The organism is Hymenobacter tibetensis, assembly GCF_022827545.1.
Lineage (GTDB): Bacteria > Bacteroidota > Bacteroidia > Cytophagales > Hymenobacteraceae > Hymenobacter > Hymenobacter tibetensis.
Map to the genome: position 1 here is coordinate 1,402,058 of NZ_CP094669.1, position 57,671 is coordinate 1,459,728.

48 protein-coding genes and 2 tRNA genes (1 of these 50 cut by a window edge) are annotated in these 57,671 nt (G+C 54.0%); 27 read left to right on the forward strand and 23 right to left on the reverse strand.

What is annotated here, in order from left to right:
* Positions 1-47: 47 nt before the first annotated feature.
* From ilvD to ilvA, 5 genes are all read left to right on the forward strand, one after another.
* Complete coding sequence (ilvD, locus tag MTX78_RS05655) at positions 48-1,766, forward strand: dihydroxy-acid dehydratase (protein ID WP_243800698.1); 1,719 nt, start codon at positions 48-50, stop codon at positions 1,764-1,766.
* A 37-nt stretch (positions 1,767-1,803) separates the two neighbouring features.
* Entirely contained in the window at positions 1,804-3,486 is a 1,683-nt protein-coding gene (ilvB, locus tag MTX78_RS05660) for a biosynthetic-type acetolactate synthase large subunit (RefSeq protein WP_243802813.1), read from the forward strand.
* A gap of 106 nt (positions 3,487-3,592) precedes the next feature.
* Positions 3,593-4,201, forward strand: a complete 609-nt coding sequence (ilvN, locus tag MTX78_RS05665) for an acetolactate synthase small subunit (RefSeq protein ID WP_206986200.1) — start codon at positions 3,593-3,595, stop codon at positions 4,199-4,201.
* 70 nt (positions 4,202-4,271) lie between these two features.
* The gene (gene ilvC, locus MTX78_RS05670; RefSeq protein WP_243800700.1) at positions 4,272-5,339 is read left to right on the forward strand and encodes a ketol-acid reductoisomerase; all 1,068 of its coding nucleotides are present in this window, start codon (positions 4,272-4,274) and stop codon (positions 5,337-5,339) included.
* A 173-nt stretch (positions 5,340-5,512) separates the two neighbouring features.
* Complete coding sequence (gene ilvA / locus MTX78_RS05675; RefSeq protein ID WP_243800701.1) at positions 5,513-6,781, forward strand: threonine ammonia-lyase IlvA; 1,269 nt, start codon at positions 5,513-5,515, stop codon at positions 6,779-6,781.
* A 109-nt stretch (positions 6,782-6,890) separates the two neighbouring features.
* Here the strand turns inward: ilvA and MTX78_RS05680 are convergent, their stop codons facing one another.
* A complete protein-coding gene (locus MTX78_RS05680) occupies positions 6,891-7,751 on the reverse strand; it encodes a dienelactone hydrolase family protein (RefSeq protein WP_243800702.1) in 861 nt (286 codons plus the stop codon).
* Between the two features lie 492 nt (positions 7,752-8,243).
* On the opposite strand from MTX78_RS05680, the gene MTX78_RS05685 reads away from it, so the two are divergent.
* The 3 genes from MTX78_RS05685 to MTX78_RS05695 all read left to right on the forward strand — a co-directional run bounded on the left by MTX78_RS05685 (position 8,244) and on the right by MTX78_RS05695 (position 12,120).
* Positions 8,244-9,758, forward strand: coding sequence for a xylulokinase (locus MTX78_RS05685; RefSeq protein WP_243800703.1), 1,515 nt, complete (start codon positions 8,244-8,246; stop codon positions 9,756-9,758).
* Entirely contained in the window at positions 9,748-11,079 is a 1,332-nt protein-coding gene (xylA, locus tag MTX78_RS05690) for a xylose isomerase (RefSeq protein WP_243800704.1), read from the forward strand. Before MTX78_RS05685 ends, xylA begins: the two co-directional genes overlap by 11 nt.
* A gap of 168 nt (positions 11,080-11,247) precedes the next feature.
* The gene (locus tag MTX78_RS05695) at positions 11,248-12,120 is read left to right on the forward strand and encodes a hypothetical protein (RefSeq protein WP_243800705.1); all 873 of its coding nucleotides are present in this window, start codon (positions 11,248-11,250) and stop codon (positions 12,118-12,120) included.
* Positions 12,121-12,149: 29 nt separating this feature from the next.
* Here the strand turns inward: MTX78_RS05695 and MTX78_RS05700 are convergent, their stop codons facing one another.
* Together MTX78_RS05700 and MTX78_RS05705 are read right to left on the reverse strand one after the other, a co-directional pair.
* Complete coding sequence (locus MTX78_RS05700; RefSeq protein WP_243800706.1) at positions 12,150-12,521, reverse strand: cupin domain-containing protein; 372 nt, start codon at positions 12,519-12,521, stop codon at positions 12,150-12,152.
* Positions 12,522-12,543: 22 nt separating this feature from the next.
* Positions 12,544-12,786, reverse strand: coding sequence for a Kazal-type serine protease inhibitor family protein (locus MTX78_RS05705; protein WP_243800707.1), 243 nt, complete (start codon positions 12,784-12,786; stop codon positions 12,544-12,546).
* 375 nt (positions 12,787-13,161) lie between these two features.
* Here MTX78_RS05705 and MTX78_RS25330 point away from each other — a divergent pair, with 375 nt between their 5' ends.
* Both MTX78_RS25330 and MTX78_RS05720 read left to right on the forward strand, forming a co-directional pair.
* Entirely contained in the window at positions 13,162-13,596 is a 435-nt protein-coding gene (locus MTX78_RS25330) for a CsbD family protein (RefSeq protein ID WP_317258929.1), read from the forward strand.
* Between the two features lie 193 nt (positions 13,597-13,789).
* Complete coding sequence (locus tag MTX78_RS05720; RefSeq protein ID WP_243800708.1) at positions 13,790-14,167, forward strand: YtxH domain-containing protein; 378 nt, start codon at positions 13,790-13,792, stop codon at positions 14,165-14,167.
* A 703-nt stretch (positions 14,168-14,870) separates the two neighbouring features.
* On the opposite strand, the gene lysS is transcribed toward MTX78_RS05720, so the two are convergent.
* The 6 genes from lysS to MTX78_RS05750 all read right to left on the reverse strand — a co-directional run bounded on the left by lysS (position 14,871) and on the right by MTX78_RS05750 (position 23,197).
* Entirely contained in the window at positions 14,871-16,424 is a 1,554-nt protein-coding gene (lysS, locus tag MTX78_RS05725) for a lysine--tRNA ligase (RefSeq protein WP_243800709.1), read from the reverse strand.
* Positions 16,425-16,704: 280 nt separating this feature from the next.
* Positions 16,705-17,736 (reverse strand): hypothetical protein, encoded by a 1,032-nt coding sequence (locus MTX78_RS05730; protein ID WP_243800710.1) that lies wholly within the window; start codon positions 17,734-17,736, stop codon positions 16,705-16,707.
* 288 nt (positions 17,737-18,024) lie between these two features.
* A complete protein-coding gene (locus MTX78_RS05735; RefSeq protein WP_243800711.1) occupies positions 18,025-20,175 on the reverse strand; it encodes a carboxy terminal-processing peptidase in 2,151 nt (716 codons plus the stop codon).
* 317 nt (positions 20,176-20,492) lie between these two features.
* Positions 20,493-20,987, reverse strand: coding sequence for a hypothetical protein (locus MTX78_RS25415; RefSeq protein WP_243802817.1), 495 nt, complete (start codon positions 20,985-20,987; stop codon positions 20,493-20,495).
* 533 nt (positions 20,988-21,520) lie between these two features.
* The gene (locus MTX78_RS05745) at positions 21,521-21,889 is read right to left on the reverse strand and encodes a hypothetical protein (RefSeq protein WP_243800712.1); all 369 of its coding nucleotides are present in this window, start codon (positions 21,887-21,889) and stop codon (positions 21,521-21,523) included.
* 117 nt (positions 21,890-22,006) lie between these two features.
* Complete coding sequence (locus MTX78_RS05750; RefSeq protein ID WP_243800714.1) at positions 22,007-23,197, reverse strand: proline dehydrogenase family protein; 1,191 nt, start codon at positions 23,195-23,197, stop codon at positions 22,007-22,009.
* Between the two features lie 164 nt (positions 23,198-23,361).
* Here MTX78_RS05750 and MTX78_RS05755 point away from each other — a divergent pair, with 164 nt between their 5' ends.
* Complete coding sequence (locus MTX78_RS05755; RefSeq protein WP_243800716.1) at positions 23,362-24,459, forward strand: chorismate mutase; 1,098 nt, start codon at positions 23,362-23,364, stop codon at positions 24,457-24,459.
* A 145-nt stretch (positions 24,460-24,604) separates the two neighbouring features.
* On the opposite strand, the gene MTX78_RS05760 is transcribed toward MTX78_RS05755, so the two are convergent.
* On the reverse strand, positions 24,605-25,021 hold the full coding sequence (locus MTX78_RS05760; RefSeq protein ID WP_243800718.1) for a hypothetical protein: 417 nt from the start codon (positions 25,019-25,021) through the stop codon (positions 24,605-24,607).
* Between the two features lie 152 nt (positions 25,022-25,173).
* Here MTX78_RS05760 and aroB point away from each other — a divergent pair, with 152 nt between their 5' ends.
* Together aroB and MTX78_RS05770 are read left to right on the forward strand one after the other, a co-directional pair.
* Positions 25,174-26,214, forward strand: coding sequence for a 3-dehydroquinate synthase (gene aroB / locus MTX78_RS05765; protein ID WP_243800723.1), 1,041 nt, complete (start codon positions 25,174-25,176; stop codon positions 26,212-26,214).
* Positions 26,215-26,456: 242 nt separating this feature from the next.
* On the forward strand, positions 26,457-27,587 hold the full coding sequence (locus MTX78_RS05770; protein ID WP_317258931.1) for a 3-phosphoshikimate 1-carboxyvinyltransferase: 1,131 nt from the start codon (positions 26,457-26,459) through the stop codon (positions 27,585-27,587).
* 58 nt (positions 27,588-27,645) lie between these two features.
* Here MTX78_RS05770 and MTX78_RS05775 read toward each other — a convergent pair whose 3' ends face one another.
* The 6 genes from MTX78_RS05775 to MTX78_RS05800 all read right to left on the reverse strand — a co-directional run bounded on the left by MTX78_RS05775 (position 27,646) and on the right by MTX78_RS05800 (position 35,469).
* Positions 27,646-28,470 carry an ABC transporter substrate-binding protein gene (locus tag MTX78_RS05775; RefSeq protein ID WP_317258932.1) on the reverse strand — a complete coding sequence of 275 codons (825 nt, stop codon included), beginning with the start codon at positions 28,468-28,470 and terminating at the stop codon, positions 27,646-27,648.
* Between the two features lie 157 nt (positions 28,471-28,627).
* Positions 28,628-29,698: a M42 family metallopeptidase gene (locus MTX78_RS05780; RefSeq protein ID WP_243800724.1), complete on the reverse strand. Its 1,071-nt coding sequence runs from the start codon at positions 29,696-29,698 to the stop codon at positions 28,628-28,630.
* Between the two features lie 35 nt (positions 29,699-29,733).
* Positions 29,734-30,264 (reverse strand): GNAT family N-acetyltransferase, encoded by a 531-nt coding sequence (locus MTX78_RS05785; RefSeq protein ID WP_243800725.1) that lies wholly within the window; start codon positions 30,262-30,264, stop codon positions 29,734-29,736.
* A gap of 12 nt (positions 30,265-30,276) precedes the next feature.
* Positions 30,277-31,842, reverse strand: a complete 1,566-nt coding sequence (locus MTX78_RS05790) for an acyl-CoA carboxylase subunit beta (protein WP_243800727.1) — start codon at positions 31,840-31,842, stop codon at positions 30,277-30,279.
* A 239-nt stretch (positions 31,843-32,081) separates the two neighbouring features.
* Complete coding sequence (locus MTX78_RS05795; RefSeq protein ID WP_243800728.1) at positions 32,082-34,688, reverse strand: ATP-dependent Clp protease ATP-binding subunit; 2,607 nt, start codon at positions 34,686-34,688, stop codon at positions 32,082-32,084.
* A 121-nt stretch (positions 34,689-34,809) separates the two neighbouring features.
* A complete protein-coding gene (locus MTX78_RS05800; protein WP_243800730.1) occupies positions 34,810-35,469 on the reverse strand; it encodes a WbqC family protein in 660 nt (219 codons plus the stop codon).
* 255 nt (positions 35,470-35,724) lie between these two features.
* Between MTX78_RS05800 and MTX78_RS05805 the strand changes: the two genes are divergently transcribed.
* Together MTX78_RS05805 and MTX78_RS05810 are read left to right on the forward strand one after the other, a co-directional pair.
* Positions 35,725-36,585 carry a hypothetical protein gene (locus MTX78_RS05805; protein WP_243800732.1) on the forward strand — a complete coding sequence of 287 codons (861 nt, stop codon included), beginning with the start codon at positions 35,725-35,727 and terminating at the stop codon, positions 36,583-36,585.
* Positions 36,582-37,487, forward strand: coding sequence for a lysophospholipid acyltransferase family protein (locus MTX78_RS05810; RefSeq protein ID WP_243800734.1), 906 nt, complete (start codon positions 36,582-36,584; stop codon positions 37,485-37,487). Before MTX78_RS05805 ends, MTX78_RS05810 begins: the two co-directional genes overlap by 4 nt.
* A gap of 65 nt (positions 37,488-37,552) precedes the next feature.
* On the opposite strand, the gene MTX78_RS05815 is transcribed toward MTX78_RS05810, so the two are convergent.
* A complete protein-coding gene (locus MTX78_RS05815; protein ID WP_243800735.1) occupies positions 37,553-38,185 on the reverse strand; it encodes an L-threonylcarbamoyladenylate synthase in 633 nt (210 codons plus the stop codon).
* Positions 38,186-38,372: 187 nt separating this feature from the next.
* Positions 38,373-39,041, reverse strand: a complete 669-nt coding sequence (locus MTX78_RS05820; RefSeq protein WP_243800736.1) for a T9SS type A sorting domain-containing protein — start codon at positions 39,039-39,041, stop codon at positions 38,373-38,375.
* 453 nt (positions 39,042-39,494) lie between these two features.
* Between MTX78_RS05820 and mltG the strand changes: the two genes are divergently transcribed.
* The 6 genes from mltG to MTX78_RS05850 all read left to right on the forward strand — a co-directional run bounded on the left by mltG (position 39,495) and on the right by MTX78_RS05850 (position 43,295).
* Positions 39,495-40,571, forward strand: a complete 1,077-nt coding sequence (gene mltG, locus MTX78_RS05825) for an endolytic transglycosylase MltG (protein ID WP_243800737.1) — start codon at positions 39,495-39,497, stop codon at positions 40,569-40,571.
* 108 nt (positions 40,572-40,679) lie between these two features.
* Positions 40,680-41,165 (forward strand): acyl-CoA thioesterase, encoded by a 486-nt coding sequence (locus MTX78_RS05830; RefSeq protein WP_243800738.1) that lies wholly within the window; start codon positions 40,680-40,682, stop codon positions 41,163-41,165.
* A gap of 58 nt (positions 41,166-41,223) precedes the next feature.
* Positions 41,224-42,231: a YihY/virulence factor BrkB family protein gene (locus MTX78_RS05835; RefSeq protein WP_243800739.1), complete on the forward strand. Its 1,008-nt coding sequence runs from the start codon at positions 41,224-41,226 to the stop codon at positions 42,229-42,231.
* 127 nt (positions 42,232-42,358) lie between these two features.
* Positions 42,359-42,445, forward strand: a tRNA-Ser gene (locus MTX78_RS05840).
* Between the two features lie 58 nt (positions 42,446-42,503).
* A tRNA-Ser gene (locus tag MTX78_RS05845) sits at positions 42,504-42,588 on the forward strand.
* 95 nt (positions 42,589-42,683) lie between these two features.
* Positions 42,684-43,295, forward strand: coding sequence for a hypothetical protein (locus tag MTX78_RS05850; RefSeq protein ID WP_243800740.1), 612 nt, complete (start codon positions 42,684-42,686; stop codon positions 43,293-43,295).
* Positions 43,296-43,818: 523 nt separating this feature from the next.
* On the opposite strand, the gene MTX78_RS05855 is transcribed toward MTX78_RS05850, so the two are convergent.
* Positions 43,819-44,286, reverse strand: a complete 468-nt coding sequence (locus tag MTX78_RS05855) for a hypothetical protein (RefSeq protein ID WP_243800741.1) — start codon at positions 44,284-44,286, stop codon at positions 43,819-43,821.
* Positions 44,287-44,969: 683 nt separating this feature from the next.
* Here MTX78_RS05855 and MTX78_RS05860 point away from each other — a divergent pair.
* The 4 genes from MTX78_RS05860 to MTX78_RS05875 all read left to right on the forward strand — a co-directional run bounded on the left by MTX78_RS05860 (position 44,970) and on the right by MTX78_RS05875 (position 51,931).
* On the forward strand, positions 44,970-45,566 hold the full coding sequence (locus MTX78_RS05860) for an RNA polymerase sigma factor (protein WP_243800742.1): 597 nt from the start codon (positions 44,970-44,972) through the stop codon (positions 45,564-45,566).
* A 98-nt stretch (positions 45,567-45,664) separates the two neighbouring features.
* Positions 45,665-46,747, forward strand: coding sequence for a FecR family protein (locus tag MTX78_RS05865; protein ID WP_243800744.1), 1,083 nt, complete (start codon positions 45,665-45,667; stop codon positions 46,745-46,747).
* Positions 46,748-46,837: 90 nt separating this feature from the next.
* The gene (locus MTX78_RS05870; protein ID WP_243800745.1) at positions 46,838-50,296 is read left to right on the forward strand and encodes a TonB-dependent receptor; all 3,459 of its coding nucleotides are present in this window, start codon (positions 46,838-46,840) and stop codon (positions 50,294-50,296) included.
* A 24-nt stretch (positions 50,297-50,320) separates the two neighbouring features.
* Complete coding sequence (locus MTX78_RS05875; protein ID WP_243800746.1) at positions 50,321-51,931, forward strand: RagB/SusD family nutrient uptake outer membrane protein; 1,611 nt, start codon at positions 50,321-50,323, stop codon at positions 51,929-51,931.
* Between the two features lie 300 nt (positions 51,932-52,231).
* Here MTX78_RS05875 and MTX78_RS05880 read toward each other — a convergent pair whose 3' ends face one another.
* A complete protein-coding gene (locus MTX78_RS05880; protein WP_243800748.1) occupies positions 52,232-52,849 on the reverse strand; it encodes an FMN-dependent NADH-azoreductase in 618 nt (205 codons plus the stop codon).
* A 433-nt stretch (positions 52,850-53,282) separates the two neighbouring features.
* On the opposite strand from MTX78_RS05880, the gene MTX78_RS05885 reads away from it, so the two are divergent.
* Positions 53,283-54,530: a zinc dependent phospholipase C family protein gene (locus MTX78_RS05885; protein WP_243800750.1), complete on the forward strand. Its 1,248-nt coding sequence runs from the start codon at positions 53,283-53,285 to the stop codon at positions 54,528-54,530.
* A gap of 141 nt (positions 54,531-54,671) precedes the next feature.
* Here the strand turns inward: MTX78_RS05885 and MTX78_RS05890 are convergent, their stop codons facing one another.
* Positions 54,672-54,866 carry a hypothetical protein gene (locus MTX78_RS05890; RefSeq protein ID WP_243800752.1) on the reverse strand — a complete coding sequence of 65 codons (195 nt, stop codon included), beginning with the start codon at positions 54,864-54,866 and terminating at the stop codon, positions 54,672-54,674.
* Positions 54,867-55,122: 256 nt separating this feature from the next.
* Between MTX78_RS05890 and MTX78_RS05895 the strand changes: the two genes are divergently transcribed.
* Positions 55,123-55,557 carry a hypothetical protein gene (locus tag MTX78_RS05895; protein ID WP_243800753.1) on the forward strand — a complete coding sequence of 145 codons (435 nt, stop codon included), beginning with the start codon at positions 55,123-55,125 and terminating at the stop codon, positions 55,555-55,557.
* Positions 55,558-55,600: 43 nt separating this feature from the next.
* On the opposite strand, the gene MTX78_RS05900 is transcribed toward MTX78_RS05895, so the two are convergent.
* Complete coding sequence (locus MTX78_RS05900) at positions 55,601-57,016, reverse strand: TolC family protein (RefSeq protein ID WP_243800755.1); 1,416 nt, start codon at positions 57,014-57,016, stop codon at positions 55,601-55,603.
* A gap of 164 nt (positions 57,017-57,180) precedes the next feature.
* Positions 57,181-57,671 carry the end of an efflux RND transporter permease subunit gene (locus MTX78_RS05905; protein WP_243800758.1) on the reverse strand. It continues 2,593 nt past the right edge of the window, so only the last 491 of its 3,084 coding nucleotides appear in the window; its start codon lies off the right edge, out of view; its stop codon occupies positions 57,181-57,183.

The window sequence follows — 57,671 nt, forward strand, 5'->3', positions numbered from 1 at the left end:
CGCACCGCTCTCCGTCCGCATTTCCATTCCTGATCTACGCTCTGAAAATGATTCTCAATAAGTACAGCCGCATCTACACCCAAGACGACAGCCTGCCGGCTTCCCAAGCCATGCTGATTGGCTCCGGTTTGTCGGACGAAGACTTGCGCAAGCCGTTCGTGGGCATCTGCTCCACCGGCTTCGAGGGCAACACCTGCAATATGCACCTCGACGGCCTGGCCGATGGGGTGAAGCTAGGCGTGCAGGCGCAGGGCTTGGTGGGGCTGCGGTTCAATACCATTGGGGTCAGCGACGGCATCACGAACGGTACGCCGGGCATGCGCTTCTCGCTGGTGTCGCGCGAAATCATTGCTGATTCCATTGAGGCCATGGCCGGCGCGCACAACTACGACGCCATTGCCACGGTGGTGGGCTGCGACAAGAACATGCCGGGTGCCCTGATTGCCATGGCGCGCCTGAACCGGCCTTCGCTGATGGTGTATGGCGGCACGATTAAGGGCGGCCACTTCAAGGGGCAGCAGCTCAACATCGTGTCGTGCTTCGAGGCGTACGGCAAGAAGCTGCAAGGGCAGATTTCTGATGAGGATTACAAAGGCATCATCCACAACGCCTGCCCTGGTCCGGGTGCTTGCGGGGGGATGTACACGGCCAATACCATGGCGTCGGCCATCGAGGTGTTGGGCATGAGCGTGCCGTTCTCATCGTCGTCGCCGGCGGTGAGTACCGAGAAAAACCAGGAGTGCCTGGATACCGGGGTGTACCTGCGGCGCCTGCTGGAGCGCGACATCAAGCCCCGCGACATTCTGGTGCGCGAGGCCTTCGAGAATGCGTTGGTGATGATTACGGTGCTCGGCGGCTCGACCAACGCAGTGCTGCACCTGATTGCCATTGCCCACGCGGCCGGCGTGCACCTCACCATGGAAGACTTCCAGGAAGTCAGCAACCGGGTGCCGGTGCTGGCCGACCTCAAGCCGAGCGGCAAGTACCTCATGGAAGACCTAGCGGCGCTAGGCGGCGTGCCCGCCGTGATGCGCACCCTGCTCGATGCCGGCCTGCTCCAAGGCGACCTGCTGACCGTAACCGGCCAAACGCTAGCCGAAAACCTAGCGGATGTGAAGCCGCTCGGTGCCGAGCAAGACCTGCTCCGTCCGCTCAGTAACCCCATCAAAGCCGACGGCCACATCCAGATTCTCTACGGCAACCTGGCCCCGAAAGGCGCCGTGGCCAAAATCACCGGCAAAGAAGGCTTGCGGTTTGAAGGGCCGGCTGTCGTGTTCAACTCCGAAGAAGAACTCAACGAGGGCATCGTGCAAGGCAAAATCAAGGCCGGCAACGTGGTGGTGATTCGCTACGTGGGGCCGAAAGGCGGACCCGGCATGCCGGAAATGCTGAAACCAACTTCCGCCATCATCGGCGCCGGCCTCGGCGACAAAGTGGCCTTGATTACCGACGGGCGGTTTTCGGGTGGCACGCACGGCTTCGTTATCGGCCACGTCTGCCCCGAGGCCTACGACGGTGGCCCGATTGCCCTGGTGGAAGATGGCGATTGGGTGGTGCTCGACGCCAGCACCAACACCATGGACGTGCAGCTAGAGCCCGCGCTGCTGGACTTGCGCCGCAGCCAGTGGCAACGTCCGCGCCCCAACGCCACGCAAGGAGTACTCCTCAAATATATCCGCACGGTCAGCGACGCCAGTCACGGCTGTATCACCGACTTAGACGAAAGCTATGTTAACGAACGAGCAATCAGCGCAAACCCTGCCTGAGTTTACCGCCACGGCGGTACAGCCGGAAACGGAAACCATGACCGGCGCGGTGGCCACCTTACAGGCCCTGCTGGCGGAAGGCGTGGATACCATCTTCGGGTATCCGGGCGGGGCCATCATCCCGATTTACGATGCCCTCTACGACTTCAAAGAGCAGCTAAACCACGTGCTGGTGCGCCACGAGCAAGGCGGCATCCATGCGGCGCAAGGCTACGCGCGCTCTTCCGGCAAGGTAGGAGTGGTGTTTGCTACCTCCGGGCCGGGTGCTACCAACCTGGTAACAGGGTTGGCTGATGCGCTGATTGACAGCACGCCGCTGGTGTGCATCACGGGGCAGGTGTTCGCGCACTTGTTGGGCACCGATGCTTTCCAGGAAACCGACATCATCAACATCACTACCCCCATCACCAAGTGGAATTACCAGGTAACCAACGCCGAGGAAATCCCCGAGGCGCTGGCCAAGGCGTTCTACATTGCCCGCAGCGGCCGGCCCGGCCCGGTGCTGATTGACATCACCAAGAACGCACAGCAGCAGAAGCACGATTTCGCGCCGTACGTGCCCTGCACGCACATCCGTAGCTACCGCCCCGTGCCCATCGTGCGACCCGAATATATCCGCGAGGCCGCGGCGATTATCAACCAAGCCAAGCGCCCATTTGTGCTGTGGGGCCAGGGCGTGATATTGGGCAAGGCCGAGCAAGAGTTCAAAGCCTTTATCGAGAAAAGCGGCATTCCGGCCGCCTGGACCATCCTCGGGGCCGGTGCCTTGCCCACCGACCACCCCCTAAACGTGGGGATGCTCGGGATGCACGGCAACTATGGCCCCAACGTCCTCACCAACGAGTGCGACGTGCTGATTGCCATTGGTATGCGTTTCGACGACCGAGTAACCGGCCGCCTCGACAAGTACGCCAAGCAAGCCAAGGTCATCCACCTCGACATCGACCCCACCGAAATCGACAAGAACGTGGCTACCACGGTGCCCGTGTGGGGCGACTGCAAAGAGACGCTGCCGCTCCTCACCGCGCTGGTTGACGCCAAACTGCACCCCGAGTGGCACGAGCGGTTCCGGGTGCACATGGAGCAGGAAGTGGACGCCGTCATCCGTGAGGAACTGTTCCCGACCAGCGAGGAAATGACCATGGGCGAAGTCATCCAGCAACTCAACGAGCTGACGGAAGGCGAGGCCGTGATTGTAACCGATGTAGGCCAGCACCAGATGGTGGCCTGCCGCTACGCCAAGCTCAACAAAACCCGCAGCAACATCACCAGCGGCGGCCTCGGCACCATGGGTTTCGCGCTGCCGGCGGCCATCGGGGCCAAGTTCGGTACGCCGCACCGCCCGGTGGTGGCCATCATCGGCGACGGAGGCGTGCAGATGACCATTCAGGAACTCGGTACCATCATGCAAACCGGCGTCGACGTGAAAATCATCATCCTCAACAACCGCTTCCTCGGCATGGTGCGGCAGTGGCAGGAACTCTTCAACGACCGGCGCTACTCCTTCGTGGATATTGCCAGCCCCGACTACGTGACCGTAGCCAGTGGCTATGGCATCAGCGGCAAGCGGGTAGAAGCCCGCGCCGAACTGAAGCAGTCGCTGCAACAGATGCTGGAGCACCCCGGCTCTTTCCTGCTGGAAGTCATGGTATCGAAAGAGAACAACATCTTCCCCATGGTGCCCCAAGGGTGCAGCGTAGCCGAAATCCGGCTGCGGTAACTCGAAGGTGAAATTGTGAAGGGTGAAGTTGTGAATGACAACGTTTCATCTACGCAACTGCTACACCATCAGGGCTTCACAATTTCACCTTTCACAATTTCATATCATGAGTCAGCAAGCATCCATCGACCGGCAGGAATACAACATCACGGCGTACACGGAAAACCAGGTGGGGCTGCTGAACCGCATTGCCATCATTTTCTCGCGCCGCAAAATCAACATCGAGAGCCTCAACGTGTCGCCTTCTGAAATCGAGGGCATTCACCGCTTCAACATCGTCATCAACGAAACCGAGGAGGTAGTCGGCAAGTTGGCCCGCCAAATCGAGAAGCAGATTGAAGTGTTGAAAGTGTATTACAACACCAACGCCGACGTGATTTGGCAGGAAATGGCGCTCTATAAAGTGCCTACCGATGTCATTGCCGAGAAGGCCATTGTGGAGCGGTTGCTTCGCGAAAACGGCGCCCGCGCCGTGGTGATCCGCAAGGATTACACCGTGTTTGAAACCACCGGCCACCGAGAGGAAACCGACAACCTCATCCGCGTGCTGCAACCCTACGGCCTCATCGAGTTTGTGCGCAGCGCCCGCATCGCCATCATCAAAGCCAGCGACGGATTCAACAGCAAGCTCCGCGAGTTCGAGCGCCGCGAGCCAAGCACCGAGCCCGCCGAAAACGAATACCTCAACAGCCGCGACAAGGTGTTCACGATGTAGATCAGCCCGCATCGAAACGGCTAATTCAACAAAGAAAACAACACATTCACCCTTAATAGCCCACAGCAAAATGGCACAAATCAATTTTGGCGGAGTAGACGAAACTGTAGTTACCCGCGAGGAATTTCCTTTGGAAAAGGCGCTGGACGTTCTCAAAAACGAAACTATTGCCGTAATCGGGTACGGGGTGCAGGGTCCCGGCCAGGCGCTCAACATGCGCGACAACGGGTTCAACGTCATTGTTGGCCAGCGCGAAGATTCTCCGTCGTGGGAGCGGGCGCTGAAAGATGGTTGGGTGGAAGGCGAAACGCTGTTCTCGATTGAGGAAGCGGCGGAGCGCGGCACCATCATCTGCAACCTGCTCTCCGATGCCGGCCAAATTGCGCTGTGGCCCACGCTGAAAGCCAAGCTGACACCCGGCAAAACGCTGTACTTCTCGCACGGCTTCGGCATCACCTTCAACGACCAAACCAACATCATCCCACCCGCCGATGTAGACGTGATTCTGGTAGCGCCCAAGGGCAGCGGCACCAGCCTGCGCCGCTTGTTCGTGGCCGGTGGTGGCCTCAACTCATCGTTTGCGGTGTACCAAGATGCTACGGGTAAAGCCTATGAAAAAGTAGTGGCGATGGGCATTGGTGTAGGTTCGGGTTACCTGTTTGAAACCGACTTCAAGAAGGAAGTATACTCCGACCTCACCGGTGAGCGGGGCGTGTTGATGGGCGCTTTGGCGGGTATCATTGAAGCGCAGTACCAAGTGTTGCGCCAGCGCGGCCACTCGCCTTCCGAAGCCTTCAACGAAACCGTGGAAGAACTCACCCAAAGCCTCGTGCCGCTGGTAGGTGAGAACGGCATGGACTGGATGTTCAGCAACTGCTCGGTAACCGCGCAGCGCGGCGCCCTCGACTGGAAAGGCCGCTTCCGCGAAGCCACCCTACCCGTCCTCAACGAGCTATACGACAGCGTAGCTTCTGGCAAAGAAGCCGAGCGCACCATTCAGCGCGGTTCTACCCCCAACTACCGCTCGGAGCTGGAAACTGAACTCAAAGAAGTGCGCGACTCCGAGTTGTGGCAGACCGGCGCCACCGTACGTCAGCTCCGCTCGAAAGCCGCGGAAAAAGTGGAAGAGTTAAGCTAGTAGCGTACTGGCTGAATAAGATCAGGCCAAGAAAAGAACGTCATGCTGAGCTTGTCGAAGCATCTCGCGTGCTGATATATGATTACTATTCCTGCATCAGCACGCGAGATGCTTCGGCAAGCTCAGCATGACTTGTTCTAGTCTCACGTGGAGACACACCAATTACGAAGGATATGGAAAAGGAAGTAGCCGCGCCGCTGGCCGTGACGCTGGAAAATGTGGAGCAGGCCGCGCGCAACCTGAAAGGCGTCATCTATAAAACCCCGCTGCTGCAAAACCACGGCCTCTCGCGCACCTACAACGCGACGGTGCTGCTGAAGCGGGAAGATTTGCAAGTGGTGCGCTCCTACAAGATTCGGGGCGCCTACCATAAGATGCTCACGCTGCCGCCCATTAGCGGGGAGCGGGAAATAGTGTGCGCCAGCGCCGGCAACCATGCGCAAGGCGTGGCTTATGCCTGCCAGATGCTCGGTTTGAAAGGCTACATTTTCATGCCCGCTGCCACGCCCGCCCAAAAGGTGGACAAAGTGCGGCTCTTCGGTAAAGAATACGTGGAAGTGGTGCTCACCGGCGCCAGCTTCGACGATTCGTTCCGCTCCGCCCGCGAGTTCTGCGACGAGCGGGGCAGCACCTTCATTCATCCCTTCGACGACCTTGCTATTGTTGAAGGCCAAGCCACCGTCGGCCTGGAAATCCTGAAAGCCGCCACCGTCCCTATCGACTACTGCTTCATGCCCATCGGCGGCGGCGGACTAGCCTCAGGTGTGGCCAGCGTGTTCCGGCAGCTCAGCCCCTCTACCAAGCTCATCGGCGTGCAGCCCTTGGGGGCACCTTCCATGTACTCGGCCATCCGCGGCAACCAGCACGCCGCCTTAGCCAGCATTGACAGTTTCGTGGACGGCGCGGCCGTGAAGTGCCCCGGCCAGCTGACCTACGAAATCTGCCGCGAGCTGCTCGATGAGGTGGTGCTGGTGCCGGAAGGCCAAATCTGCCAGGACTTGCTGAAGATGTACAACGAGGAAGGCATCGTGCTCGAACCGGCCGGTACGCTCACTATTTCGGCGCTGCACCAGTTTCGGGAGCAAATCAAAGGCAAAACGGTGGTGTGCGTCGTCAGCGGCTCCAACAACGACATCACCCGCATGGAGGATATCAAGGAGCGCGCCATGCAGCACCAGGGCCTCAAGCACTACTTCATGGTGACCTTCAACCAGGCCCCCGGCGCCCTCCGCCGCTTTGTCAACAACGTGCTGCACGAAGGCGACGACATCATCCAGTTTCAGTACATCAAGAAGAACAACAAGGAAAAAGGCCCCGTCTTCATCGGCGTCGAAGTCAAACAGCCCCACGACGTAGAAGGCATCAAGGCCCGCATGGCAGAAGAAGGCTTTGCCTTCGAATACCTAAACGGCAAGCAGGATTTCCTGGCGCTATTGGTGTAAGTGAAAGTATTTCATGCTCCGACTTAAACGAACTAGCCCGTAGTGCTCAGCACTACGGGCTAGTTCGTTTTAAGAGGATTATCGTTCTGATTTTGCAGTCTGCTGATTCCTATGCTAGCTTCTCTTTGAATAACTTCAGCGTCCGGTCCCATGCGAGTTTAGCAGCTTCGGCGTTGTAACGTGCAGGGGAGGAATCGTTGTTGAAAGCGTGGTTGACGCCTTCGTACACGTACTGCTCGTACTTGATGTTGTTGGCTTTGAGGGCAGCTTCGTAGGCGTCTTTGCCAGCGTTTACCCGCTCATCGAGGCCAGCGTAGTGGAGTAGGAGAGTGGCTTTGATTTTGGGCACGTCTTCAGCTTTGGGCTGGGTACCGTAGTAAGCCACGGCGGCGTTGAGCTTGGGCTCAGCTACGGCTAGGCTGTTGGCCATGGCCCCGCCCCAACAGAAGCCGACGCACCCGGTTTTGCCGTTCGAGTCTTTACGGCCGCGCAGGTAGGTGAGGGCTGCTAAGTAGTTGTTCAAGTTCTGCTGCTTATCCAGCTTGCCGATCATGGTGCGGCCTTCATCCTCGTTGGCAGGCGTGCCGCCAAATACCGACAGCGCATCAACGCCCAAGGCTAGGTACCCCGCCTGCGCCACGCGGCGCGTTACGTCCTTGATGTGAGGCGTGAGGCCGCGGTTTTCGTGAATCACTACTACAGCGCCTAGTTTTTTCTTACCCTTCGGGTGCACCAAGTAGCCTTTCATGGTCACGCCGGCGTCGCCGGGCCACGTTGCTTCTTCAGTCACGAGGTCATCGGTTTGCTCGGGTACTGTGGCGGCTTGGGCATAGCCGGGCTCCAGCACGGCCAGCGCTGCTGCAGCCATAGCCGCGCCGCCGGTTAGCTTGTGTAGGCGGTCTAGGAAGTCGCGGCGGCTGAGAGGGGCGTGGGTGTACTCGTCGAACAGGTTGATAATGCGCTGGTCCATGAGGGGCTGAGGAGGAAAAGCTTGAGGAAAACAGAAGTTTTAAATAGGGGGCCTTTGGCCCTTCCGCTACTAGGCACGGAGGCAAGTTGGTGGCAGCAGCGCAGCCTTATTTGTAAAAGACAAAAGCGCCCTCGCAAATGGTTGCTTGCAGCAACTCATCTCTAGTTGCTAAGCTACCTGGAACGCAGCCAGGAAAACAAGGCGAGTTGTGTCCAGCCGGAAAATTATTGGACAATATAATTCCGGTTGCGCCATTCTCTGGAATCGTTCCCGGCAACGGTTTCGGTATATTTATTTAGCTAGTTGGCCCGCATAATCGGTTTTGCAAACGTTATCGTTGGTGGAGTTGCGGTATATTTCGTCCGAGAAGCTGCTAAACCCTCCGCTTGTACCGGGCCATGTAGGCACGGCATATAGGGTCCTTCAACGCTTCACTTCTTCGTCCTTCTTGTTGGCTTTTGCCGTCATACTTTTTGTTTTGCTTTTCTCTCTATGAAATACCTGCTGGGATACGACATTGGCAGTTCCTCCATCAAAGTAGCGTTACTCAGCGTCGACACCGGGAAGTGTTTGGCTAGCGCCACATCGCCGAAACAGGAGATGGAAATCGTGGCGAAGGCTGCGGGTTGGGCTGAGCAGGAGCCGGAGCGGTGGTGGCAGGAAGCCGTGAATGCCACCAAGCAGTTGAAAGACAAGTTCAGCTTCGACCCGGCCTTGGTAGCCGGCATCGGCATCACCTACCAAATGCACGGGCTGATTCTACTTGACAAAGCCGGCAAGGTGCTACGCCCAGCCATTATCTGGTGCGACAGCCGGGCTGTCGACTACGGCAACCAAGCTTTCACCGACCTGGGTGAAGAGTACTGCCTGCATTACCTGCTCAACTCACCGGGCAACTTCACCGCTTCCAAACTGAAGTGGGTGAAAGAAAACGAGCCGGCTATCTACGAGCAAATCCATAAGGTGCAACTGCCCGGCGACTATATTGCTTTCCAAATGACGGGGCAACTGCAAACTACCGTTTCTGGTTTGTCGGAAGGGGTGTTCTGGAACTTCCGGGAGCACAGCGTCGCCCAGGGCTTACTCGACTACTATGGCCTTGACCGGGACTTGCTGCCCGAAGTAGTGGACACCTTCGCCGAGCATGGCCGCCTGACGGCCGAGGCTGCGCAGGAACTGGGGTTGCACGCTGGTACGCCCATCAGCTACCGGGCCGGCGACCAGCCCAACAATGCTTTCTCGTTGAACGTGTTGGAGCCCGGTGAAATAGCGGCTACTGCTGGGACCAGCGGTGTGGTATATGGCATCAGTGAAACGCCCGTTTCCGATCCTCGCTCCCGCGTTAACACCTTCGTGCACGTGAACAGTACGGAAGCCCAGCCCCGCAATGGCGTGCTGATGTGCGTGAACGGCACGGGTATCCTAAATAGCTGGCTCCGCAAAGTGGTGGGCGAACTACCCTACGACGAAATGAACCAACTGGCCGCACAAGCCCCAGTGGGAGCGGAGGGGCTGTTGTTTCTCCCCTTCGGCAACGGCGCCGAGCGTATTTTGGAAAACCGCCCCACCGAAGCCGAACTGCACGGGCTCAGCTTCAATAGGCACTCCCGCGCACACGTGCTGCGGGCCGCCCAAGAAGGCATTGTATTCGCCTTCAACTATGGCCTCGACATTATGCGGGGCATGGGCGTGCAGGTGCAGAAAGTGCGTGCCGGCAGTGCCAATATGTTTTTGAGCCCACTGTTCCGGGAGGCTTTCGTAAACAGCAGCAACGTAACACTAGAGTTATATAACACAGACGCTGCGCAAGGTGCAGCTCGGGGTGCCGGCATCGGGGTAGGCGTATACGCTAGTCCTGCCGAGGCATTTGGCAGTTTAGAGCGTTTGCTTACGCTGGAGCCCACCCCCGACTTGCAGGAGCAGTACCAGGGCGCCTATGCTCGCTGGCACCGCACCCTGACGCAACAGATCCTTTCATCCACAACCCAACCATCCCATGTCGAGTAACACGCTGACGAAGACCGAGTTTTTCACGGGCATCGCGCCCATCCAGTACGAAGGCCGCGAGTCGGACAACCCGCTGGCCTTTAAGTGGTACGACCCGACCCGCGTGGTGGCCGGCAAAACCATGCAAGAGCACCTGCGCTTCGCCGTCTCCTACTGGCACACCTTCACCGGCACCGGCGGCGACCCCTTCGGCCCCGGCACCAAGCAGTTTGCCTGGGATGCGCACCACGACATCCTGGGCCGGGCCCAGGCTAAGGCCGATGCCGCCTTCGAGTTCTTCACCAAGCTCGGCACGCCCTACTACTGCTTCCATGACATTGACCTGGTGGACGAGGGCAGCTCGCTGAGCGAGTACGAGCGCAACCTGAGCGCCATCGTGGACTACCTCAAGCAGCACCAGCAGGCGAGCGGCGTGCAACTGCTCTGGGGCACGGCCAACGTGTTTTCCAACCCGCGCTACATGAACGGGGCCAGCACCAACCCCGACTTCTCGGTGGTCGCCTACGCGGGCACGCAAGTGAAAAACTCCATCGACGCCACCATTGCCCTGGGCGGGCAGGGCTACACCTTCTGGGGGGGCCGCGAGGGCTACATGACCTTGCTCAACACCAACATGAAGCGCGAGCTGGCGCACTTGGGCCAGTTCCTGACCATAGCCCGCGACTATGCCCGCAAGCAGGGCTTCACGGGCAAGTTCTTCATCGAGCCCAAGCCGGCCGAGCCCACCAAGCACCAGTACGACTTCGACGCGGCGACCGTGCTCGGCTTTTTGCGGGAGCACGGGCTGCAGGACGACTTCATGCTGAACCTGGAAGTGAACCACGCCACGCTGGCGGGCCACACGTTCCAGCACGAGCTGCAAGTAGCGGCCGACGCCAACCTGCTGGGCAGCATCGACGCCAACCGGGGCGACTACCAGAACGGCTGGGACACGGACCAGTTCCCCAACAACCTGAACGAGCTGACCGAGTCGATGCTCATCATTTTGGAGCACGGCGGCATCCAGCCGGGGGGCATCAACTTCGACGCCAAGACGCGGCGCAACTCCACCGACTTGGAGGACATCTTCATTGCCCACATTGCCGGCATGGACACGTTTGCGCGGGCGCTGGTGGTGGCCAACGATATTTTAGAGAAGTCGCCCTACAAGCAGTTCCGCACCGAGCGCTACGCCTCGTTTGATGCCGGCGAGGGTGCCGCTTTCGAGAAAGGCCAGCTGACGCTGGAAGACCTGCGCACGATTGCCCACAACGCGGGCGAGCCGCCGCTGAAGAGCGGCAAGCAGGAGTGGCTCGAAGCCATCATCAACCAGTATATCTAAGCGCAAGCTATAACCAACAAAAAAGAGGACCTACCGCAAGGTGGGTCCTCTTTTTTGTTGCGCTCTGTGGTATTGCTACAGCTGGGTTGCTGCTGGTATGTATGCTTCCAACACAGAGGAGTGAAGCTGCCTCGGCTTGTAGTCAAGGCCCATTGCGTAATTTGGCGTATGAATTCGCTGATCTACTTGGCCTACGGGTTGCCTGACCTGATTAATGAGGGCATTTATAGCATCCTCTCGTATCAGCGACTTGCGCGGCGCGACTTGGCGCAGATACTTATCTACACCGACCAGCCCACGGAGTTCCAACAGGTACTTGGGACACCGGCCAACATACAGTACCCGCCCATTAGTGCGGGGCAATGGCAAGCTTGGCGCGGCAGCCGGGTGTATTTGCTGAAAATAGAGGTGCTAAAGCACGCAGCTGAACACTATCCCGGCAACCTGTTATTCGTGGATACGGATACTATCTGGCAACAAGATCCGGAACCCATCTTCCATGCCCTTGGTGGTGGGCAGCGCTACATGCATGTCTGTGAGGGGGTGATGGCGGAAGGAGATTATTTAAGCCAGAAAATCTACCGCCGTCTACGGGGGCACCAGTGGCAAATCAATGGCCGCACGTTCACTTTGGATGCCACCACACGGCTCTACAATTCTGGAGTGCTTGGCTTCCCAAGCCACGACGCCAGCTTGTTGGATGGCATACGGGAGCTGGCTGAGCAGCTGTATGCCACCTACAACAAGCATATTATGGAGCAGCTAGCCTTTAGTATGCAGTTCCAAACGGATAGGACGCTGGCAGAGGCTGCGCCGTATGTGCTGCATTACTGGAACCTCAAAGAAATCCGTCCGGTGCTGACGCAACTAGTGCACCGCTACGCACCGCAAGGGCTCGATGTGCTTTACGCCCAACTCAGCCGGGTGAACATCTCCGAACTGCACGCACAAGAGCTGGCGTATCGAGGACTGGCTGGCTGGCAGCGCACGTTGCTGAAGCTTCAGGGCCGGCGGTGGCGTCTGCCGCACATCGACGTGTAGCCAGTCCGCTTAGGTGCGCCGCCACTAGCTTATCCTTCCTCCCGATGCACAGTGGCGGGGTTGAAGGCCGGCACGCACACCGACCAGTACTCGCATTCCGCATCGAACGGGTTGGAATAGCGCACTCGTGCCCCCGCCTTGATCAGCAACGACTCGCCAGCAGTTAGCTCCACTACGTCGCCGTCGATTTCAAACCGCTTGTGGCCTCGTACCACAATCGTTACTTCATCGAACTCCGGGGTCTGGTGGGGCTCGCTCCACTGGGGCGGGGCTACCATATGGGCCACGCTGTACTGGGCGGTTTGGGTGCTAGCTAAGCCAATATGCTCTTCAATGAGCTTCCCATCGGTGGTGGGCACAACAAACGGGTTCTGCTGGCGGAAATAGCGCTTCTCAGGCATAGTACGCAATGATAGGGGAGGGTTAGGGCTTTTGCGAACCGGGGCAGGCACCGGGCTTGAAGCTGGTGAGGCCCGCATTGGTGGCCGTACAGGCGTTGCCGTACGTTTTGCCGTCGCAGCCGCATACGGGGTCATACTGCATGGTGCACATGGCATCCGTACGAATTTTGGCTGGGTCGATGCAGGGTTTGGCGGCAGTGGGAGGGGTCTGTTTCTGGCAGGCTCCCGATAGCAGCAAGACTAGCAGAGGCAACAAGATTCTCATGAGCGTACGCGAAGAGTGGAGTGCGAAAGTAGAACTTCGGCGTCATATACGGCTACACGGCCCGGCTAGGGGAGGAGCGGGTTTAGGGTGGCGGTGGTCCATCTAAGCTATCCGCTTTAGGCAGCGCAAAGGGTGCAACGGCCATTGTACGGCGGAGCTATATTCCGTTGGCGGCATGCCGAGCAAGTAGGAAACCGCTATATTGTGAAACCCTACTTTTTTAGGGCTCAATGAAAACCTGTGCAGCTTGGCGCCGTATTAGGCTCAGAATGGCAGAAACTTGATACGCTGGTGACAGCCTATTTAGCGCGGCGGCCACCACTCGGCCACCGAGAGTCATTGATCTGAAATTCATCACCTTTCTCTCTCCACACTATGTCGTATTACGAAGAAGACAACTCGGGTAAGATTCTCCTCGCTGCTTTGGCTGGTGCCGGTGCCGGTATCATTGCTGGTTTGTTGATGGCTCCCGATAAAGGCAAAGCCACCCGCGAGAAAATCGGCAGCGCTGCTACCAAGTACAGCGGCCAGTTTGGCGAGCAGTTCTCTAAATACACTGAAGACCTGGACGCTAAATTCAAAGGCTACGTTGAGAAACTAGAAGACCTAGGCATCGGTGGTGCTGGCAGCAGCTTGAAGCTGAAAGGCACCTGGGACGACGCCAAAGGCAAGCTGAAGCAGCAGTACGCGCAGCTGACCGACGAAGACCTAGAGTATGCCGAAGGCAAAAGCGACGAGCTAGTAGGCCGTTTGCAGCAGAAACTCGGCAAAGCTAAAAGCGAAGTCGTGAAAATGCTGAATGATTTGTAGGCTACACCAGCCTTCTACAAAAGCCTCTGTTTTCGCAAGAAAGCAGAGGCTTTTTTTGTTAACCTAAACCTAATCAGGACCGTTAGCACACTCAAGAAAGTTGCTTGCTGGAAGCTGCCCAGCGAAACGGCCAGCCACCTTCTTGTTTCTCGGCGTTCTTCTCTTTTCTCACTTTATAACTGCTGCGTTTGTTATGCAAGACACCAAAGGCAAAGTGATTTTTTCTCTGCTTGCTGCAGCCACTGCGGGCATTGTAACGGGCTTGCTATTGGCTCCCGAAACCGGCGAAGAAACTCGGGCAGGCCTCAAAAAGTCGGCTGGTAAGTTCAGCGACGACCTCAATAAACTGTTCAAAGACGGTTTGTCGCGCCTAAGCTCCCTAAAAGAGCAAGCTCCTGCTTCCGCAGAGCAGCAGTCTGACCGCTCAGCGGCCGATAGCCTGCTCGGTTCCATCAATACGCCCGGTGGTTTCACAGAGCCAGCCCTTGGTAGCGCCGACGACTTCGATTCTGACTACGATGGTAGTGGCGGTGATGCCCGTCATTCGGCTGGCTACGGCAAAGGGCTTTAAAAAAAGTACTCTATTTCGTAACCTGATTTCAATCGCGCCGTTAAAGAATATACAACCGACTTGAAAGAAGATCGGAGATTTCATTGTCGTAAAATTGCCGGCTGCTGAGCTTCTGGCGGGATTGGTTAAATATCCCACCAGTAAAATCTAGCGTTGCCCATCGCAAGCTTCTGCAATAGAACCCGGTTGGAAGGGTAAGTTTGTTGTATCAAAAAGGAAAGCCTCCCGCTATTCAATGCGCGGGAGGCTTTCTGATTTTTAGGCTTGTATGGTTAACGCGAATCTATTTTTTAAATAAAATGCGTTTGCTCGTAACCTCTCGCAACACGCCGCCGTTAAAGAGAATGTAACTAGCTTGAAAGAAGCTGAGTAGCACACTTGAAGTAAAATTGCCGGCAGTAGAGCTTCTGTTTGGTCTTGGTTAACTAGATCAAACAGTAAAATCGTACTTGTCCATCGCAAGCTTCTTTAAGTAAGTCTTTCAGCTGAAAGGTAAGTTAGAAACAAAAGAAAGCCTCCCGCACAGTGATATGCGGGAGGCTTTCTGCTTTATATAGGTAAACCGAGCCGGCAGTAGTCTGAATAGTTCTTTTAAGTTATTGTGCCCCGGCAGCCAATAAAAAGAGCTTGCCACAAGGCAAGCTCTTTTTATTGTGTCCATTATCATGCAGCGCTCAGGCTTTTCTGAGCAGCAAGACAATTATTACTCAGGCTTTGGTGCGTTTTCCGACTTGGTGTTCTCCGGCTTCATCTGTGGGAAGAACAACACATCTTGGATAGAATTGGAGTTGGTCATGATCATGCTGAGGCGGTCTATACCGATACCCAAGCCCGCTGTAGGCGGCATGCCATACTCTAGGGCACGCAGGAAGTCCTCGTCAAGCACCATGGCTTCGGTGTCGCCGCGCTTACCTAGCTCCAATTGCTCCTCGAAGCGGGCCCGCTGGTCGATGGGGTCATTCAACTCCGAGAAGGCGTTGCAGATTTCCTTGCCGTTGCAGATAGCCTCGAACCGCTCCACTAGCCCCGGCTTGCTCCGGTGCTTCTTGGCCAGCGGCGACATTTCCACCGGGTAGTCGGTGATGAAGGTAGGCTGGATCAGTTTCGGCTCTACATGCTCGCCAAAAATTTCATCGATGATCTTAGCTTTGCCCATGCTTGGGTCGAGGGCCACTTTCAACTCTTTGGCCGCAGTACGTAGCTCATCTTCCGACTTGCCGTCGATGTTGAAGCCCGTGAAGTGCTCGATGGATTCGGCCATGGTGTAGCGTTTCCAAGGCCGCTGGAAGTTGATGAGGTTGTCGCCGACCTGCACCTCAGTCTGGCCGTGCAGGGTCAGGGCTACGCGCTCCACCATTTCTTCTACCAAGTCCATCATCCAGTAGTAGTCTTTATAGGCTACATACAGTTCCATCTGCGTGAACTCCGGGTTGTGGAAGCGCGACATGCCTTCGTTGCGGAAGTCTTTGCTGAATTCATATACCCCATCAAAGCCACCCACAATCAGGCGCTTTAGGTACAGCTCGTTGGCAATGCGCAGATACAGCGTCATGTCCAGCGTGTTGTGGTGGGTTTTGAAGGGGCGAGCGGCCGCACCGCCATACAAGGGCTGTAGGATAGGGGTTTCCACCTCCAAATAACCTTTGTCGTTCAAGTAGTTGCGCATGGCCTGCACCAACTGCGTACGCTTCACAAAAGCGTCGCGCACCTGCGGGTTCACCACCAAGTCCACGTAGCGCTGGCGGTAGCGCTGTTCGGGGTCGGTGAAGGCGTCGTACGTTTTCTTTTCACCAGTGGCTTCGTCAACTGCTTCCCGAACAACGGGCAGCGGACGCAGACTTTTGCTCAGGAATTTGAACTCCGTTACGTGGATGGATATTTCACCTACCATCGTAGTAAACACGCGGCCCTTCACGCCCACAAAGTCGCCAAGGTCGACTAGCTTCTTGAAGACGTTGTTGTACAGAGACTTGTCTTCGCCAGGGCAGATTTCGTCGCGGTTTACGTACAGCTGGATACGGCCCGAGGCATCCATCAGCTCGGCAAACGAGGCTTTACCCATCACCCGTACCGACATAACCCGGCCGGCTAAGCTTACTTCTTGGAAGTTGTTTAGCTCGGGGTGGTAGTTGTCAAGAATTTCCTGAGCGTAGAAACTGACGTCGAACAACTCGGAAGGATACGGCTCGATACCAAGCTTCTGGAGTTCCTCTAGCTTGTTGCGACGAATTATTTCCTGTTCGCTAAGATGATGCATGGGGCAGGGAGTAAAAAGAAGGCCCGTTGAGGGCCAAAAGTCGAGCCGCAAAAATAGCGCAGCCCACTCGCCTAACCTAATAGGCTTGGTACTGCGCAAGCGTCATACGTACTCAACCGCTTTCCACTTGCTAAGGTTAACTTGAAACGAGCGCAACTACTGTTCTTCGCTTCACAAAGCAATGTGCACGCGTACATGGCCCACAAGCAAAAAGCGCCACCCTAAAAGGATGGCGCTTTGGTGTATATGGAGTAAGACCTAATATAATACAGAGCGGTACTTAAGCGGCAATACCCATTTGCGGAGCGGGAGTTTCGCCCGTGATGGTAGGCTGCACCCGAGTGCGGAGGCGTTCCTCTACAAAGCTGTGGTGCAAGTGCTTCGGCAACTCGTCGATTAGCTGCTGGTAGCGCTCCAGGCCAATAGCCTTGGCTACATAGGTTTCGTGAATGCCATTGAGGTAGCTCACGATGTTGAGCAGCGACTGGTGGAAGAGTTTGAAGTCAATCTCGGCCTCTATGTAGCGCTCAATCTCACGGCTGGTCTGCGTAATGCGCAGGCGGCCCAGCAGGTCGAAGATGGTAGTGTAGCCTAAGCGCCACGTAATCTGCTGCCAGTGTGAAGCAGTCCATTTGTCGAGCACCTTGCCCGTCTTCTGGCTACGCAGCGCCGTGTTGGGGTTAGCTTGGATTTGCTGGCGAGTCCATTGAGCTTTCATCTTGCGCGTGGTGCGCAAGAACTGGCCAATCTGAGCCTGTGCGTCAATCTCCTTGCTGGCAATGTTAAGCCCGGCTTTGTAGCCCGCCAACGGCAAGCGGTGAATGCTAAAGTCGCCGTAAGAGCCAGCCGCATAGAACGACACTGGCCGCGGGTACGCGTTGCGAACTACTAACCGGCCAACCTCACGGCGCACCAAAGAAGGATTGTTGCCACGTACGCCTGCTGTGTATAGGAAAGCCTGCAAGCCAGCCATAATGGTATGATAAGCCTGCGGGAACGTCCAGTGCAAGGCGTTACGCAAGTAGTCCTCGTCGCCTAGCTCGGCCGTGGAACGCAATGCGTATTCCGTGCTCCAGCAAGCGTGCAACAGCTTAGTTATAGCTGTCAGGTCGGTATCGGTTAGCTCTGCTTGATGCGCGCGGAAAAAGGGCAGGTGTTGCAAGCCACCGGTGGCGTCATCAGCCTCCTGGATATGGTAGTTGATAGCGAAGAAATAGTTGAGGAAAACCTGCGCCGGGATAGACTTGCGCCAGGTCTCGTCAGCTAGCTTCTGCTGCTCGTCCGTCACGAGCGGAATGATAGGTGTTTCCATGTTCGTTGTCATGCTAGTTTAACATGAAGGTATAGGTTATAGTTCTTATTTGCTAAAAATATTGGGCGAAATTATTGTTATTTTTAGTATTGACTATCAATGGATTACGTAGGAATTAGTTTGGTGTTTGGCCTGCATTATTTAGGGTCGATTTACTAACATATTTAACTGCTGTATTGTGCCACTGTAAGTAGCAATAAAAAGGCCTCCCTAGCTCAAGCTAGGGAGGCCTTTTAGGAATGTATAACAGCTTATAAAAACTCTATAGGTCTTTATGAGCCTACCACTTTACATCTGATCTTTCACCACCGACACTGCTTCACGCAACGTGATGTCTTTGTACAAGTTCTTCGTGAAACGCGAAGCACGATTCACTTCCACTGTATCGGAGCCAAGAGCACGCAGGTCAGTAGAAAGAGGAGCAATAGCCAGTGGCTGTGCTGCTTTCTGGGCCTGATCGTACTTGTCGGACTCTGCTTTGTTGGTCAACTGCTCAGCACGATAAGCAGTGAGCTTCAACGATACTTTCGTTTCGTCTTTGCGCTTGCGCATCCGCTGGGCTAGCTCGTTTATGAGGCGGAAGCTTGGGTTAGAAGCTACGCGTGCCTGACTAGCCGTCCGCAACTTCTCAGTGGCCGGAGCCTGCGACCAAGCGCGGTAGCGTGCTGGGCTGATTTCGTCCCACTTCAACGGATAATCCGATTCTTTCTCACCCTGGTCGAGGTAGCTATACGCATCGGGCAGAATGATATCTGGTACTACGCCTTTAAATTGGGTGGAACCACCATTGATGCGGTAGAACTTCTGCGTAGTAAGCTTCAACGAGCCAAATGGCTTGATGCTGTTGAATTCAGCTGGAAGGGCATCGTCCAAATCGAAGATACGCTGTACGGTGCCTTTGCCATACGTGCTAGCAGCACCCATTACTACGCCCCGCTTGTAGTCCTGGATAGCCGCAGCCAGAATCTCAGAAGCCGAAGCGCTATACTTGTTCACGAGTACCACTAGTGGGCCACTGTACTGCACACGTGGGTCACGGTCGTTCAAAACGCTCGGAGCACCCTGTGGACCTTTCACCTGTACTACTGGTCCGCTATCGATGAAGAGGCCAGCCATTTCCACGGCGTCCTGCAAAGAACCACCGCCGTTGAAACGCAAGTCAAGTACCACACCGGCCACATTCTCCTGCTTCAATTTCTCTAGTTCTTTCTTCACGTCTTCGGCAGAACTGCGTCCACCGTTGTCGTTGAAGTCAGCGTAGAAGGTTGGTAGTTTGATATAACCAATCTTTTTGCCGGCCTCGTTGATGGTAGCCGACTGCGCGAAAGTTTCCTTGATGGTTACTACGTCGCGGATAATCGAGATAATCTTGGTGCTGTTGTCAGGCTTCTTTACGGTCAACCGTACTTGCGTACCCTTTTTGCCTTTGATCATCGACACCGCCTTATCCAAGCGCATACCTTCCACCGATACAGGCTCCGCATCAGCCTGCGCAACGCGGGAGATAATGTCACCTGCTTTCAACTCGCCTTGAATGTACGAGGCGCTCCCAGGGATAATATCAGTCACCTTGATTTGACCGTCTTTTTCCTGGAGCGAAGCACCGATGCCTTCGAAGCGGCCAGTCATAGCCTGGTCAAAGCTCTCTTTATCGCGGGGAGCGAAGTACTCGGTGTGCGGGTCGTAGGTGTTGGCAATAACGTTGGCGTACAAAGCCAACCGGTCATTGGCGTCGTTCTGCAACAGGTCGTTGAACTGGTCGTCGAAATACTTTAGCACACGCTTACGGGCCTCAACCTCCATTTCGGCGGGCGTACGCATGGGCTCAGACGTAGTAGACGGCGAAGGAGTAGCGCTGGTGGAAGCCAATGGTTTGTCTTTCTTTTTAGCCTGCGCATCCATCATTTCTGAAATGCGCACCATCGTCTGGTACTTCAAAAACTTGCGCCACTCATCACGCTGAGCATTTTTGTCAGCCGCAAAGTTTGCCTTATCGGAATCTGTTTCGAAGTTCTCTTCGGTCGTAAAATCGAACGGTTTGGTTAGGATGTCGCGGTACAGGCCCTGCACCTCTTTCACCCGCTGATCAAGAAGCACGTTAGCTTGGTCCATGAACTCATGGGTGCCGCGCTTCACTTCGTCATCAATGTCGTTCTGATACTTGGTGCGCAGCTGCGCTACATCAGAAGCCAGCAGAAATTTCTTGTTGGAATCTATCCGTTTCAAATACAGGTCGAAGACCCGCTTGGAAAAGGTGTCGTCAATTTTCTCGGGCTGATAGTGCATCTGGGTAAGGCCGTTAAGCATTACCTGCACCAGCACGGCGTCTTTTTGTGGGGTACGTGCGTCGCCACGGCGATAGAGCTTATAGGAAGCTAGCACAAAAACTGCCAGCACCACCGCGGCATACAAGCCTATCTTGATTCGGGGAAAAGACATGGAAAAGCGAGTGAAATGGAGGAAAATCAAATTAAACAGGAACCATAATAGTGCTTACGGCACGGTAGCAACCTCAGTTAGGCTAAAACGCCAGAGCCTGTGGAATAAGTGCCCTTGTAGTTCGTCTATTCGAACAATAAAGGCAAATGAAATGAAGAAAAGTTGCAAGCAATACGGTTGAGCATAGCCACTAAAAGCGAGCCAAAAGCAGTGAATATGCTATTTCGGCAGAAGCAGTAATATACTTATTTCGGGTGCACAAAAAAAGGCCCCTCCAAGAGTAGGAGGGGCCTTTTTTAATTAATGCGGTTCGTCGACTAGTAGCGACGCACCTTGTCGCCGTTACTGCGACGGAATTCTTCTTCGAAATAACGAGCATCTTCGTCGTTACGGGGATTTACGCCCATTACGATGCCGCCATTTTTGATATCGGATTCGTACTCTTTAGCATGCTCTTCTGGGATGCCCGAGCCTACCAAGGCTCCTACTAGACCACCCGTCAGACCACCGGCGCCAGCACCAGCCAAGGCTGCTGCGATAGGACCAGCAATTACCAAGCCCAGGCCTGGTAGTGCTACCGACGTGCCAATAGCAGCAATAGCACCAATGATAGCACCTGCAGTACCACCGATGGCCGAACCTACGCCAGCGCCTTCCATGGCTTTGTCGCCAAGCTCGGTGTCAGGAGTGTTGCTGCCGAAGTGCGTATTGCGGGTTTCGTCCGACATCAACACGTTCACGTCGTCTTTGGAATAACCACGCGAAGAAAGTGACTGATAGGCACGCTCAGCGCTGTCACGGTCACGGAACATGCCCGTCATCATGCCACCGCTGGTTGAAGAACCATAAGATGAATCGTTACCAGTTACAGCGCGGCCAGCATCGCTAGCAGCATTTTGTACGGCGTCAATACCAGCTCCTACGGTAGCACCTACTGAACCTGCTACGGCTGCACCTTTCTGGGTGGCACTGTAGTCATGGTTCGGGTTGCTGTCAGCACCAGGGATGCTAGAGTCGCCGCTGTTAGAGTTGCCTAGGTTGCCACCCGACGTAGCGTTGCTGCTAGAACCAGTAGAGAGCGAGCCGCTGCCAAAGCCAGTGCCAGCGTTGCCGGTACCATAGTTAGAGCCTGAGCCTGTACCAGTATTCATCGGGTTATTCGATTCGTTGGTGTTCATGTGGAGAGAATGTATAGGTGGAAATGGAAGAACCCAGTGCAGTAATCGAGAGTGGAACACTGCATCCAGATATATGTCACTAAACGCGACCGTTCTGGTCGGGGTTACATATATAATTAGGGCCTTTCATTTTTTCGGGGCTATACTACTGCTCGCACAGTCGAGCTTTATCCCCAACGGTCGTAGTTGGCTTCATCTTGCCAAAATGCCCGGCATTCCTGGCGCATATTTTTCAGCAAATCTTCTTGTTGCTTTAGGGTACGCCATTCTCCAAGGCCTAGCCGTTCACAAAGTTTGTAGAAGTTGTCGCCTTGGCCTTTGGAGCCTTCTACCTTCACCAAGCAGCTTAGAATAGGCCGGCCAGCTTTGAGTTCCTGTTCCGAAATTTCGGCTAGTAGCTCGTTCAGGCGGCTTTTCTCGTGCGATATATCCAAGTTGAGTCCTAACTCAGCTTCCTGCACAAGATTCAGGTAGCTAATGGTGCCTACCTGATGACGGGCAAAGCGAATCAAATGGCTGCGAATTCGGCCGAACATGGGCAAAGGAAATGGGTTAGGGGGCGGAAAGTACAAAAAAAGCCCGCTGTTCCAGTATCATTATCTGGAACAACGGGCGGCGGCTACCCAAAACCGTGCCGAGTAGGCAAACTACCACTAACGGCCTTGCCGGCGTCTTATTTCTTTTTGAATCAAAAGAAATTCGCGGCTGCTCTGGCCGGCAATGGCGGTATTCTCATCGGCGCGGCGCAATAAGTACGGCATAACAGCGTCTACAGGACCGTAAGGCACATATTTGGCGGTGTTGTAACCGGCATGCGCTAGGTTGTAGCTGAGGTTGTCGCTCATACCATAGAGCTGCGCAAACCAAATGCGCTGGTCGCCGGGCTGGACGTCATATTCCTGCATCAAAGCAGTGAGTAACTTAGAACTGGCTTCATTGTGGGTGCCAGCGCATATGCTAATCCGGTCGACGTGCTGCACGCAGTAGCGCAACGACTCATCGTATAGAGCGTCGGTTTCCTGCTTCGTTGGGTTGATGGGATTTTTGTAGCCACGCTGGCTAGCTATCCGCGCCTCCTTCTCCATGTAAGCACCCCGCACCAGCTTACCACCCAAGAAGTAGTTGCCTTGCTTGGCTTGGTCGTGCGCTTCTTTGATGGCGTCGAGCCGGTCGTGGCGGTACAGCTGGTAGGTGTTCCATACGATGGCCGACTCGCGGTTGTATTTGCGCATCATGTCGTACGCCATGTTGTCGATGGTCTGCTGAAACCAGCTCTCCTCGGCATCAACGAACACCCGCACGCCATATTGGTGGGCCCGCTGACAAATGGCATCTACCCGGGCGTATGCCCGGTCGTAGCTGGCTTGCTCCGCAGGGGTAAAGGCTTTGCCTGCCTGCACTTTCTCCAACAACGCGCTATCGGCCAGGCCTGTCACCTTGAACACCGAAAAAGGAATGTGCGTGGAGCGGTGTGCTAAGTCAATAGTGGCTAGGATTTCGTCGCGAGTTTGGTCGAAGCTTTTGTCGCTGCCTTCCCCTTCCACCGAGTAGTCGAGGATAGTGCCAATGCCGTAGCGGCCCAACTCCGCAATCACCGGCACACACTCTTTGATAGTTTCGCCGCCGCAGAACTGGCGGAAAATCGAGTGTTTGATTAAAAACTTAGTGCCGGGTATGCTCCACTTCAGTGCAGCTTTCATCATGCCCCCACCGGTTTTCACCAGGGTGTTGTTGTTCATGGACGCAAACAGGGCGTACATCTTGCGCAACTCTGCATCCGATTTCGAGGCGAAGGCGACGGCAGTGTCATCAAAGGAAATGGGCGGAGCTTGGGTTAGAGGCATTGGGTGTAGCTTTGGGGCAGATGAATGTGGGTAGGCAAAGGTAGCCTTTAAACAAGATTTCTCAGGGCCAGGTTATCGGCCTCGGTATCTTGCACTGAACACAGTTGTTCCCGCTTTCATTCAGTGAATGTGCAAGCGTAACTCTTCTCTTTTTGCTTTGCTGTATGCCAACTACTTCCGTTTCTGACACTCTTTTCACTCGTTTGCTTTCCGCCAAAGGCAGTCCTCTACTTATTGCAGGTCCTTGTTCGGCCGAAACCGAAGAGCAGGTACTGGCCACGGCCCACGGCTTGAAAGCACTGGGCAAAGTTGATTTGTTTCGGGCGGGTATCTGGAAACCGCGGACCAAGCCGGGTGGGTTCGAAGGAATGGGCTCAGTGGCCTTGCCGTGGCTGCAACGCGTGAAAGAGGAAACTGGCATCCCAACTACCGTGGAAGTAGCCACTCCGCGCCACGTAGAGGAAGCACTAGCACACGGTATTGATGTGCTCTGGATTGGGGCTCGAACCACCGTTAATCCTTTCGCCATTCAAGAACTGGCTGATGCGCTGGCCGGCACTGGTGTGCCCGTGATGGTGAAAAACCCAGTGAACCCCGATGTAGCGCTATGGGCTGGTGCGCTGGAACGGTTGGAGCGAGCTGGCATCACCGATTTGGCGGCTATTCACCGTGGGTTTAGCACGTTTGCGCCCTCCCGCTACCGCAACGCGCCCACTTGGATTTTGCCTATTGAGTTGAAGAGCCGGTTTCCGCAACTACCTCTCATCTGCGACCCAAGCCATATTGGGGGGCGCCGCGACCTACTATTGCCCATTGCTCAAAAAGCCCTCGACCTTGATTACGATGGGCTGATGATTGAAACGCACCCCGACCCTGACCATGCCCTCAGCGACGCCGCACAGCAAGTGACACCTGTGCGCCTAGGCGAAATCCTAAATGAGCTACACTTCCGCTACCGCTCTTCCAACAACGCCGAGTACTTGAACAAGGCCGAAGAGCTACGCCAGAAGATGGATGAAGCCGATCGAGAAATTATGGAGGGCTTGGCCAGGCGGATGGCTCTGGTAGGAGAGCTAGCGGAGTACAAGAAGGAAAACGACGTGAAAATCCTGCAAATGGACCGCTGGAACGAAATCTTCGAGTCGAGGCAGGCGTGGGCACGAAAACTAGGAGTGAACGAGAAGTTTATAGCTGAACTCTACAAACTGGTTCACCTGGAAAGCATCCGGCGACAAACCGAAATCATGCAGCGGCCAGAATAACTGTTGAACAAGCATTGCCGTGCGAGGAATTTTCTTCCGTACGGCAATGCCTGTTTTAGCGCGTACCCTCGGCACGCGCTATGTTCACAACAGAGGAATTTTCAGACAAGAATACCAAGGAGCTGTAAACTCCTAGCGCCTTGTGTTACTGGCGTACGCGAATGTAGTTGTGCTCCATAGGGTCGCCGTTTGCTTCAATTAGTTGGAGGGTGTTGCCAGACACCGAGTAAATCTGCATACCCCGGTAACCCCGGTACATCAAAACTTGCCGAGGTGGTTTACCGATGCCCTGCCGTTCGTTGCGAACCGAGAAAACAGTGGCACTAACGAAGGCATCATCCTCGTAAAAACGAGCCCGGCCACGCCGGTCAAACTCAACTACCACACGGTGTCCGGTGCTGGCTGGAGTAAGTTCTGGTGAGTTGGGAGAGGCTGTCCGCTGCCATTCCCAACGACCTACTAGTTGCTCCTCTGGTTTTGGCATTGATTCTCGTTGGCATGCTCCCCATAGCGGAATGGTGAGGAGCAAGGCGGCAGATAAGCCGCGGGTAGAGGAGGTCATAATTAATATAGAATGTAAGTTGCGGTGACATGAGCAAGATACGGTTCAGATGGTTGCATCGGATCGTGTTATTTTTGCTTCATATCATGATGGAATTGCCTTCCGCAAATGCCATACCTGAACTGTTCTATTTCTTCTGAAACAAGTGAAAATTGAATAATATATTGTCCATTGGTCCGGAGGCATTGCCTATCCTTGCCGACCTGTTGCGTCAGCCGGCTGTAAGTCAGGTGTTTGTGTTAGTGGATGCCAATACCAGCCGGTTATGCTATCCGCTGCTTAAACCGCACCTGCCCGAAGCCCATTCTCTGATTGAGATACCCGCCGGGGAAGAAGCCAAGACGCTGGACTCTTGCGAAGCCGTGTGGAACAACCTAACGGAGCAGCAAGCCGACCGATTTGCGGTGCTAGTGAACCTAGGAGGGGGCGTGATAACCGACTTGGGCGGGTTTTGCGCGGCACTCTACAAGCGCGGCATCCGGTTTGTGCAGGTGCCTACCACCTTACTGGCGCAGGTAGATGCCAGTGTAGGAGGCAAAACTGGAATTGACTTTCAGGGATTCAAAAACCATTTGGGCGTTTTTCAGGAGCCCGCCGGCGTTTTTATTGACCCTGCATTTCTGGCCACTCTCGATCCTCGCCAACTGAAGTCGGGCTATGCGGAAGTGGTGAAGCATGGCTTGATTGCGGACGCTGCCGCTTTCCAGGAGCAGCGGGTCAACAGCCTGTTCATTGACGACTGGACCGATACCATCCGGCATTCAGTGGCCTTGAAACAGGAAATTGTGGCGCAGGACCCCTTGGAAGCAGGCCCACGCAAACTGCTCAACTTTGGCCACACCGTGGGCCATGCGTTGGAGAGCTTTCTGCTTTCCCAACCCGGTCGCGAGATATTGCACGGCGAGGCGGTAGCGGCTGGTATGGTATGTGAGGCTTGGCTGAGTGTGCAACACGGCTTGCTCAGTGATACTGAACTCGACCAGATCGAGACATTCCTGTTTTCGGTTTTCGAGAAAGTGCAGTTTGTAACTCTAGAAACCGAAGCTATTGCCGAGTACGCTCGCCAGGACAAGAAAAACGCGGGTACCACCATCAACTGTACCTTGCTTGAAACAATTGGCCGCGGTGTCTACAATCAGCCTGTTACCGTGGCAGAAATAGCGGAGTCATTGCGGTATTACCATCGGCTGTAGCATGGTGGCCCAGCCGTGGATTGGGTAGCGCATCACGTACCATCCAACCGCTTATACTTTGTCTTGAACTCTTCTTTCACTCATTCACTAGCTCCGGCTGGTGGTTCATCTGTACTGCTATCAGCTCTTCTGTCAATCTTACATGGCCTAATGGCCCCCTGCGTGGAACGGCTCAGTTGCCGGCTTCGAAAAGTGAAAGCAACCGCGCTCTTATCTTACAGGCTCTGGCAGGTGGCGGGCAATTGGATAATCTTTCCGATGCCAACGACACGCAGCTCATGCAACGTTTGCTGGCCGACCCAACCACTCTCGAACTCGATGCCGAAGACGCGGGTACCGTTATGCGTTTCCTGACGGCCTATCTGGCCGTAACCGACCGCCACGCCTTGCTTACCGGCACTGCTCGTATGCGAGAGCGGCCCATAGCTGTATTGGTGGAAGCATTGCGCCAGCTCGGGGCCGATATTTCCTACGAAGAAGCAGAAGGGTACCCGCCGTTGCGCCTACGTGGCTGGAAAGTGGTGGCGCCAGAACAGGAGACAGAAAATGAACCCACCGAGCTGAAAGTGCGCGGCGACATCAGCAGCCAGTACATTTCGGCGTTGTTGATGGTAGGACCTATGCTGCCCAACGGGCTGCGAATTTGGCTAACGGGCAAAGTTGGCTCGCGCCCCTACATCCGGATGACGATGGCCCTAATGCAGCACTTCGGAGGCGAATGCCGCGACTTAGGCACGGCGTTGGAGGCCCGCGCCGGCCGCTACCAACCCGCTGACTATACCATCGAATCGGATTGGTCGGCGGCAAGTTACTGGTATGCTATGGTAGCCTTGGCGCCTGCGGGTTCGCACATCACGCTGCCTGGTTTGCGCCGTTATTCCTGGCAAGGCGACCAAGCCATTGTTGACATCATGGCGCAGCTAGGAGTAACCACGGAATTCCTAACCGATGGCGTCCGGCTGGTACAAACCACTCCTTCCGCTGGCTTCACCCAAGATTTCACCGACTGCCCCGACCTAGCGCAGACGGTTGCCGTGGTAGCCGCTGCTTTGAATGTGCCTGTACTCATGACTGGCCTAGAAAGCCTACGCATCAAGGAAACCGACCGAATTTTCGCGTTGCAAACGGAGTTGGCCAACTTTGGCGCTTTCCTCACCGAGGAAACAGAAGGGTTCTTCCGGGTGTCCACGGAGAACTTCCACGTAGCCGGCCAAACTGTAGCCACCTACCATGACCACCGCATGGCTATGGCTTTCGCGCCGTTGGCGTTGCGTGGTGCTATCACCATCGAGGCTCCAAAAGTAGTACGCAAGTCGTATCCACAGTTCTGGTCGGAGCTGGAAAAAGCTGGGTTCACTACTGAAGTTCAGTAGTGACGCGCCGGCTTGCGCTGATGCGTCATGGTGATACAACCTTAGCCGCTGGCTGTTGCTAAGACGCGAAATTGGCAGTAGTCAATGACTTAAAATAGCCGGCAGAGTATCTCAGCCGGCTACCATGCCAGCTGAATAGCTCGCCATCTACAATGCGAATCTGAGCTTGCGGGCACATAGTTTGAAACTCAGCTATATGCTTTTCACTGAACGGATACGGCTCCGACGAAAGCAGAATCTGCTGTGGAGCTGCTGCAGCTACCAGTTCGGGCGTAACCTCTGGGTATCGGCCAAGGTGGCTGAACACATTGCTGTACCCAGCTCGGCGCAGCATGTCATCGATGAATGTGCCGGAAGCCGCTACCATGTACGGCTTGCGCCAAATGAAATAAGCGGCTGGAATAGGGGTGGAAACGACTGGCAACGCTTCGAACGACTGCGCTATTTCAGCAAGCAACGGTTCTGCTATGTGTTTGCGGCCAGTAAGGAGCGCCACCCGGCTTATCATATCGAGGGCGTTTGGTAGCGTGTAGATGTCACTAAGCCACACAGGGTATTGCAAAGCCAGCAGTTGTATGCCCTCCTGATAATTTTCCTCTTTGTTGCCGATGATCAGGTCTGGCTTACAAGAAGCAATTTTGGCGAAGTCGAAGTTTTTTGTTCCGCCGATAACCATAGCTTGTTGACGAGCAACCGGTGGGTGAATGCAAAACTTTGTGACGCCTACAACCCGGTTTCCGATACCCAAGTCGTACAGCAACTCCGTTTGCGACGGCACCAGCGACACAATGCGTTGCGGCGGAAACGGCACCACTACGCGCTGACCCATCTGATCGGTGACAGTAAGCGGCACCTTACATATATCAAAATTCATTGGCAGCATAGGGGAGTTGGTGGAGCAATGTGGCAAAGAAAGCAAAGAGTGTTAGCAGCATAAGGGCCGCCTAGATGCACTCAGTAAAGCAAACGGCCGCTCACAATATGAGCGGCCGTTTCTGTTCTTGATACTTGGTACGATCTAGCTGAGCTGAATGCTACGATTAGCTGAAGTATCGGAAATCATGGTTGTCCTCAATGCGCAGCAGCGTTTCATAGATGAGCTTGGTCACAGCCTCCACATCATCTTTGTGCACTGTTTCAACGGTTGTGTGCATGTACTTGAGTGGCAACGAAATCAGAGCAGAAGCTACTCCTGCTCCTGAGTAAGCAAATGCATCTGTATCGGTGCCGGTGGCGCGGGTAGCGGCGGCGCGCTGGAACGGAATTTCCGCTTCCTGAGCGGTCCGGATGATTAGGTCGCGCAGGTTGTTTTGCACGGCCGGACCATAGGTTATCACTGGTCCTTTCCCGCAGAACAAGTCGCCAGCTGTCTTCTTTTCATACATCGGCGACTGGGTGTCGTGAGTCACGTCCGTGATGATGGCTACGTCGGGTTGAATGCGGTGCGCTACCATTTCAGCGCCTCGCAGGCCAATTTCCTCTTGTACTGCATTCACAATGTAGAGGCCGAAGGGCAGCGTGTTACCGTTTTCCTTTAGCATCCGAGCCACCTCGGCTATCATAAATCCACCGACGCGGTTGTCCAGTGCCCGGCCCACGTAGTACTTGTCGTTGAGCACCATGAACTCGTCTTCGAACGTAACGACGGAGCCCACGTGGATGCCCATTTGCTCGACTTCCTCTTTGCTGGAGGCGCCGCAGTCCAAAAATACCGTTTCAATGGTAGGAGCCTTGTCTTGCTCTACTTTCCGCACGTGAATAGCGGGCCAACCGAACACCGCTTTCACAATGCCCTTGGCTGTATGGATGTTTACCCGCTTGCTAGGAGCTACCAATGGGTCGGAACCACCGTTGCGGCGCAGATACAAGAATCCAGACTCCGTAATGAAGTTGACGAAATAGCTGATTTCGTCGGCATGAGCCTCGATAACCACTTTGTATTTCGCCTCTGGATTGATAACCCCCACGACTGTGCCGTACGTGTCCACGAAATACTCGTCGATATACGGCTTGATGTAGTCAAGCCATATTTTCTGACCTTCTTTCTCGAAACCGGTGGGAGAGGGGTTATTGAGGTACTTCTGTAAAAAATCGAAGCTTTCCTGTCGCATGAAATAGAAACTCGATGGTAAAAAAATAAAATGAGCTACAGAACCCTTGAAGTTTCTGTGGGCGGAGGAGCATGCCAAGCCATGGGAATATCAGCTTCAATTCCATGTACGCCTGCTACACGCCCCTCAAAACGACCTTCCCGCACAAACCCGAGTTGTTCATACAACTGAATGGCGCGGGTGTTTGTCTCCCGTACCAGCAGTTCCACCCGCTGTACGTGTGGAAAGCGGTGCTGTACGTGCACAAGGAGCGTGTTGAACAAACGACGGCCTATTCCCTGGCCTTGTACGCTGGTATCCACGGCTATGGTGATGTCGCCTAACACGTGAGAGAAAATTTTTAAGCCAGAGGAATACGTATGGATTTCGGCAACTAGTTGGCCGTGTTGCTTTGCTACCAAGCCTACCCCGTGGTGTATGCTACGACTCAGAAAGTGCTGCACATACTCGTCGGTAATTTCCTCGGGCTGCCGGGCAAGCCCGCCACTTTCCCTTGACACCCGTTGATACAGGCTGCGGATAGCGGATGCATCCTGAGCAACGGACGAGCGAATCTGGATGGACATGGCAAGCGGAAACTACAGCGGAATGTTGCCGTGCTTCTTACGTGGCAGCGTATCCACTTTGTTTTCCAGCATCTTAAAGGCACGAATTAGTTTCTGCCTAGTCTGCGAAGGCAAAATAACTTCATCGACAAAGCCCCGATGCGCCGCCCGATAGGGTGTCGCGAACTTTTGCTGGTACTCGTCTACTTTTTCCTGAAGCTTGGCCTCCGGATCAGCGGCAGCGGCTATTTCGCGCTTGAAGATGATTTCGGCAGCTCCTTTAGCGCCCATCACCGCAATTTCGGCCGTGGGCCACGCATAGTTCATGTCGGCCCCGATGTGCTTGCTGTTCATCACATCGTATGCCCCGCCGTACGCCTTGCGGGTTATAACGGTGATGCGCGGTACCGTTGCCTCGCAGAACGCATACAGTAATTTGGCGCCGTTGGTGATAATACCACGCCACTCTTGGTCGGTGCCGGGCAAGAAGCCGGGTACGTCTTCCAGTACTAGCAGCGGAATATTGAACGAGTCGCAGAACCGCACGAACCGGGCCGCCTTGGTGCTGGCATTGATGTCGAGTACGCCGGCTAATACAGCGGGCTGGTTGCCGACTATCCCAATGCTACGGCCCCCTAGCCGGGCAAATCCTACCACAATGTTTTCCGCGAAATTCTGGTGAACCTCCAGAAACGTACCTCCATCAATAATGCCCTCAATCACCTCCCGCATATCGTAGGGCTGGTTGGGGTTTTCGGGAATGATGCTGTCTAGTACCGGACGAACTTCGTTGCTGGTTTCGTAAGGCAGCATCGGAGCCGTTTCCTCACAGTTTTGCGGCATATAGCTCAACAGCTGCTTGAGGTGGTTGATGCAAACCACTTCGTTGGCACACGAAAAATGCGTGACTCCGCTCTTGGCAGAGTGCGTACTCGCACCACCAAGCTCTTCGCTGGTTACGTTTTCGTGGGTAACGGTCTTCACTACGTTTGGACCAGTCACGAACATGTAGCTCGTGTCTTCCACCATCAGAATGAAGTCGGTGATGGCTGGCGAGTACACTGCGCCGCCCGCGCACGGTCCCATAATAGCCGACAGCTGCGGCACAACCCCCGAAGCCAAGGTGTTCTTATAGAAGATATCGGCGTAACCGCCTAGGCTCACTACGCCTTCCTGAATCCGGGCGCCGCCCGAGTCGTTGAGGCCGATAACGGGTGCGCCGTTCTTCATGGCCAGGTCCATGATCTTCACAATCTTCTCGGCGTGCGTTTCGCTCAGTGAGCCACCGAAAACCGTGAAGTCCTGCGAAAAGACGTAGACCAGTCGTCCGTTCACGGTGCCGTAGCCCGTAATTACTCCGTCGCCGAGGTAATACTCCTTGTCCAGACCGAAGTCCTTGGAGCGGTGCATGACGAACTTGCCGATTTCCTCGAACGAGCCTTCATCAAGCAGCAAGTCCACCCGCTCGCGGGCCGTGAGCTTGCCTTTTTTATGCTGTGCATCAATCCGGGCTTGGCCACCGCCAAGTAGAGCCTCCTGATTTTTGCGTTCAAGAATTTCGAGTTTGCTCAAGTGGGCTTCCGCCTGCGGATCGGACATGGAGTGGGAGTTCGGGGTTGGAATAACAAGTACTAGGTAACTAATCCAAAGGTAGTGTACCAACATAGAAAAGCCGCACCAGAATTCTGGTGCGGTTGATTGCTAAATGTGCGTCAACTACATATAAGGCGGTAACTATTCTTAAGCGGATTCGCTATCGGGCTCAACCTACTAATGCTGTAAACAAAAACAGCCGGCTCCTATACAGGAACCGGCCGTTTCTATTTTACACTACTCGCTTACTTCTTGGCATCAGCGTCGTCGCTTGGCTCAGGCTTTTCAGCTGGCCGCTCGTCGCTGGCAAGGTTCTGCGGCTCGTTGCTCTTGCTTACTTTGAAGATAAGCTCATCAGCACCTTCCGTGAAGTCAGCAGTGATAACGTCGCCTTGAGCAATTTCCGCTTTCAAGATTTCCTCAGCAATCGGATCTTCGATGTACTTCTGGATAGCCCGGTTCAGCGGACGAGCACCAAACTTCGGATCGTAGCCTTTCTCCGCTACAAAGTCCTTGGCAGCTTCCGTCAACTCCACACGGTAGCCGAGCAACTGAATGCGGCTCAACAGCTTCGACAGCGAGATGTCGATGATGCGGTGGATGTCCTTCTTCTCCAGTGAGTTGAAGACAATCACGTCATCCAAACGGTTGAGGAACTCGGGGGAGAACGTCTTACGCAGCGCATTGGTGATGGTGCTCTTTGTCAGCTCATCCAAGTTATCCTGCCGGGCCTTCGTACCGAAGCCGATGCCTGCACCGAAGTCCTGCAAGTCGCGGGCCCCGATGTTGGAGGTCATGATGATGATGGTGTTGCGGAAGTCCACCTTGCGGCCCAGGCCGTCAGTCAGAATACCGTCGTCAAGCACTTGCAGCAGCAAGTTGTACACGTCGGGGTGCGCCTTCTCAATCTCGTCGAGTAGGATAACCGAGTACGGCTTGCGGCGGATTTTCTCCGTCAACTGACCACCCTCTTCGTAACCTACATAGCCGGGAGGTGCGCCCACCAGGCGCGAGATGCTGAATTTCTCCATGTACTCCGACATGTCAATCCGCACCAGCGAATCTTCTTTGTCGAAGAGGTAGGTGGCTAGCACCTTGGCGAGCTCGGTTTTACCAACACCGGTTGGGCCGAGGAACACAAACGAACCGATAGGCTTCTTAGGGTCTTTCAAGCCTACGCGGGTGCGCTGGATGGCTTTCACCAACTGCTTGATAGCCTTGTCCTGGCCGATAACCTTGCCTTGTAGCTCTTCGCCCATGTTCAAAAGCTTGGCGCTTTCGTTCTGCGCGACACGGCTAACCGGAATACCGGTCATCATGGCAATAACCTCAGCTACGTTTTCTTCCTTAACGGTGTAACGCTTCTTCTTGGTCTCCTCTTCCCAGTCCTTCTTGGCTTGGTCGAGTTGCTCCAATAGCTTCTTCTCATTGTCGCGGAGCTTAGCAGCTTCCTCGTACTTCTGAGACTTCACCACGCGGTTCTTCTCGGTCTTGATGTTCTCGATGCTTTCTTCAAGCTTCAAGATGTCTTCCGGAACCACGATGTTGTTGATGTGCACACGGGCACCGGCTTCGTCCAGGATGTCGATGGCTTTGTCTGGCAGGAAACGGTCAGACATATACCGGTCCGACAGCTTCACACATGACTCGATAGCCTTGTCGGTGTACACCACATGGTGGTGATCCTGATACTTATCTTTGATGTTGTGCAGGATTTCGATGGTTTCCTCAGGCGTAGTAGGATCTACCATTACCATCTGGAAACGACGGGCCAAGGCACCATCCTTCTCGATGTACTGACGGTACTCGTCGAGGGTAGTAGCACCGATGCATTGAATTTCGCCGCGGGCCAAAGCCGGCTTGAACATGTTGGAAGCATCGAGCGAGCCTGAAGCTCCGCCAGCGCCTACAATCGTGTGCAACTCGTCAATGAACAGAATCACGTCGGGCGACTTTTCCAGCTCGTTCATCACGGCCTTCATGCGCTCCTCGAACTGACCACGATACTTGGTACCAGCTACCAGCGAAGCCAAATCCAGCGTCACTACCCGCTTGCCGAACAGCACACGCGATACTTTCTTCTGGATGATGCGCAGGGCCAGACCTTCGGCAATGGCCGTTTTACCAACGCCCGGCTCACCAATCAGGATCGGATTGTTCTTTTTGCGGCGGCTCAGAATCTGGGCTACACGCTCGATCTCTTTCTCACGGCCAACAATCGGGTCGAGCTTGTCGTCCTCAGCTAGCTTGGTGAGGTCACGGCCGAAGTTATCGAGTACTGGAGTACGCGACTTCTCGGTCCCTTTCTTAGGAGTAGCGCCAGCACCGGCACCGCCGCGGCCTGCACCACCACCAAAGAGGCGGTCGTTGTCGTCGTCATCGGCCTCGGGGCCGTTGGTAGGGTTGTTCGCCGTGTTACCGTGGTAGTCCAGCGAATCGCGCACAGATTCGTAGTTCACGTTGAATTTGCTGAGGATTTGAGACGAGATATTGTCTTCATCGCGCAGAATCGACAGCAACAGATGCTCTGTGCCGATGATTTCGCTCTTGAAGATCTTGGCTTCGAGATAGGTAATCTTAAGGACTTTCTCGGTCTGTTTCGTCAGGGGGATAGAGCCGGTGATGCTCGTGCCCTGCGTGGCCGTATTGCGAGTGGCTTGCTCGAGGGCATATTTCAGCTCGTCTACGGATACACCCAATTTCTTGAGCAAACCAATAGCCGTGCCTTCCCCTTCGCGAATCATGCCCAACAATAAGTGTTCGGTACCGATATAATCGTGCCCGAGCCGGATGGCCTCTTCCCGGCTCAGAGAGATGACCTCTTTGACTCGATTTGAGAATTTAGCTTCCATGCAGATAAGGTAGTGAAGAAAAACGGAACCCCGCAAGCGCTAATTAGGCGTTATCCGGCGGGTTGGGCCGTTGTAATCTGAAAACAGATAGAAACGGGCGATGGTTCGGGCGGCAAGGACACTACACGAGAAAATTGCCGGCAGCCGGACCTTGCATGAAGAGCAGGTCTAGGATGCTAAGCCCTGGTACAAAATCTTTACCAAAGGTCTGGGCATAGGGTCTTACCGACTTCCTGTCAGGTTCTAATGCCACGGAAACCTTTGGTGTCAGTGAATCACGACAGTCCACCACGGTGTTGGAAAGCTGATCAACAGTGTGGGGAGCGGATGTCGTTGTGGGGTACGTGGGAAAGTAGTCGGTGGTAAGCTCCACAGGAGTCCGCAACCGAAGGCAGCGTAGGTAGAAACGCAAGAAAGCAAGATTTAGATCAAAAAGATACGTGTGCTTTTGTACGTAGATATCGTGCAAATAGTCGGCGTAGTATTCGAAATACGGTGTACCGCCGTACGCAGTTTGAATAGTCCGCCAGTGTTGATGCACCCAGTTCTGTCGATAATCGATTTCTATATCCTTGGTCTTTACCTTCTCACTACGATTTCCATCTACCACGGGCACCGTTAGAGGCTTCACTCCCTGAGCCGTTAGAAGTAGGCAGCGGTTGCGGTAGGTTTGCTTACGATAATGCTCTTGCGCTTCCAGTCGGAGAGCTTCAGCCCCTATAATTCCAGTGAAAAACGTGGTTGGAGGGTGATATTGAGACTCAAAGAGAAGAATGGACATCGAGCGGAAGCTAGGAAAAAGGAATGCCGTACCTGCACGGTAGTTGACTATATCGGCTTGCTAGCAGCGTACGTTACCAGCAGAAACACGAAAGTATTGCGGTTAGTTGGAAGCAGTGAGGTAGCCGAAGTAGGCCGGAAATTAAAGTGATTTAACCATGTGAATAAAATTATGGCAACGGCCAATAAATCACATTCTCACCAAAGTCACCCTACCTTTGTCGGCCAAACTGACACGATGCGCCTATTTCATTTTTTGTCTTTTCTTTTGCTACTCGCCCCGGTAAGTCCGGTGGTAGCTGCCCAGCCTCATTTACAGCTTGACGTAGCGCGTTTCCGCAACACGGATACCAGCATAAAGGGTAGCACAGTGGAAATTTACGCTACTACTCCTGGGCAGTGGCTAACGTACATGCGCCGCGCCCCCAAGATGTACCAAGCTGCTGCTGTATTAACGTTGGAAGTCTTTGGGGCCAATGGACAAGCAGTGTATCAGGAAAACATAACGCTAAAGCCACCAGTGCTCAGTGACACCACGGCCGCCATCAAAAACCCGCTCAGCTTTCAGAAACGGCTGGTACTGCCCGACGGCTCTTATACCATTCGGGGGCTTGTACGTGACCAGTACCGCACTGGGCAGCAAGTGGTGCTGGAAAAACCTTTAGTGTTAACTACCACTGATGGCAAGCCGGCGCTCAGCGACGTAGTGCTGTTAGCCAAACCAGCCGCCCGAGGCGCCGAGGCTAGTAATTTCAGCCGGGGTGGCTTCAGCTTGACGCGGGCACCCGGTGGTGTATATGCGCGTGGGTCCGACAAGCTTTGGTTGTACACTGAGCTTTACAACGCGGCTCCGGACCAGGATTTGCAGCTCCGTTACCGCCTGCGCCGCACCGATGGCAAAACCGATGCCCTCATGCAGCCGGCTACCACCCGTGGGGTAGCGGGGCGGCCAACGCCCATTATTGCAGAAATAGACGTACGTAAACTCCCACCTGGCGACTATAGCTTGGTAGTGGAAGTTCGCACTGCCAAGCAACTCCTTACCACCCAGACCGCCACGTTGCGCCGATTCACAACTGATTATGCCCCGGCCGGCGCTGCAACTCCCGCCCGATGAGCAACCCCACTTCAAAGGCGTATGCCTGGTATTACCACGTGCTTGACTGGTTGCTGCGGGCCTTAGCTCGTTTGCCCTTACGTGCGCTGTACGTGTTGGCCGATTTTCTATATGTGGTGCTAGCCTACGTGGTGCGCTACCGTAAACAAGTGGTGCTCACCAATCTGCGGAACTCGTTTCCGGAAAAACCAGAAGGGGAAATACAGCGGATTCAACGCTTGTTCTACCGCAACTTTGCCCAAGTGCTGGTAGAAACCCTCAAACTGGCCGACATGCCGGATGCAGAATTGAAACAGCGGGTGCATTTCGGAAATCCGGAAGTACTGGAAAACCATTTTGCGCGCGGGCGCACCGTATTAGGACTTTCGTCGCATGCTGGCAACTGGGAGTGGGTGCTGACTTCGGGCGCCTTGTGGTTGTCGGCACACGCCGATGGAGTGTATAAGCCGCTTATGAACCCGTTTTTCGAGAAGTTCATGCGGCAGTTACGCACGCGCACCGGCGCCGGACTGATACCGATGCGTGATACGCTGCGCGATTTGGTGCAGCGCAAAGGTGAGGTGCGAGTGGTTAGCATGCTCTCTGACCAAGCGGCTGGCCCTGAGGATCGGCCTTACTGGACCACCTTCATGAATCAGGAAGCCGGCTTCTACACCAGTGCCGATCGGTTGGCGAGTCGCTTTCATTGTCCGGTTGTGTACGTGAGCATCCGTCGTCTGCGCCGGGGGTACTACGAAATCGTGCTCACCGACCTCTACGATGGCGACGCGCCATTGCCTACCGACAGCTTCCCGATAACAGAAGCGTTTGTGCGGCAACTGGAAACAGATATTCGTCTGTTCCCTGCCGATTATCTATGGACGCACCGCAGATGGAAACACAAGAGAGAAGTGAAGAACTGAAAGTAGAGAAGCCAGAACTAGAAGGATTTCTTCCGGTTCTGGCTTCTCTACTTTCAATGCTTGTCTTACAAGTATTGCTCAATGTCGCCGGCACCCTGACGAATCAACTCGAAGTCGTCGTTGGTGCAGTCAATGATGGTGCTAGGGATGTTGCCACCGAACCCACCGTCGATTACTAGGTCCACGAGCAAGCGGTACTTCTCGTAAATCAGGTCGGGGTCGGTAACGTATTCTTCGAGCGTGTTTTCGTCTTCACGCACCGACGTACTGATGATGGGGTTGCCTAGTTCCTTCACCAATTGAATGATGATGGTATTGTCGGGCACCCGAATACCAACGGTTTTGCGCTTGTTACCACCTTGGCGCGGCGCTTTCGCGCTGGCCTCAAAAATAAAGGTGAACGGGCCCGGCAAAGCCTTCTTGATAACCTTGTAGGTAGGAGTGGTGATGCCGTGTGCGTAATCGGCAATGTGCGAAAGGTCGGAGCAGATAAAGCTAAGGTTCGCCTTATCGGGGTTCAGGCCCTTGATGCGGCAGAGACGTTCAACGGCTTTGGCGTTGTGGATGTCGCAGCCTATGCCGTAGACGGTATCCGTAGGGTAGATAATGATACCCCCCTTGCGCAGAACGTCGACTACTTGTTGGATGCGGGCTTGAGGTGGATTATCGGGGTGGATGCGGAGCAGCGTAGCGGGCATGGTGAAACAGGAGAGGGGCTAAATGAAACAGAACGGCCCGGCGGCCGGAGCGGTCCAAGGTAGCCGATGTGTTAGACTTCTGCTTACAGTTATCGTGTAAAATTCCTCTTAGGTTGCCAATCTGTAAGGTATGTGCACAAAAAAAGCCCCCACCCAAAGGCGGAGGCTTCTGCTGTTAAATAGCCGGCTACTGCTTTACTATCTTGTAAGAAGAGCTAGCAGCACCATCTTTCACGAGTACTATATAACTGCCAGCAGGTAAACTGCGAAGGTCGAAAGTGCCGTCGGCGTTAGCCGTACCGCTCAGTACGGTACGGCCGGTCAAGTCGGTAACCGTAACGGGTACTTTTGTGCCTTTGCCATTCAAGCGGATGCTCACCATGTCGTTGGCAGGGTTAGGGAACACGCTAATGGTGCTGTTCGCAACGCCGTTGCGCGTACCAAGTGTGGCAGTTCGTATCAGCCCATAGGTACGAACGTTATCAATACGCCAAGAACCGGTTGCTGCCTCTGCATTGTAGCCATAAATGCGGAATGTAACTGGAGTTGTGAGGGCCGAAAAAGCTGCTGGTAAGGTCACCCGTCTGTTGGCACGTATCATGTCGTCGTCGGGTACGGTTACCGTTACAATATTTGCAGTATAGTTGTCGAGGCTGGAACGCACAGCCCAGTCACGAATACCAGTGCCTGAGCGACGCTCGTCTAACACCAAACTATCTAGGCGCAACTGAAAGCCAGCATTTGGCTGGATTGTAAAGGTGAAGTAGTCGGTAGCATCAAGACCCATAGTGGCCCAACCAGTTGCCACAAAGGCGTTGGCACCAGAAGACGCAGTTACACCAGTTCCACGTGACATAGCGCTGAACGATGCATTACTAGGTTGCGCATCCGCAGGGAATGTAGCTTCTGAGCCAGTTGCACCTGTGAAGGTATACGTTGCTAGTTGGGTGGCCGCTTGCGCATACGTTTTAGTGCTAAGAAGGCCAAGGCTAGCTACCAAGGCTAGCTTTCCTAAACTTAATGTGTATAGTTTTTTCATAATGTGAGAGAAGAAAATGGATGGAGAAAAAAGGGCGAGTGTATCAGACAAAGGACACAAACTGTCTTAAAATGAATGGGCAGCCGGACCTTAAAATAATGCGTGTTCGCAAATGTATCATCATGAAACCGAAGCGTGTATAAAATCTGAAGATTAGCCGCTGTTAGATTCCAACTACTTTTGGGTTTTAAAGCTGTCCCAACCTACGTACCCATTTACCTGTCAACTGGAATTCTACTTCCTGGTTTTCTTGAATTTTTTGCTCTCAACATGACCAAACCTCGCATCGACTATAAAGCCAAGGCTACTCGTCGCCGCAACCGTTTTTCCTATACAGTCGGTATTATCGGCCTACTGCTCATTACGTTCTCCTACTACTTCTACCAGGTATTCTTCACGCCCAACATCGAAACCAAAGGCAAGCCCACCTACGTCGTTGTGCGGAAAGGGCAGTCGGCTAAGGCTGTGCTCGACTCTATCGATGCCACAGGCGTAGTGGTCGATAAACTGTCGTTGCACTTTGTGGCTCGCCTCATGAAGTATGAGCAGCTCGTACGGCCTGGCCGCTATGAGTTGAAAGACGGCTACACCAACCGCCAGCTTATCAACGACCTCCGTACCGGGCGCAACCGGTTGCCAGTTATCCTGACGTTTCAGAACATTCGGCTGCGTGAAGACCTGGCCCGTAAGCTAGCAACGACGATTGACGCTCGCCCCGGCCAATTCGACAGCTTGCTTAACAGCCCTGCCTACACCAAGAGCCTGGGCTTCGATACCACGAGCATCCTCACCATGTTCATCCCAAACACCTACGAACTGCCCTGGAACGCGTCGGCCAACAATGTCATGCAGCGCATGAAGAAAGAGTACGAGCGGTTCTGGACGCCGGAGCGTGATGCTAAGCGCGCAAAGATGAACCTTACCCGCGCCCAGGTTAGCACGTTGGCTAGCATTGTGGAAGCCGAGCAGCAGCAACACGCCGATGAGCGTCCCCGCGTAGCGGGCGTCTACCTCAACCGCCTCAAGCGCGACATGAAACTTCAGGCCGACCCTACTGTGGTCTATGCCAACAACGACTTCACCATCAAACGGGTGCTTAATGTGCACCTCGCCAAAGATTCTCCTTACAACACTTATAAGTATGGAGGCCTGCCGCCCGGCCCCATCAACCTGCCCAGCATTGCCAGCATTGATGCCGTGCTGAATCCCGAAAGCCACGACTACCTCTACTTCTGCGCCAAAGAAGATTTTAGCGGTTACCACGCCTTTGCCCGCAACGAGCAAGAGCACCTCGTAAACGCCCGCCGCTACCAAGCCGCCCTGAGCCGCGCCGGAATTATGAAGTAGTTGGTTGCTGCTTATTCGTTGTTGAGCAGTGAAGCGTAAGTAATTCGCTAAGCACATTCACTCCCTCAACTATCAACAAGCAGCAATCAGTAATCACCAATTAGCACGATGTACCAATCCGACACTAACATCCGAGTCCGCTACGCAGAAACAGACCAAATGGGCTACGTGTACCATGGCAACTACGCGGCCTACTTTGAAGTATGCCGCACTGAGGCGTTCCGTCAACTGGGTATCAGCTACAAAGACCTAGAAGCAGAAGGAGTAGGGATGCCGGTGGGCGAAATCAGAACCCGCTTCCGCCGTCCCGCTCGCTACGACGACCTCTTGACTGTGCGCCTGTTGCTAAAGCAGCCTGCTGAAGGCTCCCGGGTGCTGTTCGAGTATGAAATCTACAACGAGGCGCAGGAACTGCTAACCGAGGGCCACACGTTGATGGTGTTTGTGAGTATGGCTACTGGGCGCCCCGTCCCGATTCCAGCCCACATCCAAGCCAAACTCGCCCCGTACTTCACCGACGACGAAACAGCCGGTCCGCTTACTCCGCCCAAAGCTCCGGCGGATGCTCCAGCCCCGGCGGCTTTCCTGAAATAGGGGAGGGGAGCCAGAATATAAGTTGTTCTCACCTCCTGACTTCTAGCTCTCACCTGCCATGCACCTGCCAACCCGACGTTACCACTTGCCTGACTTGCGCCGCCGGCGTAGTTACCGGCGGTTTATCATTTGGTTGAAACGACTACGCTTTTCCGGTGGGAAAGCGTCGGTGTATGACGTGGTTGACCGCATGATTCAGGAACTCAAGCTTGATAGTGTAGAGAAGCGCGCCGGCTACATGGCGTTCAACTTCACGGTGGCCCTGTTTCCAACTATCATCTTCCTTTTTACCCTTATCCCGTACCTGCCAATTCCGAACCTGAGCGTCGATATTCTCCAGTTTTTGGCCGATTTGATTCCCGCGGAAATGTATCGGGCTGTTTCGGGTACCATCGAAGACATTGTTAATATCCCGCACGGCGGGTTGCTCTCGTTCGGTTTTGCCACTGCTCTGGTGTTAAGCAGCAACGGCATCATGGCGCTGCTGGATGCGTTCGAGAAGAAGTACCCTTCCTTTAAGAAGCGGACGTATGTGCGCAAACGGGTCATTGCCACGTTGCTTACCGTTGTTTTGTCGTCGGTACTACTGGTATCAGTAGCGGGCATATTCTTCGGTACTTACATTATCGACGCGCTGGTATTTCAGGAAATAGTGCCGGAGAAATACACTGGGGAGATAATTGCGGTTATCAAGTACGGCTCAGTAGTGGGGCTATTTCTTCTCACTACCTGCCTCGTATATTATTATGTGCCTCCCGTGCATGATAAATGGCCGTTTCTCTCGGCCGGAGCCGTGGTAGCTACACTGCTCATCTTCTTGGTGTCGTTTCTGTTCATCCTCTACGTCAAGATATTCGACTCCTACAACACCTTCTATGGCTCTATCGGGGCGCTGGTAGGCTTTATGGTCTGGTTGGACTTTGTATGCATGACCATTATTCTAGGATTTGAAGTCAACGTGAGCATTGATGCCGTAACCGGACGGCTTCGTACGGAGCCTGCCAGTATGCGGCTACTAGAACGGCTGCGCGGGAAAGAAAAATCACCCAAACAAGTTAACGCCTGATAATCAGTCAGCAACATGCGTTGGTGCTGCTCGATGTGTTGAAAAGTGGAAAAATATGTCGGCAAAAGTTGTGATAGGGGCAGGGCGCTGCTACTTTTGTCGTCCCAAATCGACTGAATTACCTTATAGAGAGGTGGCAGAGTGGTCGAATGCGACGGATTCGAAATCCGTTATACCTGCAAGGGTATCGGGGGTTCGAATCCCCCCCTCTCTACGCTTGCATGCATGGATTCGACCGGATTCCTTGTATCTTGCCACCAGAAGAAGCACTTAGAGAGCTGGCAGAGTGGTCGATTGCGGCGGTCTTGAAAACCGTTGAGGGTTAAACCTCCGGGGGTTCGAATCCCTCGCTCTCTACGAAAAACCCCGTTTCCATATCGGAAACGGGGTTTTTTATTTCTGGGGGTACAGCCAAGGGTACAGAATATGCTGATTGCAACTAACCTCTATCTATGAAGAAGATCTATAGGTTTGTTCACAGGAACTATGATTACCTACTTCTTATAAGTACCCTAATCGTTCTGATAGAGGCAGCCACTTATACTTTTCTTGTCTCAGACCTGATTAAAGACAATGGCAAAGCTCTTACAGTAACTCTATCAACAATAGGTATCCTGCTAGCTGTTTTCCAGTTTGCCTTCACCCAGATCAGCAATCGAAAGAAGAAGTACTTCGACCTGCGGTACGGCTTCTATAAGGATACAGTGAAGCAGATCCAGCTCATAACCGATGTTGTTCAAGAAGGTATGCTGCGTGACGTGATTGCAGGTGATACTATGCACAAGCTAATGTCTGCGTCAAACGAACTTACTGGTTCCATGAAAGCTAATCTTGACTTACTATTTCCTGGAATTGAACTGCCCAATATGGATTATAAGTTGGGCAAGACCATCGACGATTTGGTAAGTCGGACCAATAAGTACTACGTCTCTGTTAAGAACAATGCCACAGAGGCTCACACAATTATCGAGACAATGAATTGGCACAATGAGGTAAGGCCAATGTTGGAACAGCTATCAAAGGATAAGCACATTTTCTTTGCTGCCATGCGCTCTTATATGTAGTTTGATTTATACATTCGACTTACCAACCTGGAATAGTTGCCAGCTTGCCTCGGTAGGGTAAAAGCCCACTCTTGTCATTGATGAGAGTGGGCTTTTTACATCGATACTGCCTATTCACTCAGACTAGTTGGCGTAAGCTCTTCCTGTGAGATACGCGTACAGTTTTATCGTTTGCGCCTTTTCTACTTAAGCTCTTCTCTGCAAGCTAAAGTAGGAGCCATTAACTACCAGTGCCATGTTCGGCACTTCTTGCACATGCTGGTAAAAAAAGAATTGTTTTTACGGGTGCATTAGCTACACTACTACACTAGGAAAGTGCCCTACCGCGCTGAAATGCATTTCGTCCCTGTGTAGTTTGAAAAGCAAAGTGCACTACACAGCACGAAAAAGCCCCGTTGTGCAGGTCAACGAGGCTTTCTTTTACTGCGGTTGTCTACTATCAAAATGCGCTCATCTGGTAACGAACTCAGAAGGAGCCCTTGGTATACCGCATTTCCTCACACCCAAGTCATAAGTGGGCGCCTTACTTGCGTAACAGCGTGAGCATTTCATCTTTAACGGCAATGAGCTGGTCCTTCATTGCTAATTGGTCCCGAAGCAAGCCCACCTCTTTCGTTAGACTGTCTCGCTCCGCTTTGTAGATGTCGCGTTCTTTTTCACAGTCGCTGATACTGTAGTTGCTGTGAGTGCCCTTGCCGCCAGTAGTGCTTACCGAGGGCTTTCTGCCAGTAATAGCTTCCAGAGTCTGCGGGTTACTACTGCCACTTATGAAAGGCTCGCCTTCGCCAGTAAGAAACCAAACTGGGTTGATGCTTTCAAAATGCTTCAATACTTTTTCCAAGTAGTCAGCCCCAGGCATTGAGTTGCGAGTGCCCACGTAATTCTGCGTGATAGTAGGCTTCTCGCCAATACTTTCGCTGAATGCACGAGCACTTAACTGGAAGGATTGCAACAGAAAACTTATCCGTTGATTGATAGGGTGCTGTTGCACTTTGTAAGGTGGCTTAGCTTATAGCTTACAATTGTAAGGTTTCAATTGCAAGCATACTGTGCTTGCTTGTTCAGTGGTATGGTGCTGATTGTTTGCAAGTAAGCAATTGCCAGGTGAATAATGCTAAACAAGAATTTAACAAGCAGTAGAAATGTATGTGGCTGCAGCCCTTTGTCAAAGCTCTGCTTATTCAACTGTTGCATTGATGCTACTGCGCTCGCCAGCAGGCATAGCAGTTGGGCAAAGTGTACAGCTTACTTTAATTCTGCGACTACCTCTGAGTATATAAAGTTTACAAAGGCCACGTAGCTCCTCTTTTTGTTGGCTACTACTTGAGAAGCCTGGGAACAAGTGTTCAGGAGTAGGTGTAGTGCTTTTACCTACACACCTGTAGCAACTAATCGTTGTGCTAGCTGTTGATTTGGTGTAAGCATTGCCGAGAACCGTAGCTCCACTACATTAGCTGTGAAAGTACTGTTTGGTATGGCGGTGTCTAGCCGAAAAGTATTCTTCTACGAGCTTAGCGTTTCACTTTGATTGGCTTGTTTGCGAGTGTATTTCGTCTCAATAAGGTGCGCGAATAATTTGTAGTATGCGTGTAGCCTGCAAAGGCAAAGTATTACGAATCTCACGTAAAATTGTATATTGGTTGCAAGCCTTGTTCCCTCAGCCTTCTTCGTTCTGTGAATTCTTCTCAATGGACATACGCCGCTTGGACGGACACCGAGTTGCTCGATGCACTGCGCGCAGACGAGGAAAAAGCCTTTGCTGAGATCTATAAGCGCTATTGCTACCGTCTGTTCACTGTCGCTTATCGGAAACTTAATAGCCGCCAAGTTGCCGAGGAGCTAGTACAAGATCTATTTGCGGACCTTTGGGGCCGGCGTGGCATCATCCAGATTCAGCAACTAGAGAGCTATCTGTTTTCGGCGATTCGCTATCGAATCATCAACTATATCAAGTCGAAGAAAATCAAGTCGGGGTACGAGCTGTACTGTCGCTTGAGCGCAAGTGATGCCGATACGGATACGGAAAAACTCCTTGCGCATAACGATTTGAGTGAGGCGTTGCTGGACAGTATGCGCAAGTTGCCCGAAAAGTCTAGGGAGATATTCCAGTTGAGCAGATTAGAGCATTATACAGTGCCCGAAATTTCGGTGCGGGTCAAACTGTCGGAGAAAAGCGTTGAATACCACCTAACTAAGTCTCTGAAACTACTGCGAAGCTATCTGCGAGACTATCTGATGCTTGTACCGATACTTTTTTTGTGGTTGCGATAGCAAAACAACTGCTTGATACTTAGTGGGCTGGGTAGTTTGTTGGGAATATTTATAAAAAAAATAGGTTTTGGTTTAGGGGTGCAGGCAAGTTCGTTGACTTGGTAGATAAATCCCCCCTATACTCTTCACCAACCGTGACGGAAGCCGAATTCCATACGCTGCTCCAACGCTATCTGGACAACCAGTGCACTGCAAAAGAGCGGTCAATGGTAGAGCGGTGGTACAACCGGTTGGAAGAGACGAATGTAAAGCCGCTGCAGAGTCAGAACCAGGAAGCCGTTGAGGATGCCATTTGGCAACGCCTTACAGACAGTAACTTGGTGCCGGCTCCGGAGGCGCGCATAATACAGCATCCTGCTTCTTTCTGGCAGGCGTCTCCGCTCAAGTGGATTGCAGCTATCTTGGTATTAGGAGTGGCTTTCCAACTGCTGTATCAAACCAAGCAGCTTCAACGCCTGTTTCGGTCGAGCAGCGCAGCAGTGGCCAGCAGTTGGACGTTGCGTGAGAACAACACCCGGCAAACACAAAAATTCGTGTTGCCTGATGGAAGCCGGATCGTTTTACATCCTGGCAGCAGCCTACAATACGCTACAGCTTTTGCTGGTGCCAAGCGCCGAGTCTTTTTGGAAGGTGAAGCGTTTTTTGACGTGCATAAAAACCCAAAGCGCCCTTTCCTTGTGTTTACCAAGCAAGTTGTAACAACAGTCTTAGGTACCAGCTTCCGAGTGAAAGCATATGCTAGCAGCAATGAAGCATCGGTGGCCGTGCGCGAAGGTAAAGTGGCCGTTCAAGCGCGGAAAGGAGCCAAGTTGGATGCTACTCCTGCACGGCCCGCTGCTACTGGTGTGCTTCTGCTGCCCAACGAGCAGGTAGTGTATTCCACCACTAGCACTCAACTAAAGAAGCGACTGGTTGCTAAGCCAGTCTTGTTACAGCCGCAGCCTTTTGCATTCGAGGAGCGCCCCGTGACTGAGGTGCTGTCTGCCCTTGAGCAGGCTTACGGGGTAGATATTGTATATGACAAAGTAAAGCTGGCTGGCTGCACAGTAAGTATCTCTTTCGACAATGAGTCCTTGTTCGAGAAACTTGGCTTGCTGTGCAAATCCATGGGTACTTCATATACTCTGGCCAGCACGCAAGTCGTTTTTCATAGTGTGGGGTGTGGTTTGAACCATAAGTAGCTAGATAGTTTCCCACCTGCTAGCTACTCGTCGCCTCGGGCCTCTAGGGTCCTGTTTTTTTGAGAATTCCCATTTATCCTTAATTCCCATATGAAACATCCAGTACATTTTCCCCTTGCCAATTGGCCAGCGCTAAAAAACGTGTGGCTGCAAACTCTGCTGACTGGTCTTCCTATAGGCCTCATGGTGGGAGCACAGCCAGTGCAAGCCGCCCAACCTATTGCTGTGCCAACTTCCGTTAGCGCCCAAACTGTATTAGAGCGCAAGATCACGCTCGCAGTGGAAGGGCAGTCAATCAAGGAAACGCTAACCAAAATAGCTCGGCAAGCAAACATTCGGTTTGTGTACAGCCAGCAACTCATTGGTGCAGAGCGTAAAGTGAGCGTGCACGTTAAGGATGAAAACCTAGCGTCGGTACTAGATGAGATACTAGCTCCCCTAAAGATTGAGTATGAAGTTACAAATGGGCGGGTAGTATTACGTGTTCCCAGCTATGCAAACGTTTCCAGTGCAAACGTTTCCCAAGATATAAGCGTCTCGGGAAAAGTAGTTGATGCAAAAGGTGCCGGTTTGCCAGGGGTTACGGTGGTAGTAAAAGGCACCACCACTGGCACCAGTACGGGCCCAGATGGCAGTTTCACGTTGCAGGTTCCCGAGAATAGCGTCTTGGTTGTGAGCTTTGTCGGCTTTACACGGCAGGAAGTACCTGTCACTGGTGCCACAACTGGTTTGAATGTAACGCTCTTAGAAGACACGCAGGCACTGAACGAAGTAGTGGTAATCGGTTACGGTACTGCTCGTAAGAGCGACCTAACAGGTGCAGTGTCCTCTGTAAGTGGAGCCCAGCTCACGCAGGTAGCCACCTCTGATCCAGTGCAGTCTTTGCAAGGACGGGTAGCCGGTGTGGAAGTAACTGCTAATAGTGGGCAGCCAGGCTCAGGCACTCGGATTCGGGTACGGGGCGTGGGCACCATCAACAACAGTGACCCACTCTACGTTGTGGATGGTATTCAGACCGGCGACATCGGCTTTTTGTTGCCCGCTGATATCGAATCAACCGAGATTCTGAAGGATGCTTCGGCCACGGCCATCTACGGCTCGCGCGGTGCAAACGGGGTAGTACTCATTACCACCAAACACGGTAAGGCTGGCCAGACGCAGTTCAACGTAACGGGTTACACGGGCTTCCAGCAGATTCGGCGGACCTTGCCCCTAACCACCGCCGCCGAATACTCGACGCTCGTAACGGAGGCCTTCACCAACAGTGGGAAACAAGTGCCGGATAGTTATAATGCGCTGCTGCAAGATGCTATTGCTACCAACGCAAAGGGCATTGATTATCAGGATTTGGTAACGCAGAAGGGCTTGATTACCAACTACAGCTTGTCGGCTTCAGGCGGTACCGAGCAAAACCGCTACCTAGTGAGCGGGAGCTACTTTCAGCAAAACGGCATTATCAAGAATTCGGGCTTCAAGAAGTACGTGATTCGGGTGAACGACGACGTGGTGCTCACCAAGCGCATCAAGGCGGGCGTGGCAGCCACATTTACGAACAGCAACCAAACAGGCTCCGGCGACGGTCAGGGTGGCTCGCCGCCCTACTTGGTCCTGCAATATGCCGTGCAATCGAACCCTGTCTTCAACCCGTTCGGCCCCAACGGAACCTACAACGAAGACATCATCACGCGCAACGTGCTGAACGTACCGCGCTACCTTGACGAGCAGAAGTCCAACAAGACGCAGAACAACAACTTGTTCAGCAGCAGCTACCTTGACATTTCGTTGTTCGAAGGCTTGTCGTTCCGCTCTACGTTTGGCGTGAATTACAACAACAACCACCCCAAAACATACCAGCCGCAGTACTACATCGGTCCGGTAGACAACCGGGCCCAGAGCGCGCTCATTGAAACGCGTAGCGAAAACGTTTCGTGGGTGTGGTCGAACTATGCCAACTACAACAAAACCTTCTCCGACAACAGCTCCTTCTCGGCTACCTTAGGTCAGGAGGCCCAGCGCGGTTTCGGCAACGGCATTTCCATTACGGCCTACAACGTGCCGGCCGATGCCACCTTGCAATACGCCTCGGCCTCGCGCAGCACCGGCAACGTGGTGCGCAGCTCGCAGTACGACGGAGGCTTGATATCGTACTTCGGCCGGGCCAACTACAACTTCCGCGACAAGTATCTGGTTACTGGTACACTGCGCTTCGACCAGACCTCGAAGTTTCTCGGGCCAGTGCGTACGGGCACGTTCCCATCGGTAGGTGCTGCCTGGAATATCTCCAATGAGAATTTCCTTAAGGACATCAGTCAATTGTCGGTGTTGAAACTGCGCGCCAGCTACGGCCAGGTGGGCAACCAAAACGCCGCCCCTAACTATGGCTACGCATCCGTGGCGAGCAACAACCAGATCTATATATTCAACGGAGCGCCAGCTCCCGGTTTGGCCATCACTCGGGTCAACAATCCGGATCTGAAGTGGGAAACAGCCGTTACCACCGACGTGGGCATCGATGCCGAGTTGTTCAACAGCCAGCTGACCTTCACGGCTGACTACTACGAGCGGCGCACCCAAGACATGATTGCGCTGTCTCCGGTACCCGACTACTTGGGTCAGGCTCCCGCTAGCGCCAACGTGGGCTCCCTACGTAACCGAGGCCTGGAACTGGCCCTGAATTACCGCAATGAGGTGGGCAAACTGCAATACAACGTGGGTCTTAACTTCACCAAGATCAACAATGAAGTAACCAGCCTAGGTGGTGGCAATCCCATTGTGGCCGGCACTGTGCTCACGCAAATCGGCAATACTACCCTCACGAGCGTAGGCCGCGAAATAGCCTATTACTACGGCTTGCAAGCCCAGGGCGTGTTTCACACGCAGGAAGAAATTAACTCGTATACCTTCACAGGCGCCGATGGGGTAACGAAGCTGGTGCAGCCAGGTGCTGTACCCGGCGACATGCGCTACCAGGATACCAATGGCGACGGCGTAATTACGGGTGCAGATAACATTTACTTAGGCAGCGGCACCCCTGACTTTAGCTACGGCGCTTCGCTGAACCTGAACTACTCGGGCTTCGATTTCAAAATCTTGCTGTATGGCGTGCAGGGCGCCGAAATCGTGAACGGTGCGGGTTTTCACCTGAACAAATCTGCCGACTTTGTGGGTGTGTGGAGCAACTTCTATGCAAGCCGCATGGACCGGTGGACGCCGAGCAACCCCAACAGCAATGAGCCCCGCATCACGTCGAACGATACCAACGGCAACGACCGCCTAAGCAGCCGCCATATAGAAGACGGCAGCTACTTGCGCGCCCGCAACATGGAGCTAGGCTACACGCTACCCCAAGCCTTTTTGGGCAAGGTGAAGGTGAAAGGTGCCCGGGTGTTTGCCTCGGTTGACAACGTGTTTACTATCACGGACTACACCGGCTACGACCCCGAAATTTCCACGTCGTCTTCTTACAATGACCCCCTTGCATACGGCGTCGACTACGGCAACTATCCGCAGGCCCGTACTTACCGCTTGGGCTTTAATGTGCAGTTTTAATTAGTCAATTCCCACCTAACCAATATGAAACCCACACGCGCCGCTTTGCTCGGCCTACTACTGACTACGGTCCTGTCTCCGGGCTGCCAAAGCTTTCTAGACAAAGAGCCCCTCGGCACCACCACCCAGGACAATCTTTTCAAAGACGCCACCAATGCCGTGCAGGCCATCAACGCCGTGTACGACGTAGCCGCCTGGGACCAGGGCCCCAAATGGGGCGACCCCAACGGCCAGTACGTGGCCCAGAACTTCGAATGGATGTTTGGCGACTTGATGAGCGATGATTCCGATAAAGGGGGTAGTTCGCCCAGCGACTTTCCGTCCCTTATCGAGCTCAAAACCTGGAACACGCCGTCTAGCAGTCCCATCGTCAACTCGCTTTGGACCCACAGCTTCACGGGTATTGCACGAGCCAACACGGTTATTAACAGCATTGATGCGGGTACCATCGACGAGGGGCTCAAGTCGCGCTTGAAGGGCGAAGCCCTGTTCTTGCGGGCGTATTTCTACTTCAACTTAGTGAAGCTTTACGGGGGCGTTCCGCTGTTCGAGAAAACGCTGACGCCGACGGAAGCGCCCAACGCAACCCGCGCCACCATCGCGCAGACCTACGCCTTTATCGAGAAGGACCTGAAGGATGCCGCGGCGCTGCTACCTGAAAAAAGTGCTTATGCTGCCCCCGACCTAGGCCGCGCTACCAAAGGTGCTGCCACCGGCTACCTGGCGCGCGTTATCATGTACCAACTGGGCACCGTGAACGGCAACAACCACACGTGGCAGGAAGTGTATGACATCACGAACACCGTTATTGCCTCTAATCAGTACAGCCTGCTGGCCAACTATGCGGCCATTCACCAAGAGGTTGGCGAGAACAGCAGCGAATCGTTGTTCGAGATTCAGTTTGGATCGGACAACAACGGCTACGGTCCCATTTCGGTGGGCACCACCAGCAATATTTTTCAGAATAACCGCAACACGTTTGGCTACGGGTTCAATAACCCCACGCAGAGCTTGGTTGATGAGTTTGAACCCAATGACCCGCGCCGTGAAGTCACGATTATAAAGGACAATGACATTGTGCTGGGTATCCTCAACCGTATCGACCTCACCCAGAATGCCACTGGTTATTTCAACCGGAAGGCGGCCATTATCAGACCCAATGCCCCGGAGTCGGGACCTCAAAACGTCCGTAAGCTGCGTTACGCCGACATCCTGCTGATGAAAGCCGAAGCCGCTGCCCAGACCGGCAAACCTGCCGAAGCCGTGGCCCTAGTCAATCAGGTACGGCGGCGGGCGCGCGTTTCCACCCGGCCGCCGGGCACCACGCTAGGCTCCCTCACCTACGAACCTACCAACGCGCCAGCTGGCACGCTGCCAGACCTGAACATGGGCCTGTCAGGCCAAGCCTTACTAACGGCCATCTGGAAAGAGCGCCGGGTGGAGTTCGGAGAAGAGTCGCTGCGTCTTTGGGATCTGATTCGTACGGGACGCTACATGGCCATCCTAACACCAGAGGTGCGGGCTCGTGCGCTTTCGCACGTTGCTGCCGAGCCCTCCGTGAATCCGACGCCCTTGCTGCCCATTCCCCTGAATGACGCGCAAAGCTGGAAGGTGCCGCAAAACCCAGGGTATTAATCGTTGGTACCACGCGCCACTTACCCATCATGACGGGATTACTAGCTAAGCTGTAACATCTGTCTTTGTATTAGAAACGCCCTGTTTTACTTGCATGTAGGACAGGGCGTTTTTGCTGGCGCAAGCAAGAGGTAAGCCGATGTAGTGGCGCTATAAACATGCGTAGCTCTTGTGCGCCACCGCAGACAACGGTACAGGCTCCCAACAAAGCGGCCCCCGTCATTTCCCTGCCAGCGAAGGATCAGGGAAATGACGGGGGCCGCTTTGTTGGGAGCTAGGTTTCCCTAGCAGTAGTAGGGCTTAGGCTTCGGTGGGCTGCAACAAGCTGCTTACGCTGTCCAAAGCTTTCTGCACGGCAGTATCCTGCACGCCGGGCAGTGCAAGGCCTTCGGCGCGTATTACCGTTACGTCGGTCATGCCTAGGAAGCCTAGTACGGCTTGCAGATACGGCGCAACGAAGTCATATGAAGCCGATGGGCCTTCCGAGTAGATGCCGCCACTTGACATGGCCACATACACTTTCTTGCCTTTGATTAGGCCTTCAGGTCCTGACTCAGTATAGCGGAACGTGATGCCTGCCCGGGCAATATGGTCGATCCACGCTTTGAGCGTAGAAGGAATGCCGAAGTTGTAGAGCGGAGCTCCAATTACTATAACGTCGGCAGCTTGCACTTCCGCAATGGCCTCGTCGGAATGCCGGGCTGCTTCTTGCTGCTCGGGAGTACGGCTTTCCGCGGGGGTGAAGAAGGATTGCAGCTTGGCTTCCTCTAAGTGAGGGAAGGGGTTGCTCGCCAAATCACGCACCTGTACGGTGCTGCCTGGGTTGATGGCCTGCAGTTGCTCTAGAATGCCGTTGCCGAGTTGGATGCTTGCAGAGGCGCCTTTGCGCGGGCTAGAGATAATATGAAGAATGTGCATGGAGGTAAAAGAAAGTTTACAAGAAGGTCGAAATCAACAAGCCGTTCGCAGCTGAGCAAACAGTACAGCTGCGAAAGCGCATGCAATGTACATACATTTTATGTATATACATTGTTTCATAAGAATGATCTTCTCAACTCTTTTTACCGGTTATTTAAAAATTAGCTTTTTCAACTAACAGGAGAGCCTTTTGTTTGCTTGTGCCCTTGATATGGTGCGCACCCAAGCTCGACTGTGCGTATCTTATGTGCACAAACCCAGCTAGCACCCCAAGGGGCTTAGTCAGTACTGTGCTTGGTATGGGGCCTTTGTGTATTAAGAGCACAACTCCTGTCGTGCTTGCGCGTACTGACAGTGCTTTTAAGGCCTCGGAATAACCCGTCAGTCTATTAAAAGGCCTAGTTACATCATGCTGAAATGGTTGCTTCGAAGTATGGTGCTGTTGGTAGTGTTTATGCCGGCTTCGGCCTCGGGCTATTCAGTTCTTACTCATCAAGCCAACATCGACTCGTCATGGAGCCGCTGTTTGCTTCCCATGTTACAACGGCGCTACCCGGGTGCCACAGAAGAGCAACTCGTTGACGCTAAAGCTTACGCCTACGGAGGGTCGATTCTGCAGGATATGGGCTACTATCCTATGGGGTCCAAGCTGTTCACCAACCTAACCCACTACGTCCGGAGCGGCGACTTTGTCCGGAATCTGCTCAACGAAGCCCAAGGTCGCAATGAGTACGCGTTTGCTCTTGGCGCCCTGGCCCATTATACCGCTGATATTATTGGGCACCCAGAAGGTACCAACATGGCCATGCCTTTTGTGTACCCTGACTTGAAGCAGAAATACGGTAACCGCATCACGTATGAAGAAGCGCCCATTCAGCACACTCAGTTGGAGTTTGCTTTCGACGTGGTACAGCTGGCCTCCGGGCGCTACCGCACTGCCGAGTACCAACGGGCCATTGGGTTTAAGGTGGCTAAGCCAGTACTAGAGCGGGCTTTCTACAAAACCTATGACTTGGAGCTGGGGCAAGTGGTATTCAACGTAGATCTAGCAATTGGCTCGTTTCGGTTTGCCGTCCGTCAGCTGATTCCAATTGCCAGTCGAGCTGCTTGGCAGTCGAAACGAAAAGACATTCGGCGCTTAAGCCCAAGAGCCCGCCGGCGGGAATACGTGTTCAACCAGAGCGAAGTGGAATATCGGCAGCGCTACGGCACCGACTACCAAAAACCAGGGACAGGGGCACGTATTCTCTCGTATTTTGTGCGTGTACTCCCCAAAGTAGGGCCGCTCAGGCCATTTGCCTTCAAACTGCCCACTCCTGAAGCGCAGGAGTTGTTTAAAGGCAGTTTTCGCAATGTCATGACGCGCTACTGCCAATTGGTGGAAGCAGAGCCCAAGGATACGCTAACACTTGGCCGCCAACCACTCCCCAACACGGATTTCGATACCGGCCAGCCTACGTTGGTGGGGGAGTACGAGCTCACGGATGAAGCGTATGGCGAGTGGCTGCGTCAATTAGCCGACAATAAATTTGCGGGAGTTACAGTCCCGGTACGGCAAAACATTCTGAGCTTTTTCGACACTGCCCCTAAAAAACCACTGAACGAAGACGAGCAGAAGTCCAGCACTAGGGCCAAGACGTTGGAGGCGCTTGCGCAGCTTCGGGCGCTGTCTGTGAAATAACTGGTCCGGCGGCTGCCGTTGGGGTTAAAGCAAAAAAGTCCGCCAGGGTGTTCCGGCGGACTTTTTTGCTTGTGTGAAAGTGGTTTCCACTGTAGCGGAACCGGCGTTAAGTGCCGGAACCGAGCCTAAGCGCATTCTTCGCTACAAAAAGCGGTAGGGAGCATGCGCCCGATGGCTTGGAAAATGCAGCTGGTGCGGCTGCTGGCTTTGGGGCGTTAGCGGCTGGCGGTATTGCAACCGAAAAGCCGGCATTGCGGCCATTGCTTGAAAGGAAGCAAATGACACGCCCAAAGCCAACAGCAGCAGCAGAAACAGATGACAGATAGTGGATACCATGTTGCAATAGGGATGTGGGAGCGAGCTTCAACACGAATCAGCAGGCAGGTTGATCCGGTGAAGAAGTACCCAAAACTACCGCTACGTTCGGCTGCACTTGGCGCTTTTCGGTGAGCGAAGTCAAAACCGCCTTCAAGCAGGCCCTTATCCCGACGAAGCACACAACCCACCTCATGTCAACTCAGACACTGACACGGGCTGTTTTTGCCTCGTCACTGGCAACCTGCAGCCCACACAGTCTCGTTATGCCTGCACAATGCATATAGTTACGAACATCGACCTGCGGGACGGGAGCACCTGCGAGCTAACCTACGATGAAAACAACCAGTGGATGCGAGCCCTCTGGCTAGGCTACATCGACCCGCAGGAGGCCTATATGGGCGCCAGCAATTTTCTGGCTACCATGCAAACTTTCCACTGTGCCTACTTGCTCAACGACAACAGCGGGTTGCGTGGCCCCTGGTTCGATTCGGTGGAATGGCTATACCATGTGTGGGCTCCGCAAGCAGCACGCTTGGGTTTGCGCTTTATTGCGCACGTTTCGCAGCCACACGACCTGCTGGACCAAGCCGCAGTGCTTGAAAGACACCCGTTAAGTGGGGCCCTTCAAGTCCAGCTGTTTGACGATGTGGGTGGTGCCGAAGAATGGCTACAAGAACAGCACACGCAAATGATGCAAGCATCCAAGTAGCATAACGGGCGTAACTGTGACCGTATCAGCGAAGCTTTGGCGACTACTGAGCCTGTACTAGGCCGCTGCTCAAACGGCGCAACACTATTTCTGCTTGTTTTGCCTGGTAGCGGATGTCAAGCAAGCGGACTTCGGCATCTAGCTGCGTGCGCTGGGCTTCCCGCAGGGCCAAAGTGGTGAGCAGCCCTAATCGGTACCGCTCCAACGCAATGGCAATGTTCTCGCGGGCCAGCAGAATGTTGGTTTCCTCTAGCTCCAGCAATTGAAGGCGGTTCTGGTATTGCGCAAAAGCCTGCTCTGCCTGCGCCTCCAGCTGTAGCTGGGTTTGGTCGAGCAGGAGCTTGCTTTGCTCTTCCACAATGCGCGCGTTCTGCTCGAGGCGGTTGCGGTTGAAGCCGTCGAATATAGGAACGGAGGCAACCACACCGTAGCTGGGACCAAACACCCGGTTGACGTTCGAGCCGAGTACGCTGCCCGTTGCCGTGTTGATCAGGAAGGCGTTGTTGATGTTGCGGTTCACGCCGTATGTACCGGTCAGCCCAAGCTGCGGGAAGCGCGAAGCGCGGATCAGGCGTCGGTCGTAGGTGGCTACCTCAGTGTTGAGCTTGGCCTGTTGCAAACGTGGGTTGTTCTGTGCCAACGCCTGATTCACTTCTTCCCGGGTCAAGCTACGGGATACTACTATCGAGTCGGCGGGGCTGAAGTCGATGCGGGGGGCACGGCCTAGCAAGGCATTGAGGTTGACTTTGGCCCGTTGGAGAAGCTCCTGCTGCTGAATCAGCACAGAACGGTCGGCGTTGAAATCGACGCGTGCCGTTAGCACTTCCACCTTGGCACTGGCCCCTACATCCACCCGGGCCTGCGTGAGGTCAATCCGGGCTTGCCCGATTTTGAGGGCTTCTTCGATGGAGCCAATCTTTCCGAACTCCCGCACCACCACATAATAAGCATCAGTGATGTTGGCTATGGTTTCTTCAATGGTTGCGCGCGTGAATTGGCGCTGACTTTGGTTGAGCGCCTTCAGCCGGTCGTAGGCGATAAACATGCCTAGTCCATCAAAAACAGTCCAGGTAGCCGTTGCATTCGCGTTCAACGAGTTTGCTTTGCCGCCATTGATAACAACCGGATCCGACTGTTCTCGTTGTTGCCGAGTATTGTTGATGTTGAATGTGCGCGTGAAATTCCCGTTTGCTACCGGCAGCTGCCCAGCGTTGCCACGGGTTACGTTATTCTCCGCAATTCGCTCGTCTTGCCGCGATACCCGAATATCGTAGTTGTTTTCCAACCCGATGCGAATGGCCTCTGCCAACGTGAGGGGCGCTGCCGCCGCCACCGTTTGAGGCTTTTCCGTCTGGGACTTCGCTCGGGGCTCCTGCGTAGGCCGCGCTGGCTGCGTGGGTTGCTGAGCAAACACCATGTAGGAGGGCAACAGCAGCAGGGAGGTAATGAGTAGGCGCATGGAATCGTAAGAGTTGTTCGGGTGGGGGCTGTACCCCCTGGCCCCTTTGCTGTGAAAAGGGCCAGTACTAGTTGGGCTTGTTGTGTTCTTTGGCCCTGTTTTCCAAAAAACTATTCTCGGTAAGCGGCTCATCTCCTTGTTGAGGAAAAGCCTGCGTGCAAGCACTAAGCTACAGCGGCTTTCTTCTTTTCGGTGGCCTTCTGGCTATGCTTTTTGGCCGTAGCGAAGTATGAGTACATCACCGGAACGACATAAAGAGTAAGACCCGTTGCGAAGAACAGGCCGCCTACCACCCCGATACCCATAGCACGCCGGCTCAAAGCTCCCGCCCCCGTAGCAATAGCAATAGGCAGAATACCCAGCATGGCGCAGAGGCTAGTCATCAGGATAGGCCGGAAACGGGCAGTAGCTCCTTCAATCAGGCCAGTCATATAGTCTTTGCCTTGCTCCACCTGCTGGTTGGCAAACTCCACGATGAGGATACCATTTTTGGTTACCAACCCAATCAGCATAATGATACCGATTTGGGAGAACAGGTTAAGCGTCTGGTTGAAATACCACAAGCTCAGCAATGCGCCAGACAACGCTAGGGGCACCGTCACCATGATGATAATTGGGTCGCGGAAGCTCTCAAACTGAGCAGCCAGTACCAAGT

Bases quoted from the DNA above. Each gene is read 5' to 3' on its own strand.
- ilvD (WP_243800698.1), top strand. From the start codon at position 48: ATGATTCTCAATAAGTACAGCCGCATCTACACCCAAGACGACAGCCTG.
- ilvB (WP_243802813.1), top strand. From the start codon at position 1,804: ATGACCGGCGCGGTGGCCACCTTACAGGCCCTGCTGGCGGAAGGCGTG.
- ilvN (WP_206986200.1), top strand. From the start codon at position 3,593: ATGAGTCAGCAAGCATCCATCGACCGGCAGGAATACAACATCACGGCG.
- ilvC (WP_243800700.1), top strand. From the start codon at position 4,272: ATGGCACAAATCAATTTTGGCGGAGTAGACGAAACTGTAGTTACCCGC.
- ilvA (WP_243800701.1), top strand. From the start codon at position 5,513: ATGGAAAAGGAAGTAGCCGCGCCGCTGGCCGTGACGCTGGAAAATGTG.
- MTX78_RS05680 (WP_243800702.1), bottom strand. From the start codon at position 7,751: ATGGACCAGCGCATTATCAACCTGTTCGACGAGTACACCCACGCCCCT.
- MTX78_RS05685 (WP_243800703.1), top strand. From the start codon at position 8,244: ATGAAATACCTGCTGGGATACGACATTGGCAGTTCCTCCATCAAAGTA.
- xylA (WP_243800704.1), top strand. From the start codon at position 9,748: ATGTCGAGTAACACGCTGACGAAGACCGAGTTTTTCACGGGCATCGCG.
- MTX78_RS05695 (WP_243800705.1), top strand. From the start codon at position 11,248: ATGAATTCGCTGATCTACTTGGCCTACGGGTTGCCTGACCTGATTAAT.
- MTX78_RS05700 (WP_243800706.1), bottom strand. From the start codon at position 12,521: ATGCCTGAGAAGCGCTATTTCCGCCAGCAGAACCCGTTTGTTGTGCCC.
- MTX78_RS05705 (WP_243800707.1), bottom strand. From the start codon at position 12,786: ATGAGAATCTTGTTGCCTCTGCTAGTCTTGCTGCTATCGGGAGCCTGC.
- MTX78_RS25330 (WP_317258929.1), top strand. From the start codon at position 13,162: ATGTCGTATTACGAAGAAGACAACTCGGGTAAGATTCTCCTCGCTGCT.
- MTX78_RS05720 (WP_243800708.1), top strand. From the start codon at position 13,790: ATGCAAGACACCAAAGGCAAAGTGATTTTTTCTCTGCTTGCTGCAGCC.
- lysS (WP_243800709.1), bottom strand. From the start codon at position 16,424: ATGCATCATCTTAGCGAACAGGAAATAATTCGTCGCAACAAGCTAGAG.
- MTX78_RS05730 (WP_243800710.1), bottom strand. From the start codon at position 17,736: ATGGAAACACCTATCATTCCGCTCGTGACGGACGAGCAGCAGAAGCTA.
- MTX78_RS05735 (WP_243800711.1), bottom strand. From the start codon at position 20,175: ATGTCTTTTCCCCGAATCAAGATAGGCTTGTATGCCGCGGTGGTGCTG.
- MTX78_RS25415 (WP_243802817.1), bottom strand. From the start codon at position 20,987: ATGTTCCGTGACCGTGACAGCGCTGAGCGTGCCTATCAGTCACTTTCT.
- MTX78_RS05745 (WP_243800712.1), bottom strand. From the start codon at position 21,889: ATGTTCGGCCGAATTCGCAGCCATTTGATTCGCTTTGCCCGTCATCAG.
- MTX78_RS05750 (WP_243800714.1), bottom strand. From the start codon at position 23,197: ATGCCTCTAACCCAAGCTCCGCCCATTTCCTTTGATGACACTGCCGTC.
- MTX78_RS05755 (WP_243800716.1), top strand. From the start codon at position 23,362: ATGCCAACTACTTCCGTTTCTGACACTCTTTTCACTCGTTTGCTTTCC.
- MTX78_RS05760 (WP_243800718.1), bottom strand. From the start codon at position 25,021: ATGACCTCCTCTACCCGCGGCTTATCTGCCGCCTTGCTCCTCACCATT.
- MTX78_RS05775 (WP_317258932.1), bottom strand. From the start codon at position 28,470: ATGCTGCCAATGAATTTTGATATATGTAAGGTGCCGCTTACTGTCACC.
- MTX78_RS05780 (WP_243800724.1), bottom strand. From the start codon at position 29,698: ATGCGACAGGAAAGCTTCGATTTTTTACAGAAGTACCTCAATAACCCC.
- MTX78_RS05785 (WP_243800725.1), bottom strand. From the start codon at position 30,264: ATGTCCATCCAGATTCGCTCGTCCGTTGCTCAGGATGCATCCGCTATC.
- MTX78_RS05790 (WP_243800727.1), bottom strand. From the start codon at position 31,842: ATGTCCGATCCGCAGGCGGAAGCCCACTTGAGCAAACTCGAAATTCTT.
- MTX78_RS05795 (WP_243800728.1), bottom strand. From the start codon at position 34,688: ATGGAAGCTAAATTCTCAAATCGAGTCAAAGAGGTCATCTCTCTGAGC.
- MTX78_RS05800 (WP_243800730.1), bottom strand. From the start codon at position 35,469: ATGTCCATTCTTCTCTTTGAGTCTCAATATCACCCTCCAACCACGTTT.
- MTX78_RS05810 (WP_243800734.1), top strand. From the start codon at position 36,582: ATGAGCAACCCCACTTCAAAGGCGTATGCCTGGTATTACCACGTGCTT.
- MTX78_RS05815 (WP_243800735.1), bottom strand. From the start codon at position 38,185: ATGCCCGCTACGCTGCTCCGCATCCACCCCGATAATCCACCTCAAGCC.
- MTX78_RS05820 (WP_243800736.1), bottom strand. From the start codon at position 39,041: ATGTCACGTGGAACTGGTGTAACTGCGTCTTCTGGTGCCAACGCCTTT.
- mltG (WP_243800737.1), top strand. From the start codon at position 39,495: ATGACCAAACCTCGCATCGACTATAAAGCCAAGGCTACTCGTCGCCGC.
- MTX78_RS05830 (WP_243800738.1), top strand. From the start codon at position 40,680: ATGTACCAATCCGACACTAACATCCGAGTCCGCTACGCAGAAACAGAC.
- MTX78_RS05835 (WP_243800739.1), top strand. From the start codon at position 41,224: ATGCACCTGCCAACCCGACGTTACCACTTGCCTGACTTGCGCCGCCGG.
- MTX78_RS05850 (WP_243800740.1), top strand. From the start codon at position 42,684: ATGAAGAAGATCTATAGGTTTGTTCACAGGAACTATGATTACCTACTT.
- MTX78_RS05870 (WP_243800745.1), top strand. From the start codon at position 46,838: ATGAAACATCCAGTACATTTTCCCCTTGCCAATTGGCCAGCGCTAAAA.
- MTX78_RS05875 (WP_243800746.1), top strand. From the start codon at position 50,321: ATGAAACCCACACGCGCCGCTTTGCTCGGCCTACTACTGACTACGGTC.
- MTX78_RS05880 (WP_243800748.1), bottom strand. From the start codon at position 52,849: ATGCACATTCTTCATATTATCTCTAGCCCGCGCAAAGGCGCCTCTGCA.
- MTX78_RS05885 (WP_243800750.1), top strand. From the start codon at position 53,283: ATGGTGCTGTTGGTAGTGTTTATGCCGGCTTCGGCCTCGGGCTATTCA.
- MTX78_RS05890 (WP_243800752.1), bottom strand. From the start codon at position 54,866: ATGGTATCCACTATCTGTCATCTGTTTCTGCTGCTGCTGTTGGCTTTG.
- MTX78_RS05895 (WP_243800753.1), top strand. From the start codon at position 55,123: ATGCATATAGTTACGAACATCGACCTGCGGGACGGGAGCACCTGCGAG.
- MTX78_RS05900 (WP_243800755.1), bottom strand. From the start codon at position 57,016: ATGCGCCTACTCATTACCTCCCTGCTGCTGTTGCCCTCCTACATGGTG.